Here is a 56,613-nt window from a genome sequence, read left to right as displayed (position 1 = left end):
TCCGGGGCGGTACCGGCGAAGCGCTCGCGGGTGCGGGCGTCGAACACGGCGGCGGCCGGGTCGGCGAGGGCCTCGGCGACGGCGGCGGCGTCCACCAGCAGCCCGGCGCGGGGCCGGGCCGTGAAGGACCCGCGCGGCCCCTCGTACGCCGCCGCCTCCGCCTCGACGGGCAGCCCGGCGGCCGCCCAGGCGGGCAGGCCCCCGTCCAGCACGGCGGCCCGCTCGAAGCCCACCGCGCGCAGCATCCACCAGGCGCGGGCGCTGGAGTGGATCCCGGCGGCGTCGTACACGACCACGGTGTCGGTGTCCTCGACCCCGAGCCCCCGCATGGCCTCGGCGAAGCCCTCCGGGGAGGGCATGGTGTGCGGGGCGGGGGCGGCATGGTCGGACAGGACTCCGTCCAGGTCGAAGGGCCGGGCGCCGGGGATCCGCAGGGAAGCCCCGCGGTGCGCCCCGACGGAGGCGTCGAAGACCACGACCCGGCCGAGGTGCTCCGCCAGCCAGGCGCTGCCGGCCAGGGGACCGGGTATCTCGGGTACGGGCATCTCGGGCACGGGCATGCGGGGGCCTCCGGAGACGGCGGGGACGTGATCTTCAGGCCATCCTGGCGCATGCGGGGGCGGGGCCCCAGAGGTCAGCCGCACCCGCCCCGCTGCGCGTACACCGCCACCCTCGCGCCGCGCACCTGCGTCACCGAGCAGCGGTCGAACGCCTCCGCCAGGGCCTCGCGCTTGGCCGCCTCCGCCGGGTACCCGTCCAGCGGCTGGTCCGGCGGGTCCAGCAGGGCGATCACCCTCGGGGAGGCCAGGACCGCCGCCCGGACGGCGTCCGGCGGCAGTTCCGTGCCGTGGAGGGTGCTGGAGGCGGCCGGGCTGCGGGACAGGGCCACGTCGCGGACGGCCCCGTACACCCCGGGCGACGACAGCAGCCACTCCCTCCGCCGTGACGGCATGAACAGCACCGCGTCCCCCGGCCGGGCCCGCTCCCGCACCGCCGCCGCGACGGCGAGGGCGTCGTCCTTGCGCGCGTCCGGGGTCCGCAGCCACACCGACCACACCCCGACCGGCACCAGCAGCGCCCCAACCAGCACCCACGGCAGCGGCGGCAGCCGCCACCGCGCCCCCGCGAGCACCGCGAGGCCCGCCAGGGCGTAGAGGACGTACCGGTCGACGTACAGCGGGTGCACCAGCGAGACCGCCATCAGCACCCCGGGCGGAAGCACCGCGAGCGGCAGGGCCACCCGTACGGGTTCCCGGTCGCCGGCCCCCCGGGCCAGCAGGACCGCCCCCGCCACCAGCACCGCGTACGCCGCCCAGTCCTGCCACGACGGCCGCCCCAGCCAGCCCAGCTGCGCCGGAGCCTGCCGGGCGCTGACGAGCACGAGCGGCAGCAGCCCCGCGAGGACCGCCCCGGCCGCCAGGCGCCACCCCCGTGCCCGCCACGCGGCGAAGGCGTGCGCCGGCAGGGCCAGTACGGCGAACTCGTGCAGCCAGCAGCCCAGCAGGAGGACCACCGCGTAGGCCGTCCACCGCTCGCGCAGCATCAGGTACGTCGCCCAGGCCACGGCGGCCGCGACGAGCGCGTACGAGCGCCCCTCCTGGGCGTACGTCTGCACCGGCGGCAGCACGGCGTAGGCGGTGCCGGCGATCAGCGCGGCCCGCTCCCCCGCCAGCCGGTGCGCGACCGCGGCCACCCCGGCCGCGGCGAGGGCGGTGCCGGCGACGGACGGCAGCCGCAGCGCCCACACGCCCCCGTCCCACAGGCCGAACACCCCGTGCATCAGCAGGTAGTAGAGGCCGTGCACGGCGTCGACCTGCCCGAGCAGCTCCCGGAGCCCGCCGAGGGGGCGGTGGGCGACCTGCCAGGTGGTGGACTCGTCGCGCCACATGCTCCCGCCGCCCGCACCGCGCGGCAGACCCCACAGTCCGAGGAGCACGGCGGTCAGCGGGGGCAGCGCGCGCCAGGGCGTGATGCGGCGGATGGCGGCCTCCGGGTGCTTTCCGTTGCGGGGCGGGGCCTCCATACTCGGTGTTCGGTCGGAGTACCTGCGGAGGTGGGTGTGCGAGCGATCCGAGCGGCCGGGGCCGCGGCGGCGGTGGTGCTGGGCGTGGTCCTGGCCGGATGCGGCGGCGGTTCCGGGGGAACCTCCGAGGCGACGGCTGCGCCGACGGCGCCCGTGACACCGTCGGCGGGCGTCACGGCCACCCCCGCGCCGGCCACCCCCACGCCACCCGCCACCACACCGCCGCCCGCCCCGTCGCGCACGCCCACGCCCGCGCCACCGGCGCCCTCGGCGTCCACCCCGCCGCCCGCCGCCCAGACCCTCGTCCGCGTGACCCGCAGCGGGGGTTTCGCAGGCCAGACCCGGACCGTCCTCGTCAGGGGCGACGGCTCCTGGGTCCTCCTGGACGGCAAGGCCCGTGACATGCGCTCCGGGAGGCTGGACGCGTCCCGGCTGGAGGCGCTGCGCACCGCGCTCCGGGAGGCGGACTTCGCGCACCTGCCCCGGGTGGCGACGGCCGATCCGCCGGTCTACGACGGGTTCACGTACGCCTTCGTGCACGGCGGTTTCGAGGTCGCCGCCGACCAGACCGTGCTGGCTCCGGGGCTGCTGAAGGTACTGGGCGCACTGCCCGGATTCGACGCGACGGGATGAATCTCTGATTCCGGATGACCCCGGCTCCTGTCCGAACCCCGCATAGCCGCAGGCCGGTGCCTCCTCTACGCTGCACCCCATCACGCGGATCTTCAGGGGCGGGACATGGAACAGACACACACCACCCACAACGGCGCCGCGGCCACCCCAGGCGCCCAGCGGCGGGTGCTCGTGGTCGAGGACGACCGCACCATCGCCGACGCCATCGCGGCCCGGCTGCGGGCCGAGGGCTTCCAGGTGCAGACGGCGTACGACGGGCCGGCCGCCGTCGCGGCGGCCGAGAGCTGGCAGCCCGAGCTGCTGGTGCTGGACGTCATGCTGCCCGGCTTCGACGGGCTGGAGGTCTGCCGCCGGGTCCAGGCGCAGCGGCCGGTCCCGGTGCTGATGCTCACGGCCCGGGACGACGAGACGGACATGCTGGTCGGCCTCGGGGTCGGGGCCGACGACTACATGACGAAGCCGTTCTCCATGCGCGAGCTGGCCGCGCGGGTCCACGTATTGCTGCGCCGGGTGGAGCGGGCCACGCTGGCCGCGACCGCCCCGCGCGGGGCGACGCTGCGCCTGGGCGATCTGGAGATCGACCACGCGCAGCGCCGGGTGCGGGTGCAGGCGGAGGACGTGCACCTGACGCCGACGGAGTTCGACCTGCTGGTGTGCCTGGCGGGGACGCCGCGGGCGGTGCTCTCGCGGGAGCAGCTGCTGGCGGAGGTGTGGGACTGGGCCGACGCGTCGGGGACGCGTACGGTCGACAGCCACATCAAGGCGCTGCGGCGGAAGATCGGCGCGGACCGGATCCGTACGGTCCACGGCGTCGGGTACGCCCTGGAGACCCCGGCGCAGGCGTGAGCGGCCCGTCGCACGGGCCGGGACCGCGGCCCTATTCGCCGTTCTCGATCAAGACGAAGCTGGGCACGCTCGTCGTGGTGTCGGTGTTCATCACGACGGGGCTGCTGATGGTGGCCCTGCGGACGGCCACGGAGTTGCGGTTCATCACGGTGTTCTCGGTGATCGCCTCGATGCTGATCACGCAGTTCGTGGCGCACGGTCTGACGGCTCCGCTCGACGAGATGACCACGGTGGCCCGGGCGATCTCCCACGGGGACTACACGCGCCGTGTGCGGGGAGCCGGGCGGCGCGACGAGCTCGGCGATCTGGCCTCGACGATCAACCGGATGGCCGACGACCTGGAAGCCGAGGACAGGCACCGTCGAGAGCTGGTCGCGAACGTCTCGCACGAGCTCCGTACTCCGATCGCGGCGCTGCGGGCGGTGCTGGAGAACGTGGTGGACGGGGTCTCGGAGGCCGATCCGGAAACCATGCGGACGATGCTGAAGCAGGCCGAGCGGCTCGGCCGGCTGGTGGACACCCTGCTGGACCTGTCGCGGGTGGACAACGGGGTGGTGCCGCTGAAGGCGCGCCGGTTCGAGGTGTGGCCGTACCTGTCGGGGGTGCTGAAGGAGTCGGGGCTGGCGGCCGCCGGGCGGCCGGGGCTGGCGTCCGGTTCGGGTGGTCACACCCGCAATGACGTGCACCTTCACCTGGATGTGCATCCTCCGGAGCTGACCGCGTTCGCGGATGCGGAGCGGCTGCACCAGGTGGTGGCGAATCTGATCGACAACGCGGTCAAGCACAGTCCGGCGCACGGCCGGGTCACGGTCCGCGCCCGGGCCGGGGCGACTCAGGGAAGCCTGGAGCTGGAGGTCGTCGACGAGGGGCCGGGAATTCCGGAGGCGGAGCGGCACCGGGTCTTCGAGCGGTTCAACCGGGGTTCCGCCGGTGGCGGGGACGGTGCGGGCGACGGGGGCACCGGTCTGGGGCTGGCGATCGCCCGGTGGGCCGTCGGCCTGCACGGCGGGCACATCGGCGTGGCCGAATCGTCACGTGGTTGCCGAATCCTTGTCACCCTTCCGGGCAGCTCACCGGTGTCGTCTTGACGTAGGGTTCGAGTGGGAAGGACATGATCTCGGCCACACGTGCCCGGGGTCGTCAGGGGTGCGAGGCCTAGGGGGTCGCAACCTCGCTGCCCCCTACCCGAACCACGCTTGTTTCCCGCCATTCCGATGGACGAAACCCGCCGTTCGGTGTGACCTGCGCGACGGAAGTCCCGCCCGGCCTGCATCACACCGCCTGGGAGGCGTAGCCTTTATCCCCGCTGTCCATACCTTGTGAAGCGGAAGAGGGCGGTTGCCGCCGTGTCGCCACAGTCCCCCAGTAACCCGAGCACCACGACCGACGCAGCAGAGGGCGGGAAGAACCCCGCCTCAGGCTTCGGCGCGAATGAGTGGCTCGTCGACGAGATCTATCAGCAGTACCTCCAGGACCCGAATTCGGTCGACCGGGCCTGGTGGGACTTCTTCGCCGACTACAAGCCGGGGGGCGCTGCCGCTCCGGTGAAGGCGGACGAAGCCATCAGGACCCCGACGACGGACGGCGCCTCCGCACAGGCCGCCACCGCCACCGCCGGGGTCCCGCAGGCCGTCGACGCCGCCACGGGGGCGGCGCCCGCCGCGCCCGCCGCCGCGCCCACACCTGTGTCAGCTCCTGCCCCTGCTCCTGCCACCCCCTCTGGTGCCCCTGCTGTGACTGTCACCTCCCAGGCCCCGGCCGCCGCACCGGCCGCGCCCTCCGCCGCGGCTCCGGCCGCCGCCACCACTCCGGCCCAGAAGGCCGCGCCCGCCACCGAGGCCCCCGCCGGGCCCGAGCTGGTGACGCTCCGCGGCCCTGCCGCCGCAGTGGCCAAGAACATGAACGCCTCGCTGGAAGTGCCGACGGCCACGTCCGTCCGCGCCGTCCCGGTGAAGCTGCTGTTCGACAACCGCATCGTCATCAACAACCACCTCAAGCGCGCCCGCGGTGGGAAGATCTCCTTCACCCACCTCATCGGCTACGCGATGGTGCAGGCCATCAAGGCCATGCCGTCCATGAACCACTCCTTCGCGGAGAAGGACGGCAAGCCGACCCTGGTCAAGCCGGAGCACGTGAACTTCGGCCTCGCGATCGACCTGGTCAAGCCGAACGGCGACCGCCAGCTCGTCGTCGCCGGCATCAAGAAGGCCGAGACGCTGAACTTCTTCGAGTTCTGGCAGGCCTACGAGGACATCGTCCGCCGCGCCCGCGTCGGCAAGCTGACGATGGACGACTTCACCGGCGTCACCGTCTCGCTGACCAACCCCGGCGGCCTGGGCACCGTCCACTCCGTGCCCCGCCTGATGCCCGGACAGTCGGTCATCATGGGCGTCGGCTCCATGGACTACCCCGCCGAGTTCCAGGGCACCTCGCAGGACACCCTGAACAAGCTGGGCATCTCCAAGGTCATGACCCTGACCTCGACCTACGACCACCGGGTCATCCAGGGCGCGGCCTCCGGCGAGTTCCTGCGGATCGTCGCGAACCTCCTCCTCGGCGAGAACGGCTTCTACGACTCCGTCTTCGAGTCGCTGCGGATCCCGTACGAGCCGGTCCGCTGGAATCGCGACATCGACGCCTCGCACGACGACGACGTCACGAAGGCCGCCCGCGTCTTCGAGCTGATCCACTCCTACCGGGTCCGCGGCCACGTCATGGCCGACACCGACCCGCTGGAGTACAAGCAGCGCAAGCACCCCGACCTCGACATCACCGAGCACGGCCTCACCCTGTGGGACCTGGAGCGCGAGTTCGCGGTCGGCGGCTTCTCCGGCAAGTCGATGATGAAGCTCCGCGACATCCTCGGCGTGCTGCGCGACTCGTACTGCCGCACCACCGGCGTCGAGTTCATGCACATCCAGGACCCGAAGCAGCGCCGCTGGATCCAGGACCGCATCGAGCGCCCGCACTCCAAGCCGGAGCGCGAGGAGCAGCTGCGGATCCTGCGCCGCCTGAACGCCGCCGAGGCCTTCGAGACCTTCCTGCAGACGAAGTACGTCGGCCAGAAGCGGTTCTCCCTGGAGGGCGGCGAGTCCGTCATCCCGCTCCTCGACGCCGTCATCGACTCGGCCGCCGAGGCCCGCCTCGAAGAGGTCGTCATCGGCATGGCCCACCGCGGCCGCCTGAACGTCCTGGCGAACATCGTCGGCAAGTCGTACGCGCAGATCTTCCGCGAGTTCGAGGGCAACCTCGACCCGAAGTCCATGCACGGCTCCGGCGACGTCAAGTACCACCTGGGCGCCGAGGGCACCTTCACCGGCCTGGACGGCGAGCAGATCAAGGTCTCGCTCGTCGCGAACCCCTCGCACCTGGAGGCGGTCGACCCGGTCCTGGAGGGTGTCGCCCGCGCCAAGCAGGACGTCATCAACAAGGGCGGCACGGACTTCACCGTCCTCCCGCTGGCCCTGCACGGCGACGCGGCCTTCGCCGGCCAGGGTGTGGTCGCCGAGACGCTGAACATGTCGCAGCTGCGCGGCTACCGCACCGGCGGCACCGTCCACGTCGTGATCAACAACCAGGTCGGCTTCACCGCCGCCCCGGAGTCCTCGCGTTCCTCGATGTACGCGACCGACGTGGCCCGCATGATCGAGGCCCCGATCTTCCACGTGAACGGTGACGACCCGGAGGCCGTGGTCCGCGTCGCGCGGCTCGCCTTCGAGTTCCGCCAGGCGTTCAACAAGGACGTGGTCATCGACCTCATCTGCTACCGCCGCCGCGGCCACAACGAGTCCGACAACCCGGCGTTCACGCAGCCGCTGATGTACGACCTGATCGACAAGAAGCGCTCGGTGCGCAAGCTGTACACCGAGTCCCTCATCGGTCGCGGCGACATCACGCTGGAAGAGGCCGAGCAGGCGCTCCAGGACTTCCAGGGCCAGCTGGAGAAGGTCTTCGCGGAGGTCCGCGAGGCCGCCACGCAGCCCGCCGTCGCCGCGCCGGCCCCGGCCGAGCAGGGCGAGTTCCCGGTGGCCGTGAACACGGCGATCTCCCAGGACGTCGTCAAGCGGATCGCCGAGTCCCAGGTCAACATCCCCGAGGGCGTCACCGTCCACCCGCGTCTGCTGCCGCAGCTCCAGCGCCGCGCGGCGATGATCGACGACGGCACCATCGACTGGGGCATGGGCGAGACCCTGGCCTTCGGTTCGCTGCTGATGGAGGGCACCCCGGTCCGGCTGTCCGGCCAGGACTCCCGCCGCGGCACCTTCGGCCAGCGCCACGCGGTCCTCATCGACCGGGAGACCGGCGAGGACTACACCCCGCTGCTGTACCTGTCGGACGACCAGGCCCGCTACAACGTCTACGACTCGCTGCTCTCCGAGTACGCGGCCATGGGCTTCGAGTACGGCTACTCGCTGGCCCGTCCGGACGCGCTGGTGCTGTGGGAGGCGCAGTTCGGTGACTTCGTCAACGGCGCGCAGACCGTCGTCGACGAGTTCATCTCCTCGGCCGAGCAGAAGTGGGGCCAGACCTCCGGCGTCACGCTGCTGCTGCCGCACGGCTACGAGGGCCAGGGCCCGGACCACTCGTCCGCCCGCCCGGAGCGCTTCCTCCAGCTGTGCGCGCAGAACAACATGACGGTCGCGATGCCGACCCTGCCGTCGAACTACTTCCACCTGCTGCGCTGGCAGGTCCACAACCCGCACCACAAGCCGCTGGTCGTCTTCACCCCGAAGTCGATGCTGCGTCTGAAGGCCGCGGCGTCGAAGGCGGAGGAGTTCACGACCGGTTCGTTCCGTCCGGTCATCGGCGACTCGGCGGTGGACCCGAACGCGGTCCGCAAGGTCGTCTTCTGCGCGGGCAAGGTCTACTACGACCTGGAGGCCGAGCGGGAGAAGCGCGGCATCACGGACACCGCGATCATCCGCATCGAGCGGCTGTACCCGCTGCCGGGCGCGGAGCTCCAGGCGGAGATCGCCAAGTACCCGAACGCGGCGAAGTACATCTGGGCGCAGGAGGAGCCGGCGAACCAGGGTGCGTGGCCGTTCATCGCGCTGAACCTGATCGACCACCTCGACCTGGCGGTCGGCGCGGACATCCCGGCGGGCGAGCGCCTGCGGCGCGTCTCGCGTCCGCACGGCTCCTCGCCGGCGGTGGGTTCCGCGAAGCGTCACCAGGCGGAGCAGCAGCAGCTGATGAACGAGGTCTTCGAGGCCTAGTCGCCGACGCGACCTGCACGGAGAAGGAAGGCCCGGTCCCCCCCCACCTGGGGGGGACCGGGCCTTCCGGCCGTTTGCGGGTGCGGCGCCGCTGCCGGGGGCTCTGCCCCCGGGCCCCCGCGCCTCGGACGCCGGCGGGGCTGGGTTGTGCCGGCGGGGCTGTTACGGCTGGGGTTCGAAGTCCCAGTAGGGCCTCGTCTGCTGGCGGGCCGAGACGGTGTGGACGTGCTGGGGGCCGAGGGTGCGGGTGAGGGCCTTGAGGCCGGCGTCCTCGTGCTTGTGCGCCTCCGCGTCCTCGCGTACCGAGCGGAGGTCCGCCGCCAGGGCGATCTGGGCGCTGAGGGTCATGGGGTGGTCGGGGCCCAGGACCCGTTCGGTGGCGCGCAGGGTCTCGCGGCTGAGGTCCAGCGCGGCTTCCAGGCGGCCGGTGATGTTGCGGTGCCCGGTGGCGTTGAGGGCGCAGCCGAGGGTCCAGGGGTGGCGGTCGCCGAGGGCGCCGCGCATGCCGACGAGGGCCTGTTCGGCGAGGTTCAGGGCCTCGGTGCGTTCGCCCTGCGCGCGCAGCACCAGGGCGAGGTTCCCGACGGTGCCGATGCTGTACGGGTGGGCGAGGCCGAGCTGCGACTGGTAGCCGCGTACGACGTCCTCGGAGATCCGGCGGGCCTCCTCGATGTCCCCGTACTCGCGCAGGTAGGTGGCGTAGTCGGAGGCGACCATCAGGGTCCAGGGGAACTCGGCGCCGAAGACGCGGGTGGAGCGTTCCAGGACGCTGCGCAGCCGGGATCCGGCGCCGGGGATGTCGCCGGTGCGGCGCAGGCACTGGCCGAGGTTGTGTTCGGCGCGCAGGGTCTGCGGGTGGTTGGCGCCGAGGACCTGGAGGTGGAGTTTGAGGCCCTGTTCCTGGCGGGCGAGGGCTTCGCGGTAGCGGCCCATCAGGCGCAGGCCCATGGCGCAGCCGATGCCGGAGGAGAGGGTGGCGATGTGCCGGACGCGCAGGACGCGTTCGCGGCGGCGCAGGGTGTCGAGGTCGGTGTCGTAGGCCTCCTGGTAGCGGCCGAGGAGGCGCAGGGCGACGGCGACGTTGTTCTGGGCGCCGAGGGTGGTGGCGTCGTCCTCGCCGAGGAGTTCGCGGTAGGTGGCGAAGGCGTGTTCCAGGAGTTCGCGGGCCTGGTCGAACTTGGCGGTGCTGAGCAGGACGCCGGCGTAGGTGCTGGTGGCGCGGAGGGTTTCCAGGTCGCGGTCGCCGCGTTCGGCGAGGAGGCGGTCGGCGACGGAGCGGGCGAGGGATTCGGCCTGCCGGAAGTGGCCGAGCATGCGCAGGGCTCCGCCGTAGTGGTAGCTGAGTTCGCGGACCTGGTCGTGGTCGTCGCCGAGGACGGCCCGCCAGACGGCGTCGGTCTGTTCGGACAGGCGCAGGCAGGTGCGGTACTCGCCGGCCAGGATCAGGTAGCGCAGGCAGTGCAGCAGGAAGTTCTGGATGCGGGGGTTGCTGCTGGTGAGGACGCCGGCGTGGTCGAGGTGCGGGATGAGTTCGGCGTAGCGGGGCCAGAGCCGGGAGTCGGTGGGGCGGCCCGGGTCGGCGGCGGCGAGGACGCGGCGGACGGCGCGGGAGAGCTGCTCGGACTCGTCCTCGGCGAGGTTCTCGCGGACGATGTTGTGGACCATGCGGTGCAGCTGGACGGTTTCGAGGCCGCCGCCCTCCTCGACGGAGAGGTCGGAGTACTCCAGGCGGACGACGGAGAACTGGACGAGTTTGTTGAGGGCGGCGTTCCAGCGGATCTGGTCGTTGAGGATCCCGGCGAGGTGTTCGGGGACCCCGTCGGCGGGGAATTCGCGCAGCAGGCGCAGGGGGACGCGGCCGGGGGCGAAGAAGACGAACAGCCGCAGCAGGGCGAGGGCGTCGGGGAAGTTCTCCCGGACGTTGTTGAGGAGGAGCGCCAGGGCGGTCGGGAAGGGCAGCGGGTAGTCGTCGGAGAGGGTGACGGCCTCGTGGGAGTCGAGGCGGCGCTGGAGGAGGGTGAGGTACTCGCCGACGCCGAGGGGGGAGTCGGCGAGCCAGCCGGCGGTCTGGTCGAGGGCGAGGGGGTAGTCCTCCAGGGCTTCGGCGAGCTGGTCTGCCTCGTCGCCGGTGAGGCGGCGGGCGCGGCGGCGGATGAAGGTGACGGACTCGGGGCGGGCGTAGAGGGGGACCTCGACGAGGCTGGTGTGCCGGGTGGCCCATTCGCGGTTGCGGGAGGTGATGATGACGTCGCCGGCGCCCGAGGGCAGCAGGTCGGTGAGGTCGTCGGGGTGGTCGCAGCCGTCGAAGACCATCAGCCAGCGGTGGTACGGGGAGCCGCGCCGCAGTGCCTCCAGTACGGCCCGGATCTGCTCGCCGTAGCTGCCGGAGCCTCGCGGCAGGCCGAGTTCGGGGGCGAGGTCGGCGAGCCGTTCGCGGAGGGTGGGCCGGTCTTCGGCGGGTACCCACCACACCACGTCGTACTCGGAGGCGAAGCGGTACGCGTACTCGGTGGCGACCTGGGTCTTGCCGACGCCGGAGAGGCCGAGCAGGGTGACGGTGGAGGCTCCGGGCGGGGCTTCGGTGAGGGCGGCGCGGAGCCGGCCGATGACGTCGTTGCGGCCGGTGAAGCGGGGGTTGCGGCGCGGGACGCGGCCCCAGATCTCGGGCGGGTCGTTGGGGAAGCGGGGGCCACGGCGGCCGCTCTCGGTGCCGATCCGGTCGGTGGGCAGGTCCAGCCGGCGCAGCACCCGGTACTCGGCCTCGTAGGCGTCCAGGCCCCACAGGTCGGTCTTCTCCAGCGCGGCCACGGCGCTGGGCAGGGGGGCGTCGGTGAGGCAGACGGCGGCGAACCGGTCGGGGTGGGAGGCGGTGACGGTGCGCAGCGCGGCGTTCCACTCGTCGTCGGTGTGGGTGCCGGCGGAGAAGTAGCGTTCGCTGAGCACCACGAGGATCCTGCCGCCCGCCCGGGCCAGGTCGTCGAGGGCTTCGGTGAGGCCGCCGGGGCTGCTCTGCGGGTCCCAGCGCTGGAGGGCGACCCGGTGTCCGTGTTCTTCGAGCCGGTGGGCGATCCACACCGCCCAGGGCCGGTTGAAGCCCGCGAAGCTGATGACGAAGCGCTGCGCGGGGGCGGCTCCGTCGCGGTCGTGACGCGTGGCGGTACCGGTCATGCGGCCGTCTCCCTGGGGTCCGTGCGGTGGACGGGTGCGGGGCGGTGCGGAGGGGCTGGCTTGAAAGGTACCGCAGCGGACGGGGCGTCATACCCGTACGAACGGGGCGAGTTCGGGGTGTGCCTCGCACCAGGCGCGGCGTTCGCGTTCCAGGGTGCGCAGGGCGGTGGCGTGCTGGTCGCCGGGCGGCGGGGTGGCGTCCATGGCGCGTTCGGCGGCGGCCATGCCGTCGGTGAACTCCCGCCCGGTGACGGTCAGCGCGGGGTGTGCCCGCAGGACGGGCAGGACGGCGGCGACCTGGGCGCGGATCCGGGCGTGCTGGGCCCAGGCGCCGCGGGCGCCGTAGAGGGCGGCGTGCTGCCAGTACCCGGCGAGGGCGAGGTGGGCGTAGGCGCCGTGCAGCAGCCCCTCCAGCGGGCGCGGGTCGGCGCGCCAGGGGGCCCAGTGGCGGGGGGTGCCGTCGGCGGTGTGCAGGGTGAGGACGTCGGCGAGTGCGGCCAGCTTTCCGTGCTGCACCTCGTGGACCAGGGTCGCGGCGAGGGCGGGCGGGGCCTGCGCGCGGGCCAGGACGGAGCCCGCGGCCGCGGGCAGGGTGGCGCCGCTGGAGCGGGAGCCGCCGGCGAGCGGGACCACGGAGCGCAGCAGCAGGCCGATCTCCTCGGCGCGCGCGGAGTCGTAGCGTCCCATCAGGGTGAGCGCGCCGGACCACTGGATGTCCCAGCGCTTGTGGCCCTTGGGGGTGAGCCGGCGGGCCGGGCGGACGGCCGCCGCGGCGGGTCCCGGCGGTGAGGCGCGGTAGGGGTCGAGGTCGTCCAGGGCGGTGGGGCCGCCGCCGGGCAGGGCGTGCAGCGGCAGGACGTCGGCGGTGTCCCAGGAGCGTTCGGTCAGGGCGAGGCGGCCGGGGCCGTGGGGGCGGATCAGGCCGAGGGTGGGCAGGACGAGGCGGCCGTTGACGGGCCGCAGGGTGGTCTTGAAGCCGATCCCGGCGCGCAGGGCGGCGGCGACGGCGAGCGCCCCGAGGTGGCCGAGGTCGGGCGGGGGGCCCTGGGGGGCGTGCAGGCGGCGCAGGGTCTCCTCGGCCCACACCCCGGTGGCGGGGTAGTGCAGGACGTCGTGGACGGCCTCGGGGTCCTGGCGTTCGGCCTCCTCCAGCAGCGCCCAGTGGTCGGCGGTCTCCTCGCCGGGGGCGGCGTCGAGTACGGCGCGCAGCAGGAGCAGCCGCTTGGAGCCGCGTACGTCGCGTACGAGGCGGGTGCCCTCGTCGGAGGGCTCGGTGGAGGCGAGGGCGCGCAGGGTGTGGGAGCTGACGGCGAACCGGGCGAGGTCGGCCGGGCCGGCGGGGTGCCGGGGGCCGGTGCCGGTCCGCTGGGCGGGGAGGCCGGCCGCGTCGCTGCCGGTGCCGGTGGCCGGGCCGGTGGCGGCTTCGGTGGCCGCGTCGGTGCCGTGGGTCATGAGGCGGCCCGCCCGGTGGTGGCGGCCTCGTGGAGGGCGCGGGCGACGTGCCGGATGACGGCCTGGAGGTCGGCGCAGTACACGGACGGCTGGCGGAAGCCCTCTCCCGCCCGGTAGCGGTGCGGGTAGTGCCCGCCCCCGCACACCTCGACGAGCTCGCAGGCCCGGCAGCCGGCGGCGAGGGCGTCCCGGCCGAGCTGGCGGGCGGCGAAGCCGGGGTGGTCGAGCAGTTCGTCGAAGCTGTGGTGCTCCAGGGTCATGCCGGTCGCGGCGGCCCCCTCGTACGCGGACTTCAGGGAGTCGGCCTGCTCGATGCTGCCGTCGGTCTCGACGACGGCGGTGGTGACGGGCGCCAGCCCCAGGGTCTCGGTGGCGGCGGGCAGGCCGAGCAGCAGCGCGATGACCTCCTCGAAGAGGCGGATCCGGGTGCGCCGCGCGCCGTCGTGCCACCAGCGTTCGAAGACGGCGAGGAGCCAGTCGCCGTACGGGGTCCCGTGCCCGGTCCGGCCCGGCGGCGGGGTGCTCCAGTTGGCCAGGGGCAGCAGCAGGCCGATGCTGGGCGGGGCGAAGGCGAGGAGGGACTCGTACGTCTCCACCGGGTCCTGGCCGAGGTCCACGACGCAGAGCACCCCGGCGTAGCTGTCGGGGTGCCGGGCGAGCAGCCGCAGCCCGCGCGCGGCGGCGTCGAAGCCGGGCCGGCCGGTGTGGTCGACGCGGTGCCGGTTGTGGCCGGGGAGGCCGCCGTCGAGGCTGACGCCGACCCGGATCCCGGCGGCGGCCAGTGCGGCGAGCCGTCCGGCGGTGAGCAGGGTGCCGTTGGTCTGCACGCCGGCGGTGACGCGGGTGCCGGGAGCTCGCCGGGCCACGGCGGCCCGTACCGCCTCGACGGGGGCGGCGAGCGCGGAGGGCGCGGCGAGGAGGGGTTCGCCGCCGTGCAGGACGAGGTCCACGCGGGGCAGGCCGTGGGCGGCGGCGTGCTCGGCGATCCGCTCGGCGGCGCGCAGGGCGGTGGCGGGGGCCATGACGGCGGGGCGGGTGCGCCAGCTGTGGTCGGCCATCTCGTAGACGTAGCAGTAGGTGCAGGCGAGGTTGCAGCGGCTGTGCGTCTTGAGGACGAACTGCCGGATCGGCTGGGGGCGGTGGCCCGCGGCGCGCAGGGCGGGGACGTCGAGCCGGGCGTACGGCCAGCGGGCGTGGCGTGCGTGACCTGCGAGGGTCCGGTGTGCGGGCATCACGGGACCGCTCGTGATCGCTTGGCTCATCGCCTGTACCCCTCCTCCCCCCGGGTGCCGCCCCGGACTCCGTCCGGGGCTTCCGGGGGACCCCCAGAACGGTCCATCCCTGCCCTCCGCACGGGTCCGGCTAACGGCGGAAAGTGGTCAACTCCGCTGCGGGGGCGGGGCGGTCGGGGGAAACCCGCGGGCGGGGCCGGCGCCCGGGACGGGGGGCCGTCAGGCGACGCCGGAGTCGAACGCGTTGAGGATCTCGGCCGGGTGCGTGACCCGGTCGACCAGGCCGGCGATGACCTCGGCGAGGACGGGGTGGTCGATCCCGCGCAGCGCCGCCAGGTCGATGCCGGAGAGGTCCGGCAGCCCGGGCCCGGAGCCCTGCCCCGGGCACGGGCGGGCCGGTGGTGGTGCTGCCGCCGCTTCCTGACGTCCGGTCACCATGGGCTGCCCGTCCCCTCGCCGTGTGTGGTCCACTGCCCTTTCCCTGCGCCCGGCGCGGGGAAACGGATCAGGTACCCGGCTCCAGGGCCCGGACCCGGGCCCGTACGGCGCGGGCGCGGTCGCCGTCGGGGGTGCCGTGGCGCTGCCAGAGCTCCAGGGCGGCCCGGTAGGCGTCCAGGGCGGCGCGGGGCCGGGCGAGGCGTTCCAGGACCTCCCCGCGCAGCTCCTGGACGCGGGCGGCCAGCCGGAGCGCCGCGCCGCTGCCGGCCGGGCCGCTGCCGTCGGCGTCCAGGGCGGCGCGCCAGGCCCTGCGGTAGGAGTCCGCGGCGCGGTCGAGGCGGTCGGCGGTGCGGGTGTGGGCGTGGATCTCCTGCTGCACGTCCCCGTGGTCCCGCCAGGCCCTGGCCCGCTCCAGCGGGCAGTGGCTCTGCCGCACGGCCAGCTCCAGCAGGTACTCCGCCTCCCGCAGGTCGACGAGGTCGCCCTCGTAGGCGTGCCGCAGCCGCAGCCCGGCGGCCAGCCGCACGAGCCGGTACGCCGCCCCGGGGTCGGACTGGGGCACGGCGGCGCGGCTCTCGCGCAGCACCCGTACGGCGGTGGAGGCGAAGGGGCGCCCGTCCGCGGCCCGCGCCCGGTCCAGGAGTACGTCGCCCCACTCGGGCAGCAGCTCCCCGAAGGCCTCGCCGTCCCGGGGGATCAGCCGCCGGGCCCGGCCGTACGCCTCGGCCGCCTCCTCCAGGGCCGCCGGGTCGGCGTCGCGCGCGTACCGGGCCCGGTGCACGCGGGCCAGGCACAGCAGTGCGGCGAGGCGCAGCCCGGACTCCCCCGCCGCCTCCTCCAGGGCGCGCGCCAGCTGCCCGGCCGCCTCCTCCAGCCGCCCGGGCAGGTACCGCAGCGCCCCGGCCAGCTCGACCCGGACCCGTACGGCCGTCCGCCGGCCGCCGCCGGGGTCCGGTGCGGGGGCGGTACCGGGGCCGGCGGGCGGTTCCGCCGCGGCCGTCCCGTCGCCGGGGTCCGGGGCGGCCGCCGGGCCGGGGCCGGGGTCCGAGCCCTCGCGGGGTGCCGGGGCGGCGTCCGGTGCGCCCGGGGCCGCGTGGTCCGGGCCGCCCTCGCCGGAGCCGGACGCCCGCTCGGCGTCCGGGCCCGCGTCCGCACCCGGCGGCGGGGGCAGGAGCGCCGCCAGGGCCGCCGTCAGGGTGGTGGCGGCGTGTTCCGCCAGGGCGGTGCGGTCCTCCGGGGCCGGGGTGTGCGGGAGGAGGGCCACCAGGACGCGGCCCAGGGTCAGGAGGAGTTCCGGGTCCGCCGCGCCCGGGGTCAGCGGCTCCAGCGCGGCCCGTGCCTCGTGCAGCGGCCCGGGGTCGGCGCGGAGCGCGCTCAGCCGCATCAGGGTCCGCGCCCGCAGCACGGCGCACTCCCGGTGCAGGCCGGGGTCGGCGGAGGCGGCCGCGAACTCCCGGTCGGCGGCGGCCAGCAGCTCGGGCGCGGATCCGGCGGCGGCCGCGCGCTCGTACAGCACCCGGCCCAGTTGCGCCCGGCCGGCTGCCGTGGTCAGCCCGGTGACGGCCCGTTCGGCCTCGTCGAGGTGCTCGGGGTCCCGCTGGACGGCCCACAGCCGCAGCAGTACCCCGGCGAGTTCGGTCTCCGCCTCCTCCGGCGGGTCCCCGGGGCCGGGCGGGGCCGCGAGGGCCCGGCGGAGCAGTGCGGCGGACTCGTACAGGGGCCGGGCGTCGGTGCCGGCGGCGCCCTGCGCGAGCCGTTCCCGGGCGGCGCGGACGGCCCAGGCGCGGCCGGGCGGGGGGTCCGCGACCGGGACGGGGACCGGCGGTGCGGGCGGCGGCGGGTCCTCCTCCGGCGGGCCGGGCAGGTAGCGGCGTACGACCTTCGCCGAGACCTGCGCGAAGGCCCTCGGGAGCTGCCCGGGCGGCACCCGGTGGCCGTCCCAGCCGGCGTCCGGTCCGGGTGCGGGCGCGGTGTCGGGCGCCGGCTCCCCGGTGAGCTGGGCGACGGCCAGCGCGGGGAAGTTGGGCACGCCCCGGCCGAAGTGCGCGAGGACGTACTCCGAGCAGTGCTTGAGCACCAGCGCGGCCTCGTCCCGTCCCAGCGGCCCCAGCAGCACCTCCTGCACGCCGGGCACGAACTCGTACCACTGCCCGGGCGATTCGCCGCTGCGCCGCAGCAGCCCGCTGAGCAGGACCTCCGCCAGGTCGGAGGGTTCCGAGTCGGGCAGCATCGTGCGCTGCACCAGCCGCATCACGGGCAGGGTCAGCGGCGCCGCCGCCAGGTACACGGCGAGCTGGACGGCGCCGGGCGCGGCGGAGGAGCGGAAACGGCGGACCAGTTCGCGCGGCGGGCGGGCCGTGCGGGGCAGCGGTACGGGGGCGGCGGGGTGGCGGGCGAGCACCCGGCCCACCTCGGCGGGTACCGGGCCGGTGCCGAGTCCGGCGACGAGCCGGGCCCAGGCGCCGAGGGCGATGGCGTTCGGCGGGAGGACGGGCACGGTGAGCCCGCCGGTGGGCCGGCCGGGCCGGGCCGGCCGCTCGGGCCGGAACCTCAGCCGGGGCCCGCCGCCGGTGCCGCCGCCGCCCGCTCCGGCGGCTCCGGCGGCGCGTTCCAGCACGCCGCGCTCGGTCGGCAGCCAGCTGCGGCTCCACAGCCGCTGCGGCAGGGGCTGGACGACGGCGCAGGGCGCGCACTCGGCCCACCGGTGGAGCAGCCGCTGCGCCTCGCCCTCACGCCAGATCGGCCCGGCGCAGTCGGAGACGACGATGGTCAGGGCCCGCCCGGTGGGGTCGCGGAGCTGGTCGCCGGAGCGCAGTCCGGGGCCGGGGGCGGGGCCCCGGCCGACGGCGGCGGTGCCGTCGGGGAGGCGGTGCAGGTGATGGGCCTGGACGTCCCGGAAGGCGCCCAGCCGTTCGCATACCGAGCGGAGTTCCTCGAACATCTCCCGCCAGACCGCCATGGAGGGCGAGGCGTCCATGACGAGGCGTACGGTCGCCTCGCGCCGGCTCTCCGGGCGGAAGACGGGGATGACGAGCCCGAGGGCGCGGGCGCTGGCCTCGGCGGTGGCGGCCTCGTCGAGCACGGTACGGGTGGGGCGGCCGGGGGGCCGGTGCCGCTGGAGGGCGCGCAGGGCCCGCTGGATCTCGAGGATCCGGGGCAGCGCGGCCGCCCCGGGCACGCGTACGGGCACCCCGCCCGCGACGGGGATCTCGGCGGCCGCCCCGGTGTCGGGGGCCGGGCGGTCCTCGGCGGGGTAGAGGCTGACGGGGTCCTCGGGCTCCGGGTCCTCCGGTGCGGGCTCCGGGGCCGGCCCGGCGTCGCCGTCGGGGCACGGCGGGTCCGCCGCCTCCCCGGGCGCGGCGGCGCCGGCCTGCGTACCGGTGCCGGGGCCGGCGGGCGGGGCGGCGGCGCCGGTCCGTCCGGCGAGCCACAGCGCGTCGGCCAGTTCCTCGGCGGTGGGGTCGAGCCCGGCGGCGCGCAGCAGCCCGGCGAGGGCGCGGATCTGCGCGGCGACGGTTCCGGCCGGGGTTGCGGATCCCGCCGGGGTTGCAGATCCGCCGGGGGCCGGGGGGTCCTGGTCCTGGGGCACCGGCAATCACCTCGGGCGGTCGAGGCGCTGGATGAGGAGGTCGGCGAGGTCGTCCCGGCTGGGCGGGGCGGCGTAGTGGGTGAGGTAGATGGCGTTCAGGAGCTGGTCGGCCGCGACGAGTTCGGAGCGGGAGCGGCTGAGGAACTCCCGGATGAGGTCGGCGCCGAGCTGGGCGGCCTCCTCGCCCAGGTGGGCCCGGACCATGGTGGTGAGCCGCTTCTCCCCGGGCTGGCCGAGTTTGAGCTGGATACAGCGGCGCAGCAGCGCGGCGGGGAAGTCCCGTTCGCCGTTGCTGGTGAGGATGATGAAGGGGAAGGCCCGGCAGCGGATCCGCCCGTCGCGGACGGTGACCTTGGCCCCGTCGTCGGTGAGGACCTGTACCTCGGGTTCGGAGTCGGCGACGCGTTCCAGCTCGGGGAGGGTGAACTCGCCTTCCTCCAGGACGTTCAGCAGGTCGTTGGGGAGGTCGATGTCGCTCTTGTCGAGTTCGTCGACGAGCAGGACGCGGGGGCGCTCGGTGGGGAGCAGTGCCGTGCCCAGCGGGCCGAGCCGGATGTACCTGCCGATGCCGGGTGCCCCGCCGCTCCCTCCGGCCCCGCCCGGCCCGCCCGGCCCGCCCGCTCCGGCGGCGCCCGCGGCTCCGGCGGCGATCTGTACGTCCTGGAGGCGGGCGAGGGCGTCGTAGCGGTAGAGGCCTTCCTGGAGCACGGTGCGGGAGACCACGGGCCAGCGCAGTACCCGGCCGAGCTTCAGCTCGTGGGCGACGGCGTGCGCGAGGGTGGACTTGCCGGTGCCGGGGTAGCCGGTGACGAGCAGGGGCCTGCGCAGGTAGAGCGCGGCGTTGACGGCCTCCAGTTCCTCGGGCTCGGGCCGGTGCAGTTCGGCGGCCTGCCGGTGGGCGCCGAGGCGCCGGGCCACGTTGCCGTCGGCGGACGCGGCGGGTCCGCCCGGTGCGACGACGGGTCCGCCGTCGAAGTCCCGCCAGGGCGGGGGGTCCGGCAGGGCCGCGATCCCGTCATGGGGTTCGCCCACACCCCGGTAGATGAGCCATTCGTCGTTCACGCCCGCTCCCTCCCGTACGGCCCGCGTCGCCCGCCCGGCCCGCGTCGCCCTTGCTTCCCGTCCCGCCCGTCCCGCCCGTCCCGCCCGTCCCGCCCTCGCCCCGGGTGCCGAGCGTCCCGCCCCACAGGTCCGCCCGCAGGCCCGCCCGCAGGTCCGCCCGCCGGTACCCCCGCAGCTCCCCTCACAGGTCCCCTTGCAGGGGCTCGTCCTCGGGCAGGGCCCGCGCGGGGTCGTCCCACACGAGGGCCAGCCCGGCCGCCCAGTAGGCGTCGGGGTCGGCCCCGTACGCCCGCTGCCGCAGGGCCTGGAGGCGCTGCGGCAGTGCCGCGCCCCGGCCCGCCTCGGCCAGTTCCTCCCGCAGCCCCCGGTGGAAGGGGGCGCAGGAGGCCCCCGGGTCGGGCGGGGGTCTGCGGCACAGCACCACTCCGTAGCCGGCCTCGCGTACGGAGTGCAGCGCGCCCAGGGTCGGTTCGGTGGCCGGCGCCCGGCAGAGCACGGGCACGGTGTGGTCGAGCAGCCCCTCCAGCCAGCCGGGCGAGGGGCTGCGGGGGCGGCCCCGCAGGCAGTCGGCGCGCTGGGCCAGCAGGGGTCCCGTCTGCACCCGCGTCCACCGTCCGCCGGAGACGGCCTCGCCGCCGAAGCGGAACACCACGGGCCGCTGTACGCCGACCGGTGTCCCGCCGGAGACGGCCCACTCGTCCACGGCGAGCCCGAACAGCTCGGGCGCGACGGCGACTTCGAGGAGCGCGGCCGCCTCGTGGGTGTCGCAGCGCCGGAACCCTTCGGCGAGCGGGGCGCGCAGTGCCTCGGGCAGCCCCGCCAGGGTGGCCCGTACGCCGGCGGCGACGGGGGTGACCCGGCCGGGGCGGGCGGGGCCGGCCAGGACGGACACCCGCCAGTCGTAGACGTCCTCCCAGCCGTGCGCCCACGCCTCCAGCAGCACCGAGGGGCCGGGCGGCAGGGTTCCGGCCCGCCGGGCGGGGCCGTGCGCCTCGCGGCCGGCGGCGGCGCGGCGGCGGCGCTCGCGCTCGGCCAGGCCGCGTTCGTGGCGCTCGCCCAGTTCCCGGCGGAGCGGGCGCCAGAGCCGTTCGGCGGTGGCGCGCACCCAGTCCCACAGTTCCTCGTCCGCGCCGGGGGCGGGCGGTTCGCGGTGGTCGGCCACGCTGACTCCGGTCGCGTAGCGGAGCATGGCGGCGGCCTCGCCGCCGGCGCCGGGCGGGTCGTGCAGCAGTCCGAGGCCGTCGCGCCAGCTGAGCGGGGCGGGCAGGGTGGGGTCGGGTTCCTCGCCGCGGGCCTGTTCGGCGAGTTCGCGGACGGCCTCGGAGGAGCGGGGCGGGGGAAGTTCGGCGAGGAGCCCGCACAGGGTGGTGCGTTCGCCGGGGGTGAGCCGGCCGCGTCCGCCGTGGGGGTCGCCGTCGCCGGCGGGCAGTTCGTCGTGCACGTCGGTCCAGGTGCGGCGGTTGTCGAGGTCGCTGAGGTGGCGGTCGTAGTGGTAGAGGTCGTGGGCCTGCATGACCCTGCGGTAGAGGCCGGTCTGGCCGGGGGCCGCCATGGGCAGGGTGCGCAGCTGGGCCACGGACACGGCGAGTCCGCCGCCGCCTCCGTGGCGGCGGGCCTTGACGATGCCGACGACCTCTCCGCGCGCGAGGTCGACGACGGGGCCGCCGGACATGCCGGCTTCGATCTCGTCGTCGTCGCCGAGGCGGATCGCGGCTCCGCCGGCGGCGATGCCGCGCAGCCGGGTGGTGCGGCCGGTGATCTCGCGGATGCCGAGTTCCTCGGTGCAGCCGAAGTAGGCGGCTTCGTCGAGGCGGGGTCTGGCGCGGTCGGTGAGCCAGACGCAGGCGTGGGTGATGGGTGAGAGGACCCGGACCAGTGCCAGGTCGGGCAGGTCCCACAGGGCGCGCCGGCCGGGCCGGCGCTCGTCGAGCCGTTCGGGCAGGACGCATTCCACGCGGCCGGTGACCGTCCCGGTGGCGCCGTCCGCGGCGGGGCCGCCCGGGGGGCGCCCCGGGGTGCCCGCGGGGGCGCCTCCGGAGAAGAAGGTGATGCCGATCTCGCGCCCGGCAAGCCGCACGGCAGCACCCCCTTCGCCGACCACGTGCGCGCACGTCAGGACCCAGCCCGGGGCGATGAAGAACCCGCTCCCCCAGGTCGGCCCCGCCCCAGGGCTGTCATACCCGTCCGGGGGCGCGTGGACGCGTACGGTGGCGGCCTGGACCAGGGGCTCCAGGAGCTCGAAGGCGCGCGCGGATCCGGCCGTGCGCCCGTCCGGCATCTCCGGTCCCCCGTTCCCCGCTCGCCCCGTGAAGGGCGTCCAAGGTAGCGCCGGGTGACCGGCGGGCGGGAGGGTCTCGGTGGTAAGCGGATTATCCTGGCGGGAAAAGCCCCCATCACCACCACACGGCACGGAGCCCGACTTGTACTTCACCGATCGCGGCATCGAGGAGCTGGAGAAGCGGCGCGGCGAGGAGGAGGTCACCTTCGAGTGGCTCGCCGAGCAGCTCCGCACCTTCGTCGACCTGAACCCGGACTTCGAGGTCCCGGTGGAACGCCTGGCGACCTGGCTGGCCCGGCTGGACGACGAGGACGAGGACGACGAGTAGTCCGAGCAGCGCGTACGCACGACCGAGGGGCCCGACCGCGTGCGGTCGGGCCCCTCGGCGCGTCGTGTGGGGCGGGGCCAAGATCAGGCGGCCTTGGTCTCCCAGAAGATGCGGTCGATCTCGGCGATGAGCTCCAGCGCCTTGGCGCCGGTCGCCGGGTCGTTCGACGCCTTGGCGGCCGAGAGGGCCTTCAGGGTGTCGTTGACCAGGGTGTGCAGCTGCGGGTACTTCTCGAAGTGCGGGGGCTTGAAGTAGTCGCTCCACAGCACCGAGACGTGGTGCTTCGCGAGCTCGGCGCGCTGCTCCTTGATGGTGATGGCGCGCGCGCGGAAGTCCGCGTCCTCGTTGGCCTGGTACTTCTCCTGGACGGCCTTGACCGACTCGGCCTCGATACGGGCCTGGGCCGGGTCGTACACGCCGCAGGGCAGGTCGCAGTGGGCGGAGACCTTCACCTTGGGGGCGAAGAAGCGGGAAAGCATGGAGTGGGTCCTCCTCGTGATCGTCTTCTCAAGGGTGGAGATTACTCGTTGAGAATCCGGAAATCGCGGGCGCCCCCATGGGCTTAGGACAAAAGTCCAGCCTCGGCCGAGCGGGGGTGAGCGAACGTACGGGGCCGTACGGCAGCATGCGGGGAGCGACGAGGAGGCCGGAGATGGCGGAGAGCAGGCGGGCGCGGGTGCGCGTGGGGATCACCGAGGTGTCGGGGCCGTCGATGGTGCCGACGCTGGTGCACGGGGACCGGCTGGTGGTCCGGTACGGGGCGCTGGTCCGGCCGGGTGACGTGGTGGTGTTCCGGCATCCGCTCCAGCAGGACCTGCTGGTGGTCAAGCGGGCGGCGGAGCGCCGGCCGGGCGGCTGGTGGATGCTCGGGGACAACCCGTTCAACGAGACCGGGGACAGCACCGACTACGGCGCGGTCCCCGAGGAGCTGGTGCTGGCGGTGGCGTTCCTGCGGCTGCGGCCGCGCCCGGCGGGTCAGCGTTCGCTGAGGGAGCGGCTGTCCTGGGCGGTGTCGGCGGTGCGGCCGCTGCGTGCGGACGTCTCGGCCTCCAGCCGCTTGCGGGCGCGGTAGGCGGCGACGTTGGCGCGGGTGGCGCAGCGGTCGGAGCAGTAGCGCCGGGAGCGGTTGGTGGAGGTGTCGAGGTAGGCGTTGCGGCAGGGCGGTGCCTGGCACAGGCCGAGGCGGTCGGGGCCGTGCTCGGTGAGGGCGAAGGCGAGGCCCATGGAGGCCATGGCGGCGTAGCCGGCGGAGGCGTTGGAGGGGTGCTCGGCGAGGTGGATGTGCCAGTCGGGGCTGCCGTCCTCGCGGACGCTGTCGTGGCCGGTGACCTGGGGGCTGACGGGGAACTCCATGAGGAGGGAGTTCAGGAGGTCGACGGCGAGGGCGTGGTCGCCGCCGTCGGCGGCCTCGAAGACGGCGCGCAGCCGGCCGCGGACGTTGCGGAAGCGGGTGACGTCGGTGTCGGTGACGCGTCGGGCCATCTGCACGCTGGCCCCGAAGAGGGCGCGGACGTCGTCCGCGGAGGTGAGGGCGTCCTTGTTGCGGGCCGGCTCCTCGGTGTTGACCAGGCGCACCGCGAAGTCCGAGTAATGGGCCAGTTCCACTTGTAGTCCTTACGGCTGCGGATGAGTGTCTGCATCAGCCGGGTAACGGCTGCTATGCCTTCGAGGGTATTACGGGCGAAGGGGTTCGGGATGACGGACGCCGCGGCTGGCTCGTTCGGTACGGACTGGCGTGCCCGGCAGGAGAGCCGGGACCGCCGGCAGGAGTGGTACATGCCCGACCGCGAGGAGCGGTTCCGGGTGATGCCGGACATGGCCGTGGCCCTGGTGGGCCCCTCCCCCCGGGTGCCGGACCTCGCGTGCGGTACGGGAAGTATCACGGACCGGCCGCCGCGTCGGTTCCCGGAGGCCACCGTCACGGGGCCGGATCTCGACGGGGAGCACGCCGACGGCGCCACCCCGGACGAGGCCTGGCCCGCCCGCACCCTGCGCCAGGCCGGTTCCGCGGAGGCCCGCTCCGTCCGGCGCTCCCCCTCGGGCGCGCCGGTCCTGGGACTCCGGCAGGAACTCCGGGCGCATACGCCGCAGGGGCGGTACGGGTTCCCGTACCGCCCCTGCGCCGGTGCTCCGCGCCCGGTGCTCCGTCCCGGAGGTCCTAGAGGACCTTGGACAGGAACGCCTTCGTGCGGTCGTGCTGCGGGTTGCCCAGCACGTCGCGCGGGTTGCCGGACTCGACCACCACACCGCCGTCCATGAAGACGAGGTTGTCGCCGACCTCGCGGGCGAAGCCCATCTCGTGGGTCACCACGATCATGGTCATGCCGGACTCGGCCAGGTCCCGCATGACGTCGAGGACGTCGCCGACCAGCTCCGGGTCCAGGGCCGAGGTGGGCTCGTCGAAGAGCATCAGCTTCGGCTCCATGGCCAGCGCGCGGGCGATCGCCACGCGCTGCTGCTGGCCGCCGGAGAGCTGGGTCGGGTAGTTCCCGCCCTTGGTGCCGAGGCCGACGCGGTCGAGGAGCTTGACGGCGCGCTCGCGGGCGACCGCCTTGCTCTCGCCCTTGACCATGACCGGGGCTTCCATGACGTTCTCTATGGCCGTCATGTGCGGGAAGAGGTTGAAGCGCTGGAAGACCATGCCGATGTCCCGGCGCTGGGCCGCGACCTCGCTGTCCTTCAGCTCGTAGAGCTTGTCGCCCTTCTGCTTGTAGCCCACCAGCTGGCCGTCGACCGAGAGCCGGCCGGCGTTGATGCGCTCCAGGTGGTTGATGCAGCGCAGGAAGGTGGACTTGCCGGAGCCGGACGGGCCGACCAGGCAGAAGACCTCGCGGGGGGCGACCTCAAGGTCGATGCCGCGCAGGATGTGGGCGGCGCCGTACGACTTGTGGACGCCTTCGGCCTTGACCATCGGCTGGGCGGTCACTTCGCCACCTCCGTACGGCGGAACATGTTCAGGTTGGCCTTGAGCCGCTCGAAGGGGGTGGGCGGCAGGCTGCGCAGCGAGCCGCGGGCGTAGCGGCGCTCCAGGTAGTACTGGCCGACGCTGAAGACGCTGGTCAGCGCGAGGTACCAGATGGAGGCCACGAAGTACATCTCGATGACCGCGCCGGCGGTGCTGCCGATGTTGGAGCTGGCCCGCAGGAGTTCGGTGTACTGCACCGCCGAGACCAGGGAGGAGGTCTTCAGCATGTTGATGAACTCGTTGCCGGTCGGCGGGATGATCACGCGCATCGCCTGCGGCAGCACGACGCGGCGCATGGTCTGCGTCTGCGTCATGCCGAGCGCGTGCGAGGCCTCGGTCTGGCCCTCGTCGACGGACTGGATGCCCGCGCGGACGATCTCCGCCATGTAGGCGCCCTCGTTCAGGCCGAGCCCCAGGAGGGCGACCATGAAGGGCGTCATGACGTCGACGGTCTCGTTCTTGTAGATCGGGCCCAGGTCGATGTACTGGAAGATCAGCGGGAGGCTGAACCAGACCAGCAGCTGCACGTAGACCGGGGTGCCGCGGAAGAACCAGATGTAGAGCCAGGACACGAAGCTGGTGACCGGGTTCTTCGACAGCCGCATCACGGCGAAGAGGATGCCGAGCGCCAGGCCGAGCGCCATGGCCGAGATGCTGATGATGATGGTGTTGCCGAGGCCGGTGAGGACCGCGGGGTCGAACAGCTTGTCGCCGACCGTGCCCCAGATGATCTTGCCCTGGGAGAAGGCGACGACGAGCCACGCCAGGACGACGGCCACGGCCACGGCGCTGATCCAGCGGCCGTAGTGCCGTACGGGGATGGCCTTGATCGCCTCGTAGGGATTGCCCGAGGCGCCGGGCCCGGCCGGAGTTTCGGCCGGACCCTTGTCGATCTTGTCAGTCACAATGACTGCCCTTCAGTGGAGCTCTCGGATCACTTGCCGGCGTTGATCGTGGCGGACGGCACGGCGCTGTCCTTCACGTTCCACTTCTCCAGGACCTTGGCGTAGGAGCCGTCCTTGATGATGGCGTCGAGGGCTTCCTTGATGGCGTCGCGGAGCTGGGTGTTCTCCTTGGAGACCGCGATGCCGAAGAGGCCGACGTCGGCCTGCTGGCCGGCGACCTCGAAGTCGTTGCCGCCGCCCGAGGTCTTCGCCGTGTAGGCGGTGACCGGGAAGTCGTTCAGGTCGGCCACGGCGCCGCCGGCCTTGACGCGGGTCTGGGCCTCGGCGTCGGTGTCGAATGCCTCGATGGTGAGCTTCTTGTCGCCGCACTTCTCGGCCTGGGCCTTGAAGGTGTCCTCGTACGTGGTGCCGCGCTGGACGGCGACCGTCTTGCCGCAGAGGTCGTCGAGGGACTTGATGTTCTCCGGGTTGCCCTTCTTGACGAGGAGCGAGACGCCGGAGGAGAAGTAGTCGACGAAGTCGACGCCCTTGCCGATCTTCTGGCCCTTGTCGTCGAGGCCTTCCTGGCGCTTCTTGTTGTCCGTGATCGAGGACATCGCGATGTCCTGGCGACCGGTCTCCAGGGAGGTGATCAGGCCGTCGAAGGTGCCGGAGGTGAACTGGAACTTCACGCCGAGCTGCTTGCCGAGCGCCTCGGCGATGTCGGGGTCGACACCGACGATCTTGCCGTTCTCGACGAACTCCATCGGCGCGTAGGCCGTGTCCGAGCCGACCTTGACGACACCCGCGTCCTGGATCTTCTTCGGGAGCTTCGAGAACAGCGGGGCGCTGTTGTCGGTCTTGCCCGACGGGGTCGAGGAGCCGTTGCCCTCGGTCTGGTCGCCACATCCGGTGAGGATCAGGGCGCCGGCGACCGCGATCGCGCCGACCGCGGCGATCCGGGACCGGGCGGCGGTCGTACGACGGGTGGTGCTTGCGGTCATGAGCGGTTCCTCCGACAGGGGTGGAAAAGCATCCGAGAGAAGGCCGGCACGCACCATCGAGTGTCGCGACCTTGTGTGATTACGGCATCTTGCCATTCGGACTGACGCATTCAGGCTGCTCGTCAGGTCAAAATCAGATAACGGGCGCCCCCGACTACCCAACAGGACTGCGGGCAAGGCCCATCGGAGCCGCACAAACCGCCGTGACCAGCCGTTTTCGCCTCACTATTTACGGTGCGTCTCGTCTGCTGGACAGAGAGATTTGGACTTTTAGCCAAAACCGGGGCAAGGACCCTACGATCAGTCCGGAATCGACTCGTCTGGGCGTGTGTTCTTCGGGTAGAACAGATCCTTACACCCCTCATCCGGGGCTCAGGGCGCGCGTGCGGCGCGCCCGCGCGTACGAACCTCCCCTCCGCGGAGACGGTCCAACCGTCGATGCGGAGTACGAACGCGGTGCCCGCCCACCCCTTAACCAGGAGTGGCCACCCTCAACGATTCAAAGGACTTAAGGGGTCACACGAAGTGGCAGCGGAGATCGTCAACCCTCGCAGCGACAGTGCGACGGACAACAACCCCGATGCGGTGTTCGCGCTGCACCGGGGCGGCAAGATGGCCATCCAGGCCACGGTGCCGGTGAACGACAAGGACGACCTGTCCCTGGCGTACACCCCCGGCGTGGCGAAGGTGTGCACCGCCATCGCCGAGCAGCCGGAGCTCGTGAACGAGTACACCTGGAAGTCGAACGTGGTCGCCGTCGTCACCGACGGTACGGCCGTGCTCGGACTCGGTGACATCGGTCCCGAGGCCTCCCTCCCCGTGATGGAGGGCAAGGCGATTCTTTTCAAGCAGTTCGGCGGCGTGGACGCGGTTCCGATCGCGCTCGCGACCAAGGACACGGACGAGATCGTCGAGACGGTCATCCGTCTGGCGCCGTCCTTCGGCGGGGTGAACCTGGAGGACATCTCCGCGCCCCGCTGCTTCGAGATCGAGCGCCGCCTCCAGGAGGCGCTGGACATCCCGATCTTCCACGACGACCAGCACGGCACGGCCATCGTGACGCTGGCCGCCCTGCGGAACGCGGCGAAGCTCACCGGTCGCACCCTCGGCGACCTGCGGGCCGTGATCGCGGGCGCCGGCGCGGCGGGCATCGCCATCGCCAAGATCCTGGTCGACGCGGGCATCGGCGACGTCTGCGTCACCGACCGCAAGGGCGTCGTCTCCTCGGACCGGACCGACCTGACGGACGTCAAGGCCGAGATCGCGGGCCTGACGAACAAGACCGGCCTGAACGGCACGCTGGAAGAGGCCCTCGCGGGCGCGGACGTCTTCATCGGCGTCTCCGGCGGCACCGTGGGCGAGGAGGCCGTGGCCACGATGGCGAAGAACTCCTTCGTCTTCGCCATGGCCAACCCGAACCCGGAGGTCCACCCCGACATCGCGCACAAGTACGCGGCCGTCGTGGCGACCGGCCGTTCGGACTTCCCGAACCAGATCAACAACGTGCTGGCGTTCCCGGGCATCTTCGCGGGTGCTCTGAAGGTCCGCGCGACCCGGATCACCGAGGGCATGAAGATCGCCGCCGCCGACGCCATCGCCGGTGTCGTGGGTGACGAGCTCGCCGCCGACTACGTGATCCCCTCGCCGTTCGACGAGCGCGTCGCCGAGGCCGTCACGGCCGCGGTCGCCGCGGCGGCGAAGGCCGACGGGGTGGCCCGCCTGGCCTAGTGCCACGGCGGTTCTGGTTCCACGGGTGAGGCCCGGCCGGATGACTCCGGCCGGGCCTCTTCGCGTACGCGTCGTCCCCTCGCAGGAACGCACCCTCCCCGCCCCCGAACCGGGAGGGGTCGCTCCGCCCTCCTTGCCGGGCGCGAGAGACGCGGGAACGCAAAGCGAGAATGCGACGAGATGACAGGCTCATGACGAGCGCGCCGCATGGCTTGAATCCTACCCCTTTCCGGGGACCTTCTTGACGTTCCGGTTAGTCCTATGCGAGCGGCAAACCACCTGGTACGGAGGGTAGTTGAGCGGCGAACCACTGCCTCCGCTCCGGCCGGATCCCGATCATCCGCCTCTGGTCAGAAACCCCTACCGACCGGTAGCGTCTGGCGCCATGTTCGCTGCCTATGCCGCCCGAATCGACCGAGACCAGCCGCTGAACGGCCTTGAGCTGGGCGAGCGCCCGGCCCCCGTGGCCCGCCCCGGCTGGGTGACCGTCAACGTCAGGGCCGCCTCGCTCAACCACCACGACCTGTGGTCGCTGCGCGGAGTCGGCCTCGGCGAGGACAAACTGCCCATGATCCTCGGCTGCGACGCCGCCGGGACCGACCAGGACGGCAACGAGGTCGTCCTGCACTCCGTGATCGGCCAGAGCGGCCACGGAGTCGGCCCGGACGAGCCGCGCTCGGTCCTGACCGAGCTCTACCAGGGCACCTTCGCCGAGCAGGTGACCGTCCCCGCCTGGAACGTGCTGCGCAAGCCCGCCGAGCTGTCCTTCGAGGAGGCCGCCTGCCTCCCGACGGCCTGGCTGACCGCCTACCGGATGCTGTTCACCAACGCCGGGGTCCGCCCCGGCGACTCGGTGCTCGTCCAGGGCGCGGGCGGCGGGGTCGCCACCGCCGCGATCGTCCTGGGCAAGGCCGCCGGCCTGCGGGTCTTCGCCACCAGCCGCGACGAGGCCAAGCGCAAGCGGGCCGTGGAGCTGGGCGCGGTGGAGGCGTACGAACCGGGCGCGCGGCTGCCGCAGCGCGTGGACGCGGTCATCGAGACCGTGGGCGCGGCCACCTGGTCGCACTCGGTCAAGTGCCTGCGCCCCGGCGGCACCCTGGTGATCTCGGGCGCGACCAGCGGCGACACCCCGCCGCACGGCGAGCTGCGGCGGATCTTCTTCCTGGAGCTGAAGGTGGTCGGCTCGACCATGGGCACCAAGGACGAGCTGGAGGACCTGCTGTCCTTCTGCGCGGCCACCGGCATCCGCCCGGTGATCGACCAGGTCCTCCCGCTGGACCGCGCCCGTGAGGGCTTCGAGAAGCTCGAAGCCGGAGACCTCTTCGGCAAGATCGTCCTCACGGTCTGAACCCCTCTTGTCAATCAGGGTTGACGACCCTCCCGCGTCAACCTACATTGACAGGCATGACCGAAGCGACCGATCTCGCCGAACGGGCCGGGGACCGGGACCCGCGCGTGGGCCTGCGAGCCGTGGCCGCCCTCCGCAGGCTGCTGGAGCAGCTGGAGGCCGTCCAGGTACGCAGCGCCCGCGCCCAGGGCTGGTCCTGGCAGGAGATCGCGGCCGAGCTGGGCGTCAGCCGGCAGGCCGTCCACAAGAAGCACGGGAGGCTCTGATGTTCGAACGCTTCACCCGGGACGCCCGCGACGCGGTGACGGGTGCGGTGGCCGAGGCCCGCGCGGCCGGCGCCGACACCGTCACCGAGGAACACCTGCTGCTGTCCCTGGTGGCCCAGGGCGCCCTGGACCGCCTGGACGTGGACGTCCCCGCCCTCACCGCCGCCCTGGAGGCCACCCGCCGCCGGGGCGGGATGTCCCGGGCGGACGAGGAGGCCCTCGCGGGCCTCGGCATCGACCTCTCGGAGATCGTCTCCCGCGTCGAGGAGACCCACGGCGCGGGCGCCCTCACGGCCCCGGCGCCCCGTCGTCGGGGACTGGGCGACTCCCTCCGCAAGGCGCTCGGGCGCCCCGACCCCGACCGGCGCCACTTCCCCTTCACCCAGGGCGCGAAGAAGACCCTGGAACAGTCACTGCGCATCGCACTGGGCCGCAAGGACCGGCACATCGGCACCCCGCACCTGCTCCTGGCCCTGATCGCGCGCCCCGGCCCGGTCTCCGAGGCCCTCGCGGACCACGGAGTCACCTACGCCGGGGTGGAGACCGCCCTCGCGGCCTGATCCCAAGACACCGCCAGGGCCTGTCGTCAAACTGCCGTCGTCGCCCGGAGGGCGGCCCCGCGGCGTCTGGTGCGTGCTCTCGGCGTGCCGGGCGGCAGCCCTCGTACTGGACGCACTCGGGCTTCCGCCCGGTGCGGCGAGAGCGCGTGCAAGGCGTCGCGGGGCAGACGGCAGCTTGACGACAGGCCCTAGCTCTTCAGCCCCGACGCGATGCGGGCGGCGGCCGCCGCGAGGTGGGCGCGGGCCTCCGCCAGCTGGGCGGGGGTCACGCCGTGGTCGCGTGCCGCGTCGCGCACGTCGTCGCGGAAGCGGTCCAGCAGCCGGTCCAGGTCCCGCGCGGGGTCGGCGGTCGGCGTCAGGTCCTCGGCCCATTCCGAACCCGAGGGCCCCGGGGCGGTCGCGGTCTCGGTCCCGGCGGGGCCGGCCGGGGCGGTGTTCCCCAGCCAGGCGCCGGCCAGGCTGCCCAGGACCCCGCCGGACTTGGCGAACTGCTCCTGGAGCTGGGCGGCGATGCGCTGGACCTCCTCGCGGGCCCGCTCCTGGGCCTCCTTCGCCTGGCGGCGGGCCTGCTGGGCCTCCTCACGGGCCCGGCGGCTCTCGTCCTTGGCGCGGCGGGCCTGTTCCTTCCACTCCTGCTTCGCCTTGCGGAACTCCTCCTTGGCGGCCTTCCAGGACTCGTCGTCCACCTGCGTCGCCGTCGCCGAGGCCGCGGCGCGCATCTCCCGGCGCAGGTCACCGGCGGCACCGCGGACGTCGTCGCGGATCTCGGCGGCCAGTTCGGAGACGGAGTCGCGGATCTCCAGCTCCAGGTCCGCCAGCTCCCCGCCCCGGTCCGCCAGCTCGGCGCGGCCCGCCTCGGTGATGGAGTACACCTTGCGCCCGCCCTCGGTGGCGTACGTGACCAGCCCCTCGGCCTCCAGCTTGGCCAGCCGCGGGTAGACGGTGCCGGCGGAGGGCGCGTACAGCCCCTGGAAGCGCTCCTCCAGCAGGCGGATCACCTCGTACCCGTGCCGGGGCGCCTCGTCCAGCAGCTTGAGGAGGTAGAGGCGGAGGCGGCCGTGGGCGAAGACGGGCGGCATGTCAGAGCACCTTCTTGTCGAGTTGGAGGGGGGCGACGGCGGCCTGCGGGCGGCTCAGCAGGGCGATCGCCCCGGAGACGGTGGTGGCCCGCAGCGTCCCGGTGCCGGCGCCGAGGGTGCCGGTGATCCGCTTGGCACCGAACTGGCCGGTGACCCGCAGGTCCGCGAAGCCGTTGGAGACGCTGCCGGTGGCGGTGTTGGCCTCGACCCGGGCGTCGGCGGGGTGCGGGAGGCGGATCGCCACCTCGCCGGAGACGGAGTTCAGGAAGATGTCCACCGGCTTGGCGGCGGCCGGGTCCGGGACGAGGTCGATGAGCATGTCCCCGCTCACCGAGTCGGCCCGTACGCTGCCGGCCGCGCCGTCGACCACCGTCAGTCCGCCGGAGACGGAGTGGAAGCCGAGCTCACCCGTGACGGACTGCGCCTCGACGCTGCCGGAGACCGTACGGGCCTCCACGCGCCCGGAGAGCCCGACCAGGGTCGCGTCACCCGAGACCCCGTTGACCTCGGTGCCGCCGGCGATTCCGGAGACGAAGGCGGCGGCGCCGACGGTGGCCACCTGGACGCGGGCGGCGGCGGGGACGGTGAGCGTGACGGTCACGCTGCGCTCCCAGGCCTTGCGTCCGTCCGGGGAGGAACCGGTCCAGGCCTTCCAGGGCTTGCCCTCGATCCACTTCCGGAAGCCCTGCGAGCCGTTCCAGGGCAGGTCCTCGTAGGAGAGCGTGAGGGTGCCGCCCTCCTGGACCACGTGCAGCGGGGGCCCGTCGACCTCGGTCACCTCCAGCCGGGCCGGGCCCTCCTCGGCGGCGACCACGTTCACCGTGCCGCCGACCACGCGGACGCGGAGGTCGTCGACGGGGTGCTCGAAGGTGAGCTTCTGGGGTGCGGCGACGGACCACGTCATCTGCTCTGCCATGGTGCTGCTCCTCCTCGGGGCGCGGACGCACGCAACATATCGCGTCTTCTGTAGACACGATATATCGCGGTCGGGGGAAGTCAAGCACCGCCCGCCGCGGGGGCGCGCCGAGGCACCCGGCCGGGCCCGGGCACGACTGCGCCCCCGCCCCCGGCCGGATCAGGCCGGGCGGGGGCGGGGGCGGGGGCGGGGGGCGGGGTGAGGAATCGTTACGCCACCAGCAGGGGGCTTCCGCTGCGGCGGAGCCAGGCCCGGTACGGCGGGGTGCGGAGGGCGGCTTCGCGGTAGGCGGCGCGGAGGTCCTCGAAGGCCTCCGCGTGCTCCCCCGGCCGGGTCGCCAGGAGGAGCCGTACGGCCAGCGGGTCCCCCGACAGCGGCCGGATGGCCATGTCGTCCCGCGGCCCGGACGTCGGCTGGCACGGCGCCACCGCCTCGCCGGACACGATCAGCGAGGTCGCGGTGTGGTAGTCGGCGTGCAGCACCGGCGGGTCGACCCCCGCCCCCGCGAAGACCCTCCGCAGGCCGTCCCATTCGCCGTCGACCGAGGGGTCCACCGTCCAGCGGTCCCCGGCCAGGTCCTGTAACGCCACCACCTGCGACCGCGCGGCGGGATGGTCGCGGGACATGGAGACGAACTGCGGCTCGCGCTCCATCAGCACCCGCAGCTCCAGCCCGGCCGGCACCCGCAGCGGGCTGCCCTCCACCTCGTGCACGAACGCCACGTCCAGCTGCCCGGAGGCCGTCATCCGCAGCAGCGCGTTCGCCGAGACGTCGACGACCAGCGAGGTCTCCGTCTCCGGCGCGCGCAGGTGCAGCCGCCGCAGCCATCCCGGCAGGGCCCGGCTCGCGGTCGAGCCGATCCGCAGCCGCGGCCCGCGCGCCGCCGCCCGGGCGTCGGCGACCAGCGCGGCCATCTCGGCGAGCAGCGGCCTCGCCCTGCCGAGCACCGTGCGCCCGAAGGGCGTCGGCCGGCAGCCGGTCCGCTCGCGCAGGAACAGCTCGCCGTCCAGGGCCCGTTCGATCCGGCGCAGCTGCGTCGTCAGGGAGGGCTGGCTCACGCCGAGTTGCCGGGCGGCCTTGTGCAGACTTCCGGCCTCCTCGATGGCGCACAGCGCGCGCAAGTGCCTCACCTCGAGCTCCATGACCCGAGGGTAGGCGTGGGGGCGCGGGCCGCACCAGCCGCCGATAGCCCCCCGAATCCCGCCATTCTCCTACCAGTTGACCACGGTGCATCTCGCCGAAACCCGCCCGATAGGACGGTGCTATCGGGCTCTGACATCATCCGCAGGCCCCATGGGCTCCCGCAGACTCCGGTACCGGACGACCCATCCACCCCCCACCGCACCTGCCGAGTAGGAGCCCCCCACATGCGCCACTCCCGTAGGACCATGCTGTCCGCCGCCACCGTCGGCCTCGGTGTCGCCGCCGCCCTCGGCGGCGTCGTCCCCACCGCCGGGGCAGCGCCCGCCGCCCCCGCCGGCACCCCGGCGAGCTACGCCGCGTACGAGCGCTCCCCGGAGAACGAGGCCGCCAACCGGGCGTTCTTCGAGGCCGTGAAGCGTTCGGTGGCCGAGCAGCGGGCCGCGAACCCGGGCGCGCTCGCCGTGACCGTCACCTACAACACCCGCAACGCCCCGAGCTTCCGTACCCAGATAGCCAACTCGACCCGGATCTGGAACAGCTCGGTCACCAACGTGAAGCTCCAGGAGGTGTCCTCGGGCGGGAACTTCTCGTACCGCGAGGGCAACGACTCCCGTGGCTCGTACGCGAGCACGGACGGTCACGGCCGGGGCTACATCTTCCTGGACTACCGGCAGAACCAGCAGTACAACTCCACCCGCGTGACGTCGCACGAGACGGGTCACGTGCTGGGGCTGCCGGACCACTACTCCGGTCCGTGCAGCGAGCTGATGTCGGGCGGCGGCCCGGGCACCTCGTGCACGAACGCCACCCCGAACAGCGCCGAGCGGACGCGCGTCAACCAGCTGTGGGCCAACGGCTTCGCCGCCTCGGGCCTGGACGCGAAGAACTAGCCCGGGGCGCGGGGCCCGGCCCCCAGGCCGTGTCTTCTGGAAGACACGGCCTAGCCCACGGGGACGTACAGGGCGCAGTCCGGGTTCCGGCAGGGACCCGGGCTCCACTCGGGAATGAAGATCCCCAGGGACTTGCGCCGTCGGAGCACCGTCTCCACGGCACGCCCGCAGGCCGGACACGTCTGCTGCTCGTGTCCGGCCCGCGGGGCGACCGTCCCGCGCTCGCGCTGCTGCTCTTCACCGGCCATACCTCTACGGTAGGCCGGTTTCGCACGTTTTGACGTGATCGGCGTGACGCGGCCCGCGGGACGCGGCCGGCCCGGCGCGGCGGTCAGCGCTTGACGTCGTACGAGGTGACGACCTGGCCGCCGCCGAGGGTGGTGCAGCCGGTCAGCTCCAGGGAGCGCACCCCGAAGCCGGCCCGGGACATCGGCATGCCGCTCCCGACGACGACGGGGTAGGTCTTGATGACGTACTCGTCGATCTCGTCCACCAGCTGGGCCGCGAGGTCGGCGCCGCCGCACAGCCAGATGCCGAGCCCGTCCCGTGCCTTCATCTCGCGCACGTGGGCCACGAGGTCACCGCTGATGAGCCGGATCTGCGGGTCCGGCGGGGTGGTGAGGCTGCGCGAGACGACGTACTGCTCGCGCATGTGGCCGTAGGGGCTGGGCAGGCCCGCCTTGAGGCCGGGCTCGTAGGTGTTGCGGCCCATGATCACCGCGTCGAAGTGCTTGGGCGCGGCGTCCGCGATGCCGAGCTGTTCGCGCCCCGCGGCGGAGATCGTCTCGGGGTACTCGGCCGCCAGGTGGCCGACGAACTCCGGGTCCAGGTAGCCGTAGATGAAATCGGCATCGCCGTCCGGGTCTCCGATGAAGCCGTCGACGGTGGTGGCGATGAAGTACGTGAGCTTGCGCAAGCGATCCTCTTCCGTTCGGGCGTGCCGCCGCTCCGGAGCACGTCAGTGAAAGTACTTCAGATGAAGTGATTTGCCAACCCCCTTCCGGGAGCCGGCGTTCAGCCCCGCGGCTTGCGCCACATGGGCCACATCAGCGGCCCGTCCGGCAGCCGCACCGCCTCACCCGTGAACTCCCACCCGAGCCGCTCGTACAACCCCTTGCTCCGCTCGCTGCTCGCCTCCAGGTAGGCCGGGAGCCCCTCCCGGTCGCAGCGCTCCAGCACCGGCCGCATCAGCTCCGTGCCCAGCCCCTCGCCCTGCCGCCCGGGCGCGACCGCGATCATCAGCAGGTACTCGTGCTCCTCGGCGGTGGGGTGCACCTCCCCCGTGAGCCGCCCGACCAGCTCGCACCGCTCGTTGTCCGGGTCGGCGACCGCCCGCATCCTCGCCGGGACGTCGTCCTCGGGGGCCCCGCCCCCGTGCTCCCCCGCCGGGACCCGCAGCCACAGCGCGGCGGCCGAGCCGTCCGCGGCGAGATCGATCCGGCCCCCGGCCAGCGCCTCGTCCACGAAGACCCCGAGGAACTTCCCGTGCACGGCCGCCCGGTGCTCCGGATCGGGGAAGACCCAGCTGCTCACCGGGTCGTCACGGAAGGCCTCGTCCAGCAGGCGCGCGACCGCGTCCCGGTCCGACTGATCCGCCTGACGTATCTCCAGCACCACGGGACACACCCTTCACTCACAGGTCAACTACCGCGAGTGATCCTAGAGTTGCCCCGCCCGGTCCTGGCCACGCGGTCGGGAAAAGGCCTGTTCCGGCGCCCCGCAGCGCCGGAACGGACCCGTCCGCGACAACGCTCGCCTGGCGGACGCTACTTCGTGCGCCGCGTGACGAACTCCGCGAGCGCCAGCAGCCCGCCCGCCGCCGCGAGGTCGGGTACCGCCCGGGACAGCTCCTGCACCGCCCGGCCCATCCGGTCGGCGGCGTGGGCCTGCGCCCAGTCGCGGCCGCCGGCCCGCTCCACGGCGCGGGCGGCCCGGGGCACGTCGTCCTCCGTGACCGGGCCCGCGTACAGGAGGGCCAGCTCCTCCCCGGCGCCGGTCCCCGAGGTGAGGGCGGCCACGACCGGGAGGGACTTCTTGCGGGCGAGCAGATCGGCCCCGGCGGGCTTGCCGGTGTGCCCGGGGTCGCCCCAGATGCCGATCAGGTCGTCGATCAGCTGGAAGGCCAGGCCGGCCTCCCGGCCGAAGGCGTCCATCGCCTCGACCTCCTCCGGCCCGGCCCCCGCGTACAGCGCGCCCAGCGCGCAGGCGCAGCCGAGGAGGGCCCCGGTCTTGGCCGCGGCCATGGTCAGGCACTCGTCGAGCGAGACGTGCTCCCGCTCCTCGAAGGCGCAGTCCGCCTGCTGTCCCTCGCACAGCTCGACGACGCAGGCCGCGAGGCGGGCGGAGGCCGCCGCCGAGGCCGGGTGCGGGTCCTCGGCGAGCAGCCGGAGCGCGAGGGCCATCATGGCGTCGCCCGCGAGGATCGCGTCCGCCGTGCCGAAGACGGTCCAGGCGGTGGGCCGGCCGCGGCGGCGGACGTCGCGGTCGATGATGTCGTCGTGCAGCAGCGTGAAGTTGTGCGCGAGCTCCACGGCGGCCGCGGCCCGTACGGCGTTCCCGGCGGCCTCCCCCGACGCCCCCAGGGCCCGCGCCGAGGCGAGCACGAGCGCCGGCCGGATGGCCTTGCCCGCGCCGCCCGCCGCCGGGCCGCCGTCCTCGTCCTCCCACCCGAAGTGGTACATCGCCACCCGGCGCATCCCGCCGGGCAGGCTCTCGACGGCCCGGCGCAGCTCCGGGTCGACGGTTTCCCTCGTGTCCTCCAGCAGGATCGCCGCTTCCTGCCCCTCGCCCGTGACGACGGTGTCGGCCGCCATCAGTACCGGCGGCCGATCTCGACGTTCTCCAGGACACCGAGGGCGTCCGGGACCAGGACGGCCGCGGAGAAGTAGGCGGTGACCAGGTAGGAGATGACCGCCTGCTCGTCGATCCCCATGAAGCGCACGGACGTGCCGGGCTCGATCTCGTCGGGGATGCCGGTCTGGTGGAGGCCGATGACGCCCTGCTCCTCCTCGCCGGTGCGCATGCACAGGATGGAGGTCGTCCGGGTGCCGCTGACCGGGATCTTGGTGGAGGGGAAGATCGGTACGCCCCGCCAGGCGGTCACCCGGGTGCCGGCGACGTCGACCGTGTCCGGGTAGAGGCCGCGCCTGTTGCACTCGCGGCCGAAGGCGGCGATGGCCTCGGGGTGCGCGAGGAACAGCGTGGAGTCGCGCCGCATGCTGAGCAGGGCGTCGAAGTCGTCCGGGGTGGGGGCGCCGTCGTGGGGCTGGATGCGCTGGTCGTAGTCGGCGTTGTGGAGCAGCCCGAATTCGGGGTTGTTGAGCAGCTCGTGTTCCTGGCGCTCGCGCAGCGCCTCGACGGTGAGCCGGAGCTGCTGCTCGGTCTGGTTCATCGGGTGGTTGTAGAGGTCGGCGACGCGGGTGTGGACGCGCAGGACCGTTTGTGCAAGGGAGAGTTCGTACTCGCGCGGCCGCGTCTCGTAGTCGACGAAGGTGCCGGGGAGGACGGCCTCGCCGACGTGTCCGGCGGAGAGGTCGATGGCGGCCTCGCCGTACGGGTTGGTGCGCCGCTCGGGCCGGGTGCGTACGCGCTCCACGTGCGCCCGCAGCGAGCCGGCCCGGTCGGCGAGGAGCCGGAAGTCCTGGGCGGACAGCACGAGGGCGGTGCCGGCGGTGGCGGCGCGGGCGGTGTACTCCCAGATGGCGCCCTCTTCGGCGAGGGCGGCGTCACCGAAGTACGCGCCGTCGGCGACGGTCCGCAGGACCGCGTCCTCCCCGTAGGGGCCGGGGCCGACCTGTTCGACGCGACCGTGGGCGAGCAGGAAGACCTCGTCGGCGGGGCTGCCGAAGGAGGTGAGTTCCTGGCCGGCCTCGAAGTCGATCTGGCGGCAGCGCGCGGCGAGTTCGGTGAGGACCTCCTCGTCCTCGTAGCCGCGCAGCAGCGGAAGCTCGCCGAGCTCCGCCGGGATGACCTGGACCTGGGAGCCCGTCTTGACGAACTCCACGACGCCGTTGCCGACGGAGTGGCTGAGGCGGCGGTTGACCCGGTAGGTGCCGCCGTGCACGGAGACCCACGGGAGCGTCTTCAGCAGCCACCGCGAGGTGATCTCCTGCATCTGCGGCACGGACTTGGTCGTGGTTGCCAAGTTCCGGGCCGCCGCGGTCCCGAGACTGCTTTGCGTTGTCCGGGATTCTGCTTCGGAACCTGCCTGGACCGACATGTCTTTCCCTTCGATCACTCCATGGGTCTGCGGGACGGAAGCCTTCCAGTGCGCCGCGTGACGGGGCCACTACACGAACGGGTGGGACTGGCTCCGGGCGGCAGGGGCATGCTCAAAGGTTCAACCGCTTCACATTTCCTCCCTGGGACCTGACCGGTTCCGGCCATCCCGCGCGCCGGGGAGCTCATAATTTGTATCTGCGATGCCAGTTTTCTACCCTGGGGTCATGCGGCTGACGCGATTCACGGACCTGGCGCTGCGCGTGCTCATGCGCCTGGCCGTCGAGGACACGGACCTCCCCACCACCCGCGAGGTGGCGGCGAGCATGGAGGTCCCCTACACCCACACCGCGAAGGTGGTCGCCAGGCTGCAGCATCTCGGACTGGTCGAGGCGCGGCGCGGCCGCGGCGGCGGGCTCGCGCTCACCGCCGCCGGGCGCACCGCCTCGGTGGGCACAGTGGTGCGCGAGCTGGAGGGCGCGGGCGACGTCGTGGACTGCGAGGGCGCCAGCCCGTGCCCGCTGCGCGGGGCCTGCGTCCTGCGCGGGGCGCTGCGCCGGGCCCAGGAGGCGTTCTTCGCCGCCCTGGACCCGCTGACGGTGGAAGAGCTGGTGGCGGCCCCCACGGGGCCCTTGCTGCTGGGCCTGTCGGGCACCGCCGGCCGAGTGGCCGATTGACCACACCCCCCGGGCCCGCCTTCGAACGGATCTCCGTATGGCGGCGGGCCCCGCCACACCCTTTAATACGAATCTGAAGTACCAATTAAGCGAGGAGCCGCCATGCTGTCGGAGAAGTCGACCGCGACCGTACGCGCCACCCTGCCCGCCGTCGGGGCCGCCATCACGGACATCACGGAGCTGTTCTACGCGAAGCTCTTCGCGGCCCACCCGGCCCTGCTCCGGGACCTGTTCAACCGGGGCAACCAGAACGCCGGGCTCCAGAAGCAGGCCCTGGCCGGTTCCATCGCCGCCTTCGCCACCCACCTCGTGGAGCACCCGGACACCCGCCCGGACGTGATGCTGAACCGCATCGCCCACAAGCACGCCTCCCTCGGCGTCACCCGCGAGCAGTACCCGGTGGTCCACCGGCACCTGTTCGAGGCGATCGCGGAGGTCCTCGGCGAGGCCGTCACCCCCGAGGTCGCGCACGCCTGGGACGAGGTCTACTGGCTGATGGCGAACGCCCTGATCGCCATCGAGGAGCGGCTCTACGCCGAACAGCAGGTCGTCGCCGGGGACGTCTGGCGGGAGTGGACGGTCGCCGCGCGGGTCGAGGAGACGGCCGACTGCGCCACCTTCCACCTCGTCCCCGCCGACGGCGCCCCCGCGCCCCGCTTCAAGCCCGGGCAGTACGTCTCGGTGCAGGTCGAACTGCCCGACGGAGCCCGCCAGATCCGCCAGTACAGCCTCTCCAGCTCCCCCGGCTCCCCCGTCCGCGCGATCACCGTCAAGCGCGTCCACGGCCCGGCCGCCGGCGGCCCCGACGGCGAGGTCTCCCGCCACCTCCACACCCGGGTCCGCGCCGGCGACACCCTGCGCGTCTCCGCCCCGTACGGCGACCTGGTCCTCCAGGACCCGGGCACGCCCGTGCTGCTCGCCTCCGCCGGGATCGGCTGCACCCCGATGCTGTCGATGCTGGAGCACCTGGCCGACACCGGGCACGCCGCCCCGGTCACGGTGGTGCACGCCGACCGCAGCCCCGCGGACCACGCCCTGCGCTCGGACCACCGCGCCCTGACCCACAAGCTCGCCGACGCCTCGGCCCGTTTCTGGTACGAGTCCGGGGCCGAGGCCGGCGACGCCACCGGGCTCGTCGACCTCACCGCCGTCCCGGTCGCCCCCGGCACCCGCGCGTACCTGTGCGGGCCGCTCCCCTTCATGCGGTCGGTGCGCGCCCAGCTGATCGCCAAGGGCGTCCCGGCGGCCGACATCCACTACGAGGTCTTCGGGCCGGACCTGTGGCTGGCCTCGGCGTGACGGCTGGCCGAATCCGGCCCTAGCCACGGAAGGGCCGCCTCCACTACACCGTTGAGTGACGGAACGAACACACACGGTGAAAGGAGGCGGCCATGGCCCCACCCATGTCCGCGGACCGCTTCATCCAGGCACTGCGCGCCGAGGGCCTGACCGTCGTGGAAGTGGGCGCCTGGCGCACCCGCAACCGCAACCACAAGGGCCCCTGGGGGCCGGTGCACGGGGTGATGATCCACCACACCGTCACCAACGGCACCGCGTACACCGTGGACCTCTGCCGCAACGGCGACGCCGCCCTCCCCGGCCCCCTCTGCCACGGCGTCATCACCAAGGACGGCCGGGTCCACCTCGTCGGCTACGGCCGCACCAACCACGCCGGAGCCGGCGACTCCGACGTGCTGGCGGCCGTGATCGCCGAGAAGCGGCTGCCCGCCGACCACGAGGCCGACACCGACGGCAACCGGCACTTCTACGGCTTCGAGTGCGAGAACCTCGGCAACGGCCACGACCCCTGGCCCGCCGTCCAGCTCGACGCCATCGTCCGCGCGGCCGCCGCCGTCTGCCGGGTCCACGGCTGGGGCGCCCGCTCGGTCCTCGGGCACCTCGAATGGCAGCCCGGCAAGATCGACCCCCGGGGCTTCACCATGGCCTGGCTCCGCGACCGCGTCGCCGACCGCCTCAAGTGATCGCACCGGTCGACCGGCCGGCCCCCGCCGGACGCCCTCTCCCCGGCCCGGGCGCGCGAGCGCGCCGGGCCCCACACCCCTCCATCACCCCGCGCCTGCCCTGACAATGGGCCGGTGACCCACCCCGAACTGCGCCCCCGCCCGCCGTCCCCCCTCGTCGAGGCGGCCGACGAGCGCTTCGGCGCGCACGGGGTGCGCCTCCTCCTCAAGCGGGACGACCTGGTCCACCCGCGGCTGCCCGGCAACAAGTGGCGCAAGCTCGCGCCCAACCTCCGGGCGGCCCTGGACGCCGGCCACCGCGGGCTCGCCACCTTCGGCGGCGCCTACTCCAACCACCTCCGGGCCACGGCGGCCGCCGGGCGGCTGCTCGGCCTGGAGACGGTCGGCATCGTACGGGGCGACGAGCTCGCCGGCCGCCCCCTCAACGACTCCCTCGCCCGCTGCGCGGCCGACGGCATGCGGCTGCACTTCGTCACCCGCTCCGAGTACCGCGCCAAGGCCGACCCCGGGACCCGGGACCGCCTCCTGGCCGCCGCCGGCGCCGTCGGGGCGTACGTGGTCCCCGAGGGCGGCAGCAACGCCCTCGCCCTCACGGGCTGCGCGGAACTCGGCCGCGAGCTGCGCGGCACCTGCGACGTGGCCGCGGTGGCCTGCGGCACGGGCGGCACCCTGGCCGGCCTCGCGGCGGGCCTGGCCCCGGGCCAGCGGGCGCTGGGCGTGCCGGTGCTCGCCGGGGGCTTCCTGGGCGCGGAGATACGTTCCCTCCAGGCCCTGGCCTTCGGCGGCCCGGCCGGCGACTGGACCCTGGCGGAGGGCTTCGACCACGGCGGCTACGCCCGCGTCCCCGAGCCCCTGGAGGCCTTCGCCGCCGACTTCGAGTCCCGGCACGGCGTCCCGGTGGAGCGGATCTACGTCGCGAAGCTCCTCTGGGCCCTGCACGCCCTGACCGTCTCCGGGGCGTTCCCGCGCGGCTCGACCGTCACGGCCGTGATCACCGGCGCGCCCTGACCCGCCTCAGCCCGACTCCTCCCGGTACGCGGCGGCCTCCTCCAGGTCCAGCCGGCGGAGCAGGCCGCGGAGCATCTCGTCGTCGATGCGGCGGCGGTCGCGCAGCGAGACGAAGACCTCGCGTTCCGCCTCGATCATCTCCCGCGCCAGCCGCCGGTAGACGTCGTCGGCCGACTCCCCCGTCAGCGGGTTGACCTCTCCCAGCCGCTCCCACACCGCGTTGCGCCGCCGCTCCAGGACCGTCCGCAGCCGGTCCGCCAGCGGCGGCGGCAGCGAGCTGTTCGCCGGGTCCTCCAGCAGCTCCGCGAGCCGGTCCTCCGCCGCCCGCGAGGCCTCGCTCTGCGCCTGGGCCTCCGCGAGGGTCTCCGCCCGGGCGTCCCTCGGCGGCAGCCTCAGCGCCCGGATCAGCGGCGGCAGGGTCAGCCCCTGCACGACCAGCGTCCCGATCACGGTGGTGAACGTCAGGAACAGGATCAGGTTCCGGTGCGGCACCTCCATCGGCACGGAGAAGGCGATCGCCAGCGAGACCACGCCCCGCATCCCGGCCCAGCCCACGATCGTCGGGGACTTCCAGTCGGTGTCGGGCTCCCGGTGCCGGATCCGCTCCGACACCCACCTCGGCACGAAGGTCGCGGGGAACACCCACACGAACCGCGCCACCACCACCGCCAGGAACACCGCCACGGCGTACCAGGCCGCGGCCGCGCCCTCGTACTCCCCGAGTCCCTTGAGGACCACCGGCAGCTGGAGCCCGATCAGCGCGAACACCACCGACTCCAGCACGAAGGCGACCACCCGCCACACGGCCTCCTCCTGGAGCCGCGTCGCGAAGTCGACCTGCCAGTTCCGGTGCCCCAGGTACAGCGCGACGACCACCACCGCCAGCACCCCCGAGGCGTGCACCCGCTCCGCCGCCGCGTACGCCACGAACGGGATGAGCAGCGACAGGGTGTTCTGGAGCAGCGGCTCCCGCAGCCGCTTGCGCAGCCAGTGGATGGGGACCATCAGCAGCAGGCCCACCCCGACCCCGCCCACCGAGGCCAGCAGGAACTCCGCGACCCCGCCCGCCCAGCCGGCGCTCAGCCCGACCGCGGCGGCCAGCGCCACCTTGTAGGCGGTGATGGCGGTGGCGTCGTTCACCAGGGACTCGCCCTGCAGGATGGTCGTCATCCGGTTCGGCAGCCCCAGCCGCCGCGCGATCGCCGTGGCCGCGACCGCGTCCGGCGGGGCGATCACCGCGCCCAGCACCAGCGCCACGGGCAGCGACAGCCCCGGCACCACCAGGTACGCGAGGTAGCCGACCGCGAGCGTCGCGAAGAGCACGTACCCCACCGACAGCAGGGCGATCGGCCGTACGTTGGCCCGCAGGTCCAGGTACGAGCTGTCCACGGCCGCGGTGTGCAGCAGCGGCGGGAGCAGCAGCGGCAGCACGATGTGCGGGTCCAGGGCGTACGAGGGCACCCCGGGCACGTACGCGGCGATCAGCCCCGCCGCGACCAGCAGCAGCGGCGCCGGCACGGGGGTGCGCCGGGCCGCCCCCGCCACGGCGGCGCTCCCGGCGACCAGCGCCACCAGCGGCAATACCTCCATCGAAGATCCATCCCCATCCGTCGTCGCCGATGTCGCGCCCGGACCCTGGCCGTAACCTGGCCATCATGAGCGAGTGCACCCACGTTGCCGAACTGCCGCGCCCCGAACCCGTCCCGCATGCGCTGACCTGCCCGGAATGTGAAGCGCTCGGGAGCCATCCCGTACAGCTGCGGATGTGCCTCGGCTGCGGGTACGTGGGGTGCTGCGATTCCTCGCCCCACCGGCACGCCACCGCCCACCACCAGGAGTCCGGGCACCCGGTGATGCGGAGCTTCGAGCCGGGCGAGACCTGGCGCTGGTGTTTCGTCGACGGTTCGATCGTCTGAGGACGGTTCCTCGACCACGCGAAGCCGAAGGTTCGATCGGCTGGAGCGGGGTAGGTCAACCCTCCGCCGGTTCCCCCGAATTGGGCCCGCAGACCCCTAGCCACTGTGCGTACTCATGGGCTTACCATCAGTCACCGCACTCGGCGGGGTCGGCCCGGTCGCTCCCAGCGGGCGCCATGAGGGGTGCCGCGACACGATCGCCCGGATCGCGATAGCGTCACCGGCGAACAGAGCTCGTACCACCTTGGAGGTGAGGGTGTCCCAGATCGCAGGCGAGCCCGGGACCCAGGACTTCGTCGAAGTCCGGCTGCCGGCTGCGGGTGCCTACCTGTCGGTGCTGCGAACGGCCACGGCCGGACTCGCGGCACGGTTGGACTTCACCCTCGACGAGATCGAGGACCTCCGCATCGCGGTGGACGAGGCCTGCGCGATCCTGCTCCAGCAGGCCGTGCCGGGCTCCGTCCTCAGCTGCGTCTTCCGGCTGATCGACGATTCGCTGGAAGTGACCGTCTCCGCCCCGACCACGGACGGGCGGGCGCCGGAGCGCGACACGTTCGCGTGGACGGTCCTGTCGGCGCTGGCCGGCAAGGTCGAGGCGACGGTCGAGGACGACAAGACAGTGAGCATCAGCCTCTACAAACAGCGCGGCGCGGGGCCAGGCCCGGCGTGAGCGGCGGGGAGATCCCGGTGCGGGGCGGGGATCGGCCCCGGGTGAGGCACGAGGTCGACGGCGGCATCCCGGAGCAGCAGCACGCCCGGCCGCACCCGGCTGACGCGGATGCGGAAGACGGCTTTTTGGACTCGGCGGAGCGACGGGCGGGCCCTATGAGCGAGAACCAGCACGACCAACCACTGCCACCGGAGGCCGAGGCCCCGGAGGTGCCGGACGCGCCCGTGGCGCTGCCGGATCCGCGGGACCGCAGCGGCGCGCGGTCCCTGTTCTTCGAGCTGCGGCAGCTGCCCGAGGGGTCACCCGAGCGGGCGGAGCTGCGCAACCGGCTGGTCCGGATGCACCTGCCGCTGGTCGAGCACCTGGCGCGGCGGTTCCGCAACCGCGGTGAGCCGCTGGACGACCTGACCCAGGTCGCCACCATCGGCCTGATCAAGTCGGTGGACCGGTTCGACCCGGACCGCGGGGTCGAGTTCTCCACGTACGCCACGCCCACCGTGGTGGGCGAGATCAAGCGGCACTTCCGCGACAAGGGCTGGGCCGTACGGGTCCCGCGGCGCCTGCAGGAGCTGCGGCTCTCGCTGACGACGGCCACGGCCGAGCTGTCCCAGCAGCACGGCCGGTCCCCGACGGTGCACGAGCTGGCCGAGCGGCTCGGCATCTCCGAGGAGGAGGTGCTGGAGGGGCTGGAGTCCGCGAACGCCTACAGCACGCTCTCCCTCGACGTGCCAGACACCGACGACGAGTCGCCGGCGGTCGCGGACACCCTGGGCTCGGAGGACGAGGCACTGGAGGGCGTGGAGTACCGCGAGTCCCTCAAGCCGCTGCTGGAGGGACTGCCCCCGAGGGAGAAGCGGATCCTGCTGCTGCGCTTCTTCGGCAACATGACCCAGTCACAGATCGCGCAGGAGGTCGGCATCTCGCAGATGCACGTGTCCCGGCTGCTGGCCCGCACCCTGGCCCAGCTCCGGGAGAAGCTGCTCGTCGAGGAGTAGCCGGGGCGGAGCCCCCGGCGGTGGGCTATCGGGCCTGGTCCCCGGGTCCGATGCCCAGCGCCTCGGTGGCCGTCGGGTTCACCAGCAGCGCGGCGACCGCCACCGCGGCCAGGGCCAGGGCCACCGCGGCGGCGGTCATCGCCCCGCCGGTGGTCCACAGGGTCCAGGCGACGGGCATCGCCATCAGCTGGGTGATCAGTGCCGGGCCGCGGCTCCAGCGGCGGCCCAGGCGCAGCCCGCGCGCCGCGACCAGCGGGAGCGCGGCGAGGGCGAGCAGGGTCAGCCCCCCGGTCTCGGCCTGCTGCGGGGAGTCGGGGTCGCCGGCGACGCCGACGAACAGCATGTAGACGCCGAGGCCGGCCAGGGCCAGGCCCTCCAGCGCGGTCAGTGCTGCGGCGGCGGTCAGCCGGCCCGGCAGTCCTGCGGGCTCGGGGGCGGCGGGGGCTTGGGGGGTCGGCTTCTTGCTCACCCCAGCAGGGTAGCCGCGTACCGCGGGGCCCTGACGGTACGGTCGGTATGGGCCGCATGTGGAGGGGTGGGTACTCTGGCGACCATGCGTGCTCTTCTCGTGGCCAACCCTGCAGCGACGACCACCAGCGCGCGCACGCGCGACGTCCTGACCCATGCCCTGGCCAGCGAGATGAAGCTGGAGGCGGTGACCACCGAGTACCGGGGCCACGCCCGCGACCTCGGGCGCCGGGCCGCGCGGGAGGGTTTCGACCTGGTGGTGGCGCTGGGCGGCGACGGCACCGTGAACGAGGTCGTGAACGGTCTGCTGCACGAGGGCCCCGATCCGGAGCGGCTGCCGGGGCTGGCCGTGGTCCCGGGCGGTTCGACGAACGTGTTCGCCCGCGCGCTCGGGCTGCCGAACGACTCGGTCGAGGCGACGGGCGCCCTGCTGGACGCGCTGCGGGAGAAGCGCGAGCGGACGGTGGGCCTGGGGCTCGCGTCCGGCACCCCGGGCAGCGACGACGAGTCGGTGCCCGAGCGCTGGTTCACCTTCTGCGCCGGCTTCGGTTTCGACGCGGGGGTGGTGGGGCGGGTCGAGCAGCAGCGGGAACGCGGAAAGCGTTCGACCCACGCGCTCTACGTCCGGCAGCTGATGCGCCAATTCTGGGAAGAGCCGAACAGGCGGCACGGCACGATCACGCTGCAGCAGCCCGGCGCGGAGCCGGTGCAGGATCTGGTGCTGTCGATAGTCTGCAACACCTCTCCGTGGACGTACCTGGGCAACCGGCCCCTGTACGCCTCTCCGGAGGCCTCTTTCGACACCGCACTTGACGTATTGGCGCTGGACCGTTTGTCAACTCCGGCCGTCGCCCGGTACGCGACACAGCTCCTGACCTCGACTCCTGAGCGCGGTCCGCACGGCAAGCACGCGGTGTCTCTGCACGATCTGACGGACTTCACCTTGCATTCGAAGGTTCCGCTCCCTTTCCAGATGGACGGGGATCACCTCGGACTGCGTACCAGCGTTCGGTTCACAGGCGTACGCCGTGCACTGCGTGTGATTGTGTGAGTGGAAGGGCCCAAAGTCCTTTCAGTCGAACGTTTACACGCCAGTCCACCCCCAGGAACTAGGGCTGTGACCTAGTAGACACCGACGAATCCAAAAAAACTTTCCGGAAGGGGTTGTATCCCCGTCCGAGGTTTGCGAATCTCTACATGGCGATCGGGACAGCCCGCAGAACCCGGCACCCACACAGAGCGCCAGAACCCCACCACGAATCTTCGGACCGCACCAGGCAACTGGGCGTCGGCCCTTCCCTCACGGGGGGATTCGTGAAAGCGTTCACATTCACAAGCAACCTGCCCGCAATACAAGGAGATGGAGCAGCCATGGACTGGCGTCACAACGCCGTTTGCCGCGAGGAAGACCCCGAGCTCTTCTTCCCCATCGGCAACACCGGTCCTGCGCTGCTGCAGATCGAGGAAGCCAAGGCCGTCTGCCGCCGTTGCCCCGTCATGGAGCAGTGCCTGCAGTGGGCGCTCGAGTCCGGCCAGGACTCCGGCGTCTGGGGCGGTCTCAGCGAGGACGAGCGCCGCGCCATGAAGCGCCGCGCCGCTCGCAATCGGGCGCGCAACGCCACCGCCTGACATCGACTTTCGAGCCTCGAGCCGCAGCGCGTAGTACCCGTATAAGCGCTCAGCAACGTGCTCTTGAGCCCCGGCCCGGGAAACTTCCGGTCCGGGGCTCAGTGCTGTGCCGAGCAGGGCACGAAGAAGGCCCGTCACGCTGAGTGACGGGCCCTTTCGATTACTTCTGGGGGCTGGCGGGGACGTCGAGGACGACCCTGGTGCCGCGCGGCTCGGCCCGGACCATGTCGAAGGTGCCGCCGAGCTCGCCCTCCACGAGGGTCCGGACGATCTGCAGTCCGAGGTTGCCGGCCCGCTGGGGGTCGAAGCCCTCGGGCAGCCCGCACCCGTCGTCGACGACGGTGATCAGCAGCCGGGAGTCCTTGCGGCCGGTGCCGGAGCGGCTCGCCGACACCTCCACGGTGCCGCCCTCCCCGTGGGTGAAGGCGTGCTCCAGGGCGTTCTGGAGGACCTCGGTCAGCACCATCGACAGCGGAGTGGCGACCTCCGCGTCCAGGATCCCGAACCGGCCGAGGCGCCGGCACTCGACCCGGCCGGGCGAGATCTCGGCCACCATCGCGATCACGCGGTCGGCGATCTCGTCGAACTCGACCCGCTCGTCGAGGTTCTGGGAAAGGGTCTCGTGCACGATCGCGATCGACCCGACGCGGCGCACCGCCTCGTTGAGCGCCTCGCGGGCCTGCGGCGAATCCATGCGGCGGCCCTGGAGCCGCAGGAGCGCGGCCACGGTCTGGAGGTTGTTCTTCACCCGGTGGTGGATCTCCCGGATGGTCGCGTCCTTGGTGATCAGTTCACGTTCGCGACGGCGCAGTTCGGTGACGTCGCGGCACAGGACGAGGGAGCCGATCCGGGTCCCCTTGGGCTTGAGCGGGATGGCGCGCAGCTGGATGACGCCGCCGTTGCCCTCGACCTCGGTCTCGCGCGGGGCCCAGCCGCTGGCGAGCTTGACGAGCGCCTCGTCCACCGGGCCCCGGGAGGGGGCGAGTTCGGCGGTGGTGGTGCCCAGGTGCTGGCCCACCAGGTCGGCGGCGAGGCCGAGGCGGTGGTAGGCGGAGAGGGCGTTGGGGGACGCGTACGTCACCACGCCGTCGGCGTCGAGGCGGATCAGGCCGTCGCCGACGCGCGGGGAGGCGTCCATGTCGACCTGCTGGCCGGGGAAGGGGAACGCGCCCGCGGCGATCATCTGGGCGAGGTCGGAGGCGGACTGGAGGTAGGTCAGCTCCAGACGGCTCGGTGTACGCACGGTGAGCAGGTTGGTGTTCCGCGCGATCACTCCGAGTACGCGGCCCTCGCGGCGGACGGGAATCGACTCGACGCGGACCGGCACCTCCTCGCGCCACTCCGGGTCGCCCTCGCGCACGATCCGGCCCTCGTCGAGGGCGGCGTCGAGGAGCGGGCGGCGGCCGCGGGGCACCAGGTGGCCGACCATGTCGTCCTGGTAGGAGGTCGGGCCGGTGTTGGGCCGCATCTGCGCGACGGAGACGTACCGGGTGCCGTCGAGGGTGGGGACCCAGAGCACGAGGTCGGCGAAGGAGAGGTCGGAGAGCAGCTGCCACTCCGAGACCAGCAGATGCAGCCACTCCAGGTCGGTTTCACCGAGAGCGGTGTGCTGGCGTACGAGGTCGTTCATGGAGGGCACCTTGCGAGCGTACCCCGGGTACGGGGATGACTTTCCCCACCACGAATACTCAGGAGTATCCAGGAAGCCCCCACTCCGCGTACTGTTGGAGGAAGTGACGGGTCAGTAGACCCCGCGATTGGATGGACAGGACAGATTGGTCTAGTCCACAATTGTGTTACTGCTTCCGCCCTCCCCGCACAGGAGGACGGATCGAGGTGGCCACGCGTTCTGCCCTGACCGCGCGGGTGCCTCCAACGGCCGCCGGGCACCGCACACCCTACGGCCGTGAGTACTCCGGGCTACGGTGCCGGACGGGTTGAGGGTCCCGTCCTGCACCGTGGCCCAGAGGAACCCCTCCGGTGCGGATCACTTCGCCGGCCAGGCCAGCAGCGCCCGCTCGGCGACCGCCTCCAGCTCCTCCCGGCTCGCGCCGTCGCGCGACTGCTGCGACATCCCCTGGAGCACCGCCCCGGCGAAGCGCGCGAGCGCCCGCGCGTCCGTGCCGGCCGGCAGCTCGCCGCTCGCGATGTCGGCCCTGATCCTGCTCTCGAACTGCTCAAGGTTGGCGTTGCGGCGCGCGCGCAGGGCCTCGGCCACCTCCTCCGAGGTGGTGTTGGCGGCCGCGCTGATCACCATGCAGCCCGGCGGGTGGGCGGGGTCGGTGTAGATCTCGGCCGCCTCGCGCAGGATGCGGCCGATGGCCGCGGCGGCGGTGGGCTCCTCGGCGAGCGCCACGCTCGCGAAGTCCCCGTAGCGGCTGCCGTAGACCACCACGACCTCGTCGAAGAGCTTGCGCTTGTCGCCGAAGGCCGCGTAGAGGCTGGGCGCGCCGATGCCCAGGTTGCGGGTCAGGTCCGCGATGGACGTGGTCTCGTAGCCCTGCTCCCAGAAGGTGAGCATCGCCTTGTCGAGGGCGGCGGCCCGGTCGAAGGAGCGGGGCCTGCCGCGCTGTCCTGTCACCATGGGCGTCATTCTATAGCGGTCGCTAGGGAATCTGGTACGGTCCCTTTCTGTAGCGACCGCTAGCAAATTATGGAGGGGGGCGCGTCATGGGCGTGCTCAAGGGGAAGACGGCACTGGTCACGGGCGGCAGCCGGGGCATCGGGAGGGCCGTCGCCGAGCGCCTGGCACGCGACGGGGCGCTGGTCGCGGTGCACTACGGGCGCAACGCCGCGGCGGCGGAGGAGACCGTCGCGGCGATCCGCGGCGCGGGCGGCCGGGCCTTCGCCCTCGGCGCGGAGCTCGGGATCCCGGGGGACGCGCAGGCGCTCTGGGCGGCGTACGAGGCCCACCCCGAGCACACCGAGCGGGTGGACGTCCTGGTGAACAACGCCGGGGCGGCGACCTTCGCGGGCATCGGGGAGACGGACGAGGAGACCTTCCAGCGGGTGCAGGCGCTGAACGCGCAGGCGCCGTTCTTCGTCATCAAGCACGGGCTGGAGCGACTGGCCGACGGCGGGCGGATCGTGAACGTGACGGGCACCCCGGACATCGCACTGCCGGCCATCCTGGCCACGGTCATGGCCAAGGGCGCGGTGAACGCCCTGACGGTGTCCCTGGCCGCCGCGCTCGCGCCGCGCGGGATCACGGTGAACTCGGTGGGCCCCGGCATCACCGAGACCGAGCTGAACGCCGCCTGGCTGGCCGACCCGGCGGCCCGGGCGCACGCCGCCTCCCGGTCGGTCTTCAACCGGGTGGGCACGGCTGCGGAGGTCGCCGACGTGGTGGCCTTCCTGGCCTCGCCGGACTCCCGGTGGGTCACCGGCCAGCACCTGGACGCGACGGGCGGACTCCAGCTGGCGCTGCTGTGACCGGCCCCGTTCCCGGCCCCCCGCCAACCGGGCGGGGGGCCGGGAACGGGGGGACGATGGATGCGGCGGAGTACCGCCATCCGGGGGCCCGCTCTGCTAGATTGGTCTATACCACCACACCACTCAGATCGGCAGGCCCAGCGTGGAAGTTGTCATCGTCCCGGACGCCAAGGCAGGCGGCGAGCTCATCGCGGAGGCCATGGCCGCCCTGGTACGCCGCAAGCCCGACGCCCTGCTCGGCGTGGCGACCGGCTCCACCCCACTGCCCGTCTACGAAGCCCTCGCGGCCAAGGTCAAGGCGGGCGAGGTCGACGCCTCCAAGGCCCGTGTCTGCCAGCTCGACGAGTACGTCGGCCTGCCGGCCGGGCACCCGGAGTCCTACCGCGCGGTCGTCCTCCGCGAGGTCGTGGAGCCCCTCGGCCTGCCCGAGTCCTCCTTCATGGGACCCGACGGCTCCGCCGAGGACGTCCAGGCCGCCTGCGAGGCCTACGACCGGGCGCTCGCCGCCGCCGGCGGGGTGGACCTCCAGCTGCTGGGCATCGGCACCGACGGGCACATCGGCTTCAACGAGCCCTGCTCCTCCCTGGCGTCCCGCACCCGCATCAAGACGCTGACGGAGCAGACCCGCGTGGACAACGCGCGCTTCTTCGAGGACGACATCGAGCAGGTGCCGCACCACGTCATCACCCAGGGCATCGGCACCATCCTCGACGCCCGCCACCTGGTCCTGCTGGCCACCGGCGAGGGCAAGGCCGAGGCCGTCGCGCAGACCGTCGAGGGCCCGCTGTCCGCGCTGGTCCCGGCCTCCGCGCTCCAGCTGCACCGGCACGCGACCGTCGTGGTGGACGAGGCGGCCGCCTCCAAGCTGAAGCTGGCCGACTACTTCCGCCACACCTACGCGAACAAGCCCTCCTGGCAGGGCCTGTAGCCGCCGGCCGCGCAGACACGTGAAGGCCGGGCCCCCCTCCACGGGGGCCCGGCCTTCACGTGTCTCAGGCGCGGCCGGCGATGACCTCGGCGGCGGCCCGCCCGCACACGCGGGAGGCTCCGTGCGTGGCGACGTACAGCGCCCCGCGCGGCTCGGCGCGCGGCAGGCCCATCTCCACGACCACGGTGTCCGGCCGGGCCGCTACCAGCGCGTCGAGGATCCGGGTCATCCACGGGTGGCGGTGCGCGTCGCGGACCACGGCGACGACGGTGCGCTCCCCCGCGGCCGCGAGGACCTCCTCGGCCGCGGAACCCTCGGGGTAGACGCCCGAGAGCGTCCCCGGGACCAGCTCGGCCAGCTCCGCGGCCACCCCCCACGGTGTCTCGTCGCCGACCGCGATGTTCGCGACGGGCGCGAGCGTGGCGACGTACGGGGCGGAGACCGGGGCCGACGCGCCGGAGACGACCACCGCGCGGCGGGCCGCCGTCAGACCGATGCCGGACGCGCCGCTCCCCTCCCGCGGCGCGTCCGGCCGGGACCGCAGGGTCCAGTCGGCGAGGGCGCGCACCCGGGCCGCGGCGTCGGCGAGCCGCTCCTCGGGGAGCACGCCCTCGCGTACGGCGGCGACCAGCGCGTCACGCAGACGCAGCACGGTCGCCTCGTCGGCGAGGCCTCCGCCGACGCAGATGGCGTCGGCGCCGGCCGCGATGGCGAGCACCGAGCCGCGCTCGATGCCGTACGTCCCGGCGATGGCGTTCATCTCCATGCCGTCGGTGACGATGAGGCCCTCGTAGCCCAGCTCCTTGCGCAGCAGACCGGTGAGGATCTGCGGGCTGAGGGTGGCGGGACGGGTCGGGTCGAGGGCGGGCACCAGGATGTGGGCGCTCATGACGGCCTGGGTGCCGGCCTCGATGGCCGCCTTGAACGGGACCAGCTCGCGGGCCTGGAGGGTGTCCAGGTCGACGTCGATGCGGGGCAGCGCGTGGTGCGAGTCGACGTTGGTGTCGCCGTGGCCGGGGAAGTGCTTGGTGCAGGCGGCGACGCCGGCGGCCTGGAGGCCCTCGACGTAGGCGGCGGTGTGCCGGGCGGCGAGCGCGGTGTCGGCGCCGAAGGAGCGGACGCCGATGACCGGGTTGTCGGGGTTGGAGTTGACGTCCGCGGACGGGGCCCAGTTGAGGTTGACCCCGCACTCGGCGAGGCGCCGGCCCATCTCGCGGGCGACCTCGCGGGTCAGGGCGGTGTCGTCGACGGCGCCGAGGGCCAGGTTCCCGGGGAAGGACGAGCCGCCCCGGACCTCCAGGCGGGTGACGTCGCCGCCCTCCTCGTCGATGGCGACGAGCACGCCCTCCCGTACGTCCCTCAGCTGCGCGGTGAGCGCGGCGAGCTGCTCCGGGGAGGCGATGTTGCGGCCGAAGAGGCCGACGGAGGCGAGGCCGGCGCCGATCTGGCGCAGCAGCCAGGCGGGGGCGGTGGTGCCCTCGAAGCCGGGCTGGAGGACCGCGAGGGCGTCACGGGTGAGACCGTCGGACGCGGTCGGGGGGTGCGCAAGGATCGTCATGGCCGTTATCCCTTCACGGCGCCGGAGGTCATGCCGCCGACGGCCTTGCGCTGGAGGAAGATGAAGATCACCAGGACCGGGATCGCGAAGATCGAGGACGCGGCCATGGTGGCGCCCCAGTCGTTGCCGAAGGCGGTCTTGAACTGGGTCAGCCACAGGGGCAGGGTCTGGGCGGTCTTCTCCTTGTTGAGGATCAGGACCATCGCGAACTCGTTCCAGGCGGTGATGAAGCCGAAGAGCGAGGTGGACATCAGGCCCGGGGCCAGCAACGGGAAGATCACCTTGCGGAAGGCCTGGCCGCGCGTGCAGCCGTCGATCTGGGCGGCCTCCTCCAGGGTCACCGGGACGGCGGCGATGAAGCCGCGCAGGGTCCAGATGGTGAAGGGGAGGACCATCGCGAAGTAGATCGCGGTGAGCAGGCCGATGCTGTTCAGCATCTCGCCGTCGCGGGCGATCATGTACATCGCGATGACCATGACCTCCCAGGGGGCCATCTGGGCCATCATCACGCCGAGTACGAGGCCCTTGCGGCCCTTGAACTGCATGCGGGCGATCGCGAAGCTCGCCGCGAGGGCGACCAGCAGGGCCAGCAGGACGGCGCCCACGGTGACCACGAGGCTGTTGGTGACGTAGGTCCAGAAGTTGTCGACGCCGGTGGCCTTGGAGAAGTTGTCCAGCGTCGGGGTGAAGACGAAGACCGGGTCCTTGGTGAGGATCTCGCCGTTCGGCTTGAGGGCCGAGGAGAACATCCAGTAGACCGGGAAGACGAAGACCAGGGCCAGGAGCACCGCGCCCAGGTTCTTGGCGACGGTCGCGGGGCGCAGCGGCCGCCGGGTGCGCAGCTGCTGTGCGGGCTCGTTCGGGGCGGTGGTGGTGCTCACTGCTCCTCCTCCTGCTTCAGGATCAGGCGGAAGTAGAAGGACATGACGACCAGCAGGATCAGGATCGTCAGGACGGAGATCGCGGCGGCGAGGCCGTAGTGGGCCTGGCTCTGGCCCTCGACGTAGGCGAAGACCGGGAGGATCTCGGAGGCGCGGTCCGGGCCGCCCTTGTTCATGGCGTAGACCTGCGTGAAGGCCTTGAAGACCCAGATCACCTCAAGGAAGGTGGTGACCAGGAAGAAGGGGCGCAGGTTCGGGAAGACGACCCGCCAGAAGGTCTGCCAGCCGTTGGCGCCGTCCATGCGGGCGGCCTCGTACAGCTCGGCGCCGACCGTGGTGAGGCCGGCGTACATGTTGAGGGCGACGAAGGGGATGGAGCCCCAGACGACCACGAGCGTGACGATCGTCATGGTGGACAGGCCGGTCTCGAACCAGTTGTGCTGCTCGTAGCCGGAGAAGCCGATCGTGCGCATCACCCAGTTCATGACGCCGAACTGCTCGTCGAACAGCCAGTAGAAGACCTGGACGGAGGCGACGATCGGCATGGCCCAGGCCATCACCAGCGCCATCGACAGGACCAGGCGCATCCACTTGCCGAGGCGGTTCAGCAGGATGCCGATGAGGCTGCCGATCGCCATGATCAGCACGACGTTGGCGAAGGTGAAGGCGAAGCTGCGGACGACGACGGTCCAGAAGGTCGAGTCGCCGAGCAGCTGGGTGTAGTTGTCGAGTCCCGCGAAGGGGTACTTCCGCTGGATGAACTCGATCTTGTTGATGTCCTGGAAGGACAGGATCACGTTCTTGATCAGCGGGTACAGCAGGAGGAGCGCGAGGCCGGCCACGGCGGGCAGCACCAGCAGGTAGGGCAGCCACCCCGAGGGGAGCGACTTTCTGCCTCCGCGAGGAGACGTATCACTGGGGCCGGCCTTGGCGGCGGGTGCCTGCGGCGGCCGTCCGGCGGACGTGTGTGGTGCGTCCTGTGGAGCGCTGGTCGTCGCTCCCTGGGAGTGCACGGTCATGGGTTGGCTTCCTCGCGGTTGACTGTGGAGTCAAATGCGCGACCGGGGGTGGGGGGGGGGGGGGGGGGGGGGGGGGGGGGGGGGGGGGAGGGGGGAGGGGGGGGGGGGGGGGGGGGGGGGGGGGGGGGGGGGGGGGGGGGGGGGGGGGGGGGGGGGGGGGGGGGGGGGGGGGGGGGGGGGGGGG

The 56,613-nt window shown here is 73.2% G+C and carries 51 protein-coding genes and 1 pseudogene (1 of these 52 only partly in view); 23 read left to right on the top strand and 29 right to left on the bottom strand.

Going from position 1 to position 56,613, the window contains the following annotated elements; translation table 11 throughout:
- Together AC069X_RS15350 and AC069X_RS15345 are read right to left on the bottom strand one after the other, a co-directional pair.
- On the bottom strand, positions 1-560 hold the 5' portion of the coding sequence (locus tag AC069X_RS15350; RefSeq protein WP_478728868.1) for a sulfurtransferase. 292 nt of this gene lie to the left of the window's left edge; 560 of the gene's 852 nt are visible here — the first part of the coding sequence; it begins with the start codon at positions 558-560; its stop codon lies beyond the left edge, outside the window.
- A 74-nt stretch (positions 561-634) separates the two neighbouring features.
- On the bottom strand, positions 635-2,023 hold the full coding sequence (locus tag AC069X_RS15345) for a glycosyltransferase family 39 protein (RefSeq protein WP_478728866.1): 1,389 nt from the start codon (positions 2,021-2,023) through the stop codon (positions 635-637).
- Between the two features lie 36 nt (positions 2,024-2,059).
- Between AC069X_RS15345 and AC069X_RS15340 the strand changes: the two genes are divergently transcribed.
- From AC069X_RS15340 to AC069X_RS15325, 4 genes are all read left to right on the top strand, one after another.
- The gene (locus tag AC069X_RS15340) at positions 2,060-2,656 is read left to right on the top strand and encodes a hypothetical protein (RefSeq protein ID WP_478728864.1); all 597 of its coding nucleotides are present in this window, start codon (positions 2,060-2,062) and stop codon (positions 2,654-2,656) included.
- A 105-nt stretch (positions 2,657-2,761) separates the two neighbouring features.
- Positions 2,762-3,502 (top strand): response regulator transcription factor, encoded by a 741-nt coding sequence (locus AC069X_RS15335; RefSeq protein WP_478728862.1) that lies wholly within the window; start codon positions 2,762-2,764, stop codon positions 3,500-3,502.
- Complete coding sequence (locus tag AC069X_RS15330) at positions 3,499-4,590, top strand: HAMP domain-containing sensor histidine kinase (protein WP_478728860.1); 1,092 nt, start codon at positions 3,499-3,501, stop codon at positions 4,588-4,590. Before AC069X_RS15335 ends, AC069X_RS15330 begins: the two co-directional genes overlap by 4 nt.
- Positions 4,591-4,848: 258 nt before the next feature.
- Complete coding sequence (locus AC069X_RS15325; RefSeq protein ID WP_478728858.1) at positions 4,849-8,718, top strand: multifunctional oxoglutarate decarboxylase/oxoglutarate dehydrogenase thiamine pyrophosphate-binding subunit/dihydrolipoyllysine-residue succinyltransferase subunit; 3,870 nt, start codon at positions 4,849-4,851, stop codon at positions 8,716-8,718.
- 162 nt (positions 8,719-8,880) lie between these two features.
- On the opposite strand, the gene fxsT is transcribed toward AC069X_RS15325, so the two are convergent.
- The 7 genes from fxsT to AC069X_RS15290 all read right to left on the bottom strand — a co-directional run bounded on the left by fxsT (position 8,881) and on the right by AC069X_RS15290 (position 21,937).
- A complete protein-coding gene (gene fxsT / locus AC069X_RS15320) occupies positions 8,881-11,886 on the bottom strand; it encodes an FxSxx-COOH system tetratricopeptide repeat protein (protein ID WP_478728856.1) in 3,006 nt (1,001 codons plus the stop codon).
- An 87-nt stretch (positions 11,887-11,973) separates the two neighbouring features.
- Positions 11,974-13,338, bottom strand: a complete 1,365-nt coding sequence (locus AC069X_RS15315; protein ID WP_478728854.1) for an HEXXH motif domain-containing protein — start codon at positions 13,336-13,338, stop codon at positions 11,974-11,976.
- Complete coding sequence (locus AC069X_RS15310; RefSeq protein ID WP_478728852.1) at positions 13,335-14,600, bottom strand: FxsB family cyclophane-forming radical SAM/SPASM peptide maturase; 1,266 nt, start codon at positions 14,598-14,600, stop codon at positions 13,335-13,337. The genes AC069X_RS15315 and AC069X_RS15310 overlap by 4 nt, the downstream gene beginning before the upstream one ends.
- Positions 14,601-14,789: 189 nt before the next feature.
- The gene (gene fxsA / locus AC069X_RS15305; protein ID WP_478728850.1) at positions 14,790-15,008 is read right to left on the bottom strand and encodes an FxSxx-COOH cyclophane-containing RiPP peptide; all 219 of its coding nucleotides are present in this window, start codon (positions 15,006-15,008) and stop codon (positions 14,790-14,792) included.
- Positions 15,009-15,075: 67 nt separating this feature from the next.
- A complete protein-coding gene (locus AC069X_RS15300; protein ID WP_478728848.1) occupies positions 15,076-18,597 on the bottom strand; it encodes an SAV_2336 N-terminal domain-related protein in 3,522 nt (1,173 codons plus the stop codon).
- A gap of 6 nt (positions 18,598-18,603) precedes the next feature.
- On the bottom strand, positions 18,604-19,659 hold the full coding sequence (locus tag AC069X_RS15295) for an AAA family ATPase (RefSeq protein ID WP_478728846.1): 1,056 nt from the start codon (positions 19,657-19,659) through the stop codon (positions 18,604-18,606).
- Positions 19,660-19,840: 181 nt separating this feature from the next.
- Positions 19,841-21,937, bottom strand: a complete 2,097-nt coding sequence (locus AC069X_RS15290) for a VMAP-C domain-containing protein (RefSeq protein WP_478728844.1) — start codon at positions 21,935-21,937, stop codon at positions 19,841-19,843.
- Between the two features lie 142 nt (positions 21,938-22,079).
- Here AC069X_RS15290 and AC069X_RS15285 point away from each other — a divergent pair, with 142 nt between their 5' ends.
- Positions 22,080-22,265, top strand: a complete 186-nt coding sequence (locus AC069X_RS15285; protein WP_007266501.1) for a DUF6104 family protein — start codon at positions 22,080-22,082, stop codon at positions 22,263-22,265.
- An 83-nt stretch (positions 22,266-22,348) separates the two neighbouring features.
- On the opposite strand, the gene sodN is transcribed toward AC069X_RS15285, so the two are convergent.
- A complete protein-coding gene (sodN, locus tag AC069X_RS15280) occupies positions 22,349-22,744 on the bottom strand; it encodes a superoxide dismutase, Ni (RefSeq protein ID WP_007266490.1) in 396 nt (131 codons plus the stop codon).
- Between the two features lie 173 nt (positions 22,745-22,917).
- On the opposite strand from sodN, the gene sodX reads away from it, so the two are divergent.
- Complete coding sequence (gene sodX, locus AC069X_RS15275) at positions 22,918-23,337, top strand: nickel-type superoxide dismutase maturation protease (protein ID WP_478728841.1); 420 nt, start codon at positions 22,918-22,920, stop codon at positions 23,335-23,337.
- Here the strand turns inward: sodX and AC069X_RS15270 are convergent.
- Positions 23,241-23,870 carry a CGNR zinc finger domain-containing protein gene (locus AC069X_RS15270; RefSeq protein WP_478728839.1) on the bottom strand — a complete coding sequence of 210 codons (630 nt, stop codon included), beginning with the start codon at positions 23,868-23,870 and terminating at the stop codon, positions 23,241-23,243. The genes sodX and AC069X_RS15270 overlap by 97 nt on opposite strands.
- A gap of 90 nt (positions 23,871-23,960) precedes the next feature.
- Between AC069X_RS15270 and AC069X_RS15265 the strand changes: the two are divergent.
- A pseudogene (locus tag AC069X_RS15265) lies at positions 23,961-24,203 on the top strand (SAM-dependent methyltransferase); the annotation flags it as partial.
- 220 nt (positions 24,204-24,423) lie between these two features.
- On the opposite strand, the gene AC069X_RS15260 reads toward AC069X_RS15265, so the two are convergent.
- Genes AC069X_RS15260 through AC069X_RS15250 form a run of 3 tightly spaced genes read right to left on the bottom strand, consistent with a single transcriptional unit; the run spans position 24,424 to position 27,118 of the window.
- A complete protein-coding gene (locus tag AC069X_RS15260) occupies positions 24,424-25,176 on the bottom strand; it encodes an amino acid ABC transporter ATP-binding protein (RefSeq protein ID WP_478729246.1) in 753 nt (250 codons plus the stop codon).
- Between the two features lie 11 nt (positions 25,177-25,187).
- Entirely contained in the window at positions 25,188-26,135 is a 948-nt protein-coding gene (locus AC069X_RS15255) for an amino acid ABC transporter permease (RefSeq protein WP_478728837.1), read from the bottom strand.
- A 29-nt stretch (positions 26,136-26,164) separates the two neighbouring features.
- The gene (locus AC069X_RS15250; protein WP_478728836.1) at positions 26,165-27,118 is read right to left on the bottom strand and encodes an ABC transporter substrate-binding protein; all 954 of its coding nucleotides are present in this window, start codon (positions 27,116-27,118) and stop codon (positions 26,165-26,167) included.
- Between the two features lie 525 nt (positions 27,119-27,643).
- Here AC069X_RS15250 and AC069X_RS15245 point away from each other — a divergent pair.
- The 4 genes from AC069X_RS15245 to AC069X_RS15230 all read left to right on the top strand — a co-directional run bounded on the left by AC069X_RS15245 (position 27,644) and on the right by AC069X_RS15230 (position 31,020).
- Positions 27,644-28,846: an NAD(P)-dependent malic enzyme gene (locus AC069X_RS15245; protein WP_478728834.1), complete on the top strand. Its 1,203-nt coding sequence runs from the start codon at positions 27,644-27,646 to the stop codon at positions 28,844-28,846.
- 385 nt (positions 28,847-29,231) lie between these two features.
- Complete coding sequence (locus tag AC069X_RS15240) at positions 29,232-30,194, top strand: zinc-binding dehydrogenase (protein ID WP_478728832.1); 963 nt, start codon at positions 29,232-29,234, stop codon at positions 30,192-30,194.
- A 56-nt stretch (positions 30,195-30,250) separates the two neighbouring features.
- On the top strand, positions 30,251-30,460 hold the full coding sequence (locus AC069X_RS15235; RefSeq protein ID WP_042818984.1) for a helix-turn-helix domain-containing protein: 210 nt from the start codon (positions 30,251-30,253) through the stop codon (positions 30,458-30,460).
- A complete protein-coding gene (locus AC069X_RS15230; protein WP_478728830.1) occupies positions 30,460-31,020 on the top strand; it encodes a Clp protease N-terminal domain-containing protein in 561 nt (186 codons plus the stop codon). Before AC069X_RS15235 ends, AC069X_RS15230 begins: the two co-directional genes overlap by 1 nt.
- 188 nt (positions 31,021-31,208) lie before the next feature.
- On the opposite strand, the gene AC069X_RS15225 is transcribed toward AC069X_RS15230, so the two are convergent.
- The 3 genes from AC069X_RS15225 to AC069X_RS15215 form a co-directional block, all read right to left on the bottom strand.
- Entirely contained in the window at positions 31,209-32,099 is an 891-nt protein-coding gene (locus AC069X_RS15225; RefSeq protein WP_478728828.1) for a PadR family transcriptional regulator, read from the bottom strand.
- A 1-nt stretch (position 32,100) separates the two neighbouring features.
- Entirely contained in the window at positions 32,101-33,015 is a 915-nt protein-coding gene (locus AC069X_RS15220; protein ID WP_478728826.1) for a DUF4097 family beta strand repeat-containing protein, read from the bottom strand.
- Positions 33,016-33,224: 209 nt separating this feature from the next.
- A complete protein-coding gene (locus AC069X_RS15215; protein ID WP_478728825.1) occupies positions 33,225-34,157 on the bottom strand; it encodes a LysR family transcriptional regulator in 933 nt (310 codons plus the stop codon).
- A 225-nt stretch (positions 34,158-34,382) separates the two neighbouring features.
- Between AC069X_RS15215 and snpA the strand changes: the two genes are divergently transcribed.
- Entirely contained in the window at positions 34,383-35,048 is a 666-nt protein-coding gene (gene snpA, locus AC069X_RS15210; RefSeq protein WP_478728823.1) for a snapalysin, read from the top strand.
- A gap of 50 nt (positions 35,049-35,098) precedes the next feature.
- Here the strand turns inward: snpA and AC069X_RS15205 are convergent, their stop codons facing one another.
- From AC069X_RS15205 to AC069X_RS15185, 5 genes are all read right to left on the bottom strand, one after another.
- Positions 35,099-35,296, bottom strand: a complete 198-nt coding sequence (locus AC069X_RS15205) for a hypothetical protein (protein ID WP_478728822.1) — start codon at positions 35,294-35,296, stop codon at positions 35,099-35,101.
- An 83-nt stretch (positions 35,297-35,379) separates the two neighbouring features.
- On the bottom strand, positions 35,380-35,964 hold the full coding sequence (locus AC069X_RS15200; RefSeq protein WP_478728820.1) for a dihydrofolate reductase family protein: 585 nt from the start codon (positions 35,962-35,964) through the stop codon (positions 35,380-35,382).
- 98 nt (positions 35,965-36,062) lie between these two features.
- On the bottom strand, positions 36,063-36,665 hold the full coding sequence (locus tag AC069X_RS15195; protein WP_478728818.1) for a GNAT family N-acetyltransferase: 603 nt from the start codon (positions 36,663-36,665) through the stop codon (positions 36,063-36,065).
- Between the two features lie 149 nt (positions 36,666-36,814).
- Positions 36,815-37,861, bottom strand: coding sequence for a family 2 encapsulin nanocompartment cargo protein polyprenyl transferase (locus tag AC069X_RS15190; RefSeq protein WP_478728816.1), 1,047 nt, complete (start codon positions 37,859-37,861; stop codon positions 36,815-36,817).
- Positions 37,861-39,267 (bottom strand): family 2B encapsulin nanocompartment shell protein, encoded by a 1,407-nt coding sequence (locus AC069X_RS15185; RefSeq protein ID WP_478728814.1) that lies wholly within the window; start codon positions 39,265-39,267, stop codon positions 37,861-37,863. Before AC069X_RS15185 ends, AC069X_RS15190 begins: the two co-directional genes overlap by 1 nt.
- Positions 39,268-39,493: 226 nt before the next feature.
- Between AC069X_RS15185 and AC069X_RS15180 the strand changes: the two genes are divergently transcribed.
- The 4 genes from AC069X_RS15180 (at position 39,494) to AC069X_RS15165 (ending at position 42,933) form a co-directional block, all read left to right on the top strand.
- Positions 39,494-39,943, top strand: a complete 450-nt coding sequence (locus tag AC069X_RS15180) for an RrF2 family transcriptional regulator (RefSeq protein ID WP_478728812.1) — start codon at positions 39,494-39,496, stop codon at positions 39,941-39,943.
- Between the two features lie 102 nt (positions 39,944-40,045).
- Positions 40,046-41,242 (top strand): globin domain-containing protein, encoded by a 1,197-nt coding sequence (locus tag AC069X_RS15175; RefSeq protein WP_478728810.1) that lies wholly within the window; start codon positions 40,046-40,048, stop codon positions 41,240-41,242.
- Positions 41,243-41,334: 92 nt separating this feature from the next.
- Positions 41,335-41,925 carry an N-acetylmuramoyl-L-alanine amidase gene (locus tag AC069X_RS15170; RefSeq protein WP_478728808.1) on the top strand — a complete coding sequence of 197 codons (591 nt, stop codon included), beginning with the start codon at positions 41,335-41,337 and terminating at the stop codon, positions 41,923-41,925.
- 114 nt (positions 41,926-42,039) lie between these two features.
- Positions 42,040-42,933, top strand: coding sequence for a 1-aminocyclopropane-1-carboxylate deaminase/D-cysteine desulfhydrase (locus AC069X_RS15165; RefSeq protein WP_478728806.1), 894 nt, complete (start codon positions 42,040-42,042; stop codon positions 42,931-42,933).
- A gap of 6 nt (positions 42,934-42,939) precedes the next feature.
- Here the strand turns inward: AC069X_RS15165 and AC069X_RS15160 are convergent, their stop codons facing one another.
- Positions 42,940-44,523: a Na+/H+ antiporter gene (locus AC069X_RS15160; protein WP_478728804.1), complete on the bottom strand. Its 1,584-nt coding sequence runs from the start codon at positions 44,521-44,523 to the stop codon at positions 42,940-42,942.
- Positions 44,524-44,588: 65 nt separating this feature from the next.
- Here AC069X_RS15160 and AC069X_RS15155 point away from each other — a divergent pair, with 65 nt between their 5' ends.
- From AC069X_RS15155 to AC069X_RS15145, 3 genes are all read left to right on the top strand, one after another.
- Positions 44,589-44,849, top strand: coding sequence for a UBP-type zinc finger domain-containing protein (locus tag AC069X_RS15155; protein ID WP_470974557.1), 261 nt, complete (start codon positions 44,589-44,591; stop codon positions 44,847-44,849).
- A 256-nt stretch (positions 44,850-45,105) separates the two neighbouring features.
- Positions 45,106-45,519 carry an ATP-binding protein gene (locus tag AC069X_RS15150; protein ID WP_478728802.1) on the top strand — a complete coding sequence of 138 codons (414 nt, stop codon included), beginning with the start codon at positions 45,106-45,108 and terminating at the stop codon, positions 45,517-45,519.
- 17 nt (positions 45,520-45,536) lie between these two features.
- Entirely contained in the window at positions 45,537-46,514 is a 978-nt protein-coding gene (locus AC069X_RS15145; protein WP_478728800.1) for an RNA polymerase sigma factor SigF, read from the top strand.
- A 25-nt stretch (positions 46,515-46,539) separates the two neighbouring features.
- On the opposite strand, the gene AC069X_RS15140 is transcribed toward AC069X_RS15145, so the two are convergent.
- A complete protein-coding gene (locus tag AC069X_RS15140) occupies positions 46,540-46,983 on the bottom strand; it encodes a hypothetical protein (RefSeq protein ID WP_478728799.1) in 444 nt (147 codons plus the stop codon).
- Between the two features lie 84 nt (positions 46,984-47,067).
- Between AC069X_RS15140 and AC069X_RS15135 the strand changes: the two genes are divergently transcribed.
- Positions 47,068-48,033, top strand: a complete 966-nt coding sequence (locus AC069X_RS15135) for a diacylglycerol/lipid kinase family protein (protein ID WP_478728797.1) — start codon at positions 47,068-47,070, stop codon at positions 48,031-48,033.
- A 320-nt stretch (positions 48,034-48,353) separates the two neighbouring features.
- Positions 48,354-48,611 carry a WhiB family transcriptional regulator gene (locus AC069X_RS15130; RefSeq protein WP_004937597.1) on the top strand — a complete coding sequence of 86 codons (258 nt, stop codon included), beginning with the start codon at positions 48,354-48,356 and terminating at the stop codon, positions 48,609-48,611.
- A 160-nt stretch (positions 48,612-48,771) separates the two neighbouring features.
- On the opposite strand, the gene AC069X_RS15125 is transcribed toward AC069X_RS15130, so the two are convergent.
- Together AC069X_RS15125 and AC069X_RS15120 are read right to left on the bottom strand one after the other, a co-directional pair.
- A complete protein-coding gene (locus tag AC069X_RS15125) occupies positions 48,772-50,241 on the bottom strand; it encodes a sensor histidine kinase (RefSeq protein ID WP_478728795.1) in 1,470 nt (489 codons plus the stop codon).
- A 357-nt stretch (positions 50,242-50,598) separates the two neighbouring features.
- Positions 50,599-51,195 (bottom strand): TetR/AcrR family transcriptional regulator, encoded by a 597-nt coding sequence (locus AC069X_RS15120; protein ID WP_478728793.1) that lies wholly within the window; start codon positions 51,193-51,195, stop codon positions 50,599-50,601.
- Positions 51,196-51,281: 86 nt separating this feature from the next.
- Here AC069X_RS15120 and AC069X_RS15115 point away from each other — a divergent pair, with 86 nt between their 5' ends.
- Entirely contained in the window at positions 51,282-52,043 is a 762-nt protein-coding gene (locus AC069X_RS15115; RefSeq protein ID WP_478728791.1) for an SDR family oxidoreductase, read from the top strand.
- Positions 52,044-52,185: 142 nt separating this feature from the next.
- Positions 52,186-52,971, top strand: coding sequence for a glucosamine-6-phosphate deaminase (gene nagB, locus AC069X_RS15110; protein ID WP_478728789.1), 786 nt, complete (start codon positions 52,186-52,188; stop codon positions 52,969-52,971).
- A 64-nt stretch (positions 52,972-53,035) separates the two neighbouring features.
- Here the strand turns inward: nagB and AC069X_RS15105 are convergent, their stop codons facing one another.
- From AC069X_RS15105 to AC069X_RS15095, 3 genes are read right to left on the bottom strand one after another with little or no spacing between them, the layout of a single operon-like run.
- On the bottom strand, positions 53,036-54,529 hold the full coding sequence (locus AC069X_RS15105) for a glycoside hydrolase family 3 protein (RefSeq protein ID WP_478728787.1): 1,494 nt from the start codon (positions 54,527-54,529) through the stop codon (positions 53,036-53,038).
- Positions 54,530-54,534: 5 nt separating this feature from the next.
- The gene (locus AC069X_RS15100) at positions 54,535-55,371 is read right to left on the bottom strand and encodes a carbohydrate ABC transporter permease (RefSeq protein ID WP_478729244.1); all 837 of its coding nucleotides are present in this window, start codon (positions 55,369-55,371) and stop codon (positions 54,535-54,537) included.
- Positions 55,372-55,406: 35 nt separating this feature from the next.
- Complete coding sequence (locus tag AC069X_RS15095; protein ID WP_478728785.1) at positions 55,407-56,429, bottom strand: carbohydrate ABC transporter permease; 1,023 nt, start codon at positions 56,427-56,429, stop codon at positions 55,407-55,409.
- Positions 56,430-56,613 lie beyond the last annotated feature (184 nt).

It is taken from the genome of Streptomyces sp. NPDC043896 (assembly GCF_056435605.1).
This window is presented reverse-complemented; position numbering and strand designations above follow the sequence as displayed.

Coding starts and splice junctions, on each gene's coding strand:
- AC069X_RS15345 (WP_478728866.1), bottom strand. CDS start 2,023: ATGGAGGCCCCGCCCCGCAACGGAAAGCACCCGGAGGCCGCCATCCGC.
- AC069X_RS15335 (WP_478728862.1), top strand. CDS start 2,762: ATGGAACAGACACACACCACCCACAACGGCGCCGCGGCCACCCCAGGC.
- fxsT (WP_478728856.1), bottom strand. CDS start 11,886: ATGACCGGTACCGCCACGCGTCACGACCGCGACGGAGCCGCCCCCGCG.
- AC069X_RS15315 (WP_478728854.1), bottom strand. CDS start 13,338: ATGACCCACGGCACCGACGCGGCCACCGAAGCCGCCACCGGCCCGGCC.
- AC069X_RS15310 (WP_478728852.1), bottom strand. CDS start 14,600: ATGAGCCAAGCGATCACGAGCGGTCCCGTGATGCCCGCACACCGGACC.
- fxsA (WP_478728850.1), bottom strand. CDS start 15,008: ATGGTGACCGGACGTCAGGAAGCGGCGGCAGCACCACCACCGGCCCGC.
- AC069X_RS15290 (WP_478728844.1), bottom strand. CDS start 21,937: ATGCCGGACGGGCGCACGGCCGGATCCGCGCGCGCCTTCGAGCTCCTG.
- sodN (WP_007266490.1), bottom strand. CDS start 22,744: ATGCTTTCCCGCTTCTTCGCCCCCAAGGTGAAGGTCTCCGCCCACTGC.
- sodX (WP_478728841.1), top strand. CDS start 22,918: ATGGCGGAGAGCAGGCGGGCGCGGGTGCGCGTGGGGATCACCGAGGTG.
- AC069X_RS15260 (WP_478729246.1), bottom strand. CDS start 25,176: ATGGTCAAGGCCGAAGGCGTCCACAAGTCGTACGGCGCCGCCCACATC.
- AC069X_RS15250 (WP_478728836.1), bottom strand. CDS start 27,118: ATGACCGCAAGCACCACCCGTCGTACGACCGCCGCCCGGTCCCGGATC.
- AC069X_RS15240 (WP_478728832.1), top strand. CDS start 29,232: ATGTTCGCTGCCTATGCCGCCCGAATCGACCGAGACCAGCCGCTGAAC.
- AC069X_RS15235 (WP_042818984.1), top strand. CDS start 30,251: ATGACCGAAGCGACCGATCTCGCCGAACGGGCCGGGGACCGGGACCCG.
- AC069X_RS15230 (WP_478728830.1), top strand. CDS start 30,460: ATGTTCGAACGCTTCACCCGGGACGCCCGCGACGCGGTGACGGGTGCG.
- AC069X_RS15225 (WP_478728828.1), bottom strand. CDS start 32,099: ATGCCGCCCGTCTTCGCCCACGGCCGCCTCCGCCTCTACCTCCTCAAG.
- AC069X_RS15220 (WP_478728826.1), bottom strand. CDS start 33,015: ATGGCAGAGCAGATGACGTGGTCCGTCGCCGCACCCCAGAAGCTCACC.
- AC069X_RS15215 (WP_478728825.1), bottom strand. CDS start 34,157: ATGGAGCTCGAGGTGAGGCACTTGCGCGCGCTGTGCGCCATCGAGGAG.
- snpA (WP_478728823.1), top strand. CDS start 34,383: ATGCGCCACTCCCGTAGGACCATGCTGTCCGCCGCCACCGTCGGCCTC.
- AC069X_RS15205 (WP_478728822.1), bottom strand. CDS start 35,296: ATGGCCGGTGAAGAGCAGCAGCGCGAGCGCGGGACGGTCGCCCCGCGG.
- AC069X_RS15190 (WP_478728816.1), bottom strand. CDS start 37,861: ATGGCGGCCGACACCGTCGTCACGGGCGAGGGGCAGGAAGCGGCGATC.
- AC069X_RS15185 (WP_478728814.1), bottom strand. CDS start 39,267: ATGTCGGTCCAGGCAGGTTCCGAAGCAGAATCCCGGACAACGCAAAGC.
- AC069X_RS15180 (WP_478728812.1), top strand. CDS start 39,494: ATGCGGCTGACGCGATTCACGGACCTGGCGCTGCGCGTGCTCATGCGC.
- AC069X_RS15175 (WP_478728810.1), top strand. CDS start 40,046: ATGCTGTCGGAGAAGTCGACCGCGACCGTACGCGCCACCCTGCCCGCC.
- AC069X_RS15170 (WP_478728808.1), top strand. CDS start 41,335: ATGGCCCCACCCATGTCCGCGGACCGCTTCATCCAGGCACTGCGCGCC.
- AC069X_RS15160 (WP_478728804.1), bottom strand. CDS start 44,523: ATGGAGGTATTGCCGCTGGTGGCGCTGGTCGCCGGGAGCGCCGCCGTG.
- AC069X_RS15155 (WP_470974557.1), top strand. CDS start 44,589: ATGAGCGAGTGCACCCACGTTGCCGAACTGCCGCGCCCCGAACCCGTC.
- AC069X_RS15135 (WP_478728797.1), top strand. CDS start 47,068: ATGCGTGCTCTTCTCGTGGCCAACCCTGCAGCGACGACCACCAGCGCG.
- AC069X_RS15130 (WP_004937597.1), top strand. CDS start 48,354: ATGGACTGGCGTCACAACGCCGTTTGCCGCGAGGAAGACCCCGAGCTC.
- AC069X_RS15125 (WP_478728795.1), bottom strand. CDS start 50,241: ATGAACGACCTCGTACGCCAGCACACCGCTCTCGGTGAAACCGACCTG.
- AC069X_RS15120 (WP_478728793.1), bottom strand. CDS start 51,195: ATGGTGACAGGACAGCGCGGCAGGCCCCGCTCCTTCGACCGGGCCGCC.
- AC069X_RS15115 (WP_478728791.1), top strand. CDS start 51,282: ATGGGCGTGCTCAAGGGGAAGACGGCACTGGTCACGGGCGGCAGCCGG.
- AC069X_RS15105 (WP_478728787.1), bottom strand. CDS start 54,529: ATGACGATCCTTGCGCACCCCCCGACCGCGTCCGACGGTCTCACCCGT.
- AC069X_RS15095 (WP_478728785.1), bottom strand. CDS start 56,429: ATGACCGTGCACTCCCAGGGAGCGACGACCAGCGCTCCACAGGACGCA.